Consider the following 54,974-nt stretch of genomic DNA (forward strand, 5'->3'; position numbering starts at 1 on the left):
GGCGACGAGCGGCCGGTGAGCCCGTTCGTCCTGCGGCTGCGGCGCAGCGACCGGCTGCGCGTCAGCGACGAGGAGGGCGGTGACACGGCGGCCGGTTCCGAGACGGAGCGGCTGCGTCCGCTGGTCCTGGACCCGCAAGCCGACCTGATGCCCGCCGCCGAGCTGTGCGAGGTGCGGGCGGGCGGCGCGCTGGCCGAGGTGCTGCGCGGGGTGCGGCCGGTGTTCGGCGACTCCGCGGCGGCGCGGGCGGCCCTGCCCGAACTGCTCGGCCCCGGCCGGTCGGTGCCCACCGGGCACCGGGCGATCCTGGCCCCGCTGCGCGGCCGCCGCCGGGTCATCGGCGCGGCGGTCTTCGTACGCGGCACCGAGCGCTCCCCGTTCGAGGCCAGTGACCTGCTGGTCGCGGCGCAGCTGGCGACGCACACCGCGCTCGGCATCGACAAGGCCGTGCTGTACGGGCGCGAGGCCTATATCGCCGACGAGCTGCAGCGCACGATGCTGCCCGACTCGCTGCCCCAGCCCACCGGCGTCCGGCTCGCCTCGCGCTACCTCCCGGCGGCCGAGACGGCCCGGGTCGGCGGCGACTGGTACGACGCGATCCCGCTGCCCGGCAGCCGGGTCGCGCTGGTCGTCGGCGATGTGATGGGCCACTCCATGACCTCGGCGGCGATCATGGGCCAGCTCCGGACGACGGCGCAGACCCTGGCGCAGCTCGACCTGCCGCCGCAGGAGGTGCTGCACCACCTGGACGAGCAGGCGCAGCGGCTGGGCAGCGACCGGATGGCGACCTGCCTGTACGCGGTGTACGACCCGGTCGCGCACCGGATCACCATCGCCAACGCCGGACACCCGCCGCCCGTGCTGCTGCATCTGGGCGGGCGGGCCGAGGTGCTGCGGGTGCCGCCGGGCGCCCCGATCGGGGTGGGCGGCGTCGACTTCGAGGCCGTCGAGCTGGACGCCCCGGCCGGCGCCACGCTGCTCCTCTACACCGACGGTCTGGTGGAGTCGCGGCTGCGGGACGTGTGGACGGGCATCGAGCAGCTGCGGGAGCGGCTCGCGGCGACCGCGCAGCTCACCGGCGACGACCACTCGCCGCCGCTGGAGGCCCTGTGCGACGACGTGCTGGACATGCTCGGCCCGGGTGACCGCGACGACGACATCGCGCTGCTGGCCGCCCGCTTCGACGGGATCGCCCCGAGCGATGTGGCGTACTGGTATCTGGAACCGGAGGACGCGGCCCCGCGCCGGGCCCGCCGACTGGCCCGGCGGGCGCTGAGCCGCTGGGGCCTGGACGATCTGGCCGACGAGGTGGAGCTGCTGGTCAGCGAGGTCGTCACCAACGCCGTGCGCTATGCGGAGCGGCCGGTGACATTGCGGCTGCTGCGGACCGACATCCTGCGCTGCGAGGTCGGCGACGACTCCCCGCAGCTGCCGAGGCAGCGCCGGGCGCGCGAGACGGACGAGGGCGGCCGCGGGCTGTTCCTGGTCAACCGGCTGGCCCGGCGGTGGGGGGCGACGCGCCTCTCGACGGGCAAGGTCGTCTGGTTCGAGATGGCGACCCGGGGGCAGTAGACGGCACCAGCGGAGAGGGGCGGACCCATGTGGGCCCGCCCCTCTTCTTTCATGCGCTCAGGCGCTCAGGCCCTCACTGTGGGGCCTGTTGTCCGTTGCCGCCGGGCCGTTCGCCCGGCTGGCCGTCGCCGTCCCCGGGCAGCGGCGGGAACTCCGGGCTCGTGGGAGGCGGGGTGACGGGCGGGCTGCTGCTGGTGGGCGGGGCCGGCGTGGTCGGGGTCTCGCTGGGCGTCTCGCTCGGCGTCTCGGAGGGCGTGTCCGACGGGGTCGGCTCCTCGGACTCGGTGGGCTCCTCGGAGGGCGTGTCCGACGGGGTCGGCGGGGCGGGCACCTCGCCGCGCTCCACGTCCTCGAGGTCGAACGTCTTGCCGGACCCGCCGCCGAGGGCGCCGAGGGTGTAGTCGGCCCAGATGCGGGCCGGGAAGCCGCCGCCGTTGGCGCGGCCGGAGTTGGCCGTGCCGGTCAGGGAGACCTGCTTGCGGCCGCCGTCGCCCTCGCCGAAGAGGGCGACGACCGTGGTCAGCTCCGGGGTGTAGCCGGCGAACCAGGCCGACTTGTTGTCCTCGGAGGTGCCGGTCTTGCCCGCCGCGTCGTAGGCGGAGGTGTTGGCCGCGCTGCCGGACCCGGCGTCGACGACCCCGGTGAGCGCCTTGGTCACGGTGTCGGCCGAGGCGCGGCTGATGGCCTGCTCGCGCTTGGGCTTCTCGGGGTTCACCGTGCGGTCACGGTGCTCGGCGGACTGGAGGATGTGCGGGGTGACCTTCTGGCCGTGGTTGTCGAGCGTGGCGTACGCGCCCGCCATGTCCCAGGTCGAGGCGTTCATCGTGCCGAGCGAGACGGCGGGGCGCTCGGGGAAGTTCTTGTCCGGTACGCCGAGGGCGAGCGCGGTCTCCTTGGCCTTGGCCGGCGTCACGTCCACGATCATCTGCGCGAACACGGAGTTGACCGAGCTGTTCATGGCCTTCTGGACGGAGATCGGCCCGTAGTCGCGGCCGTCCTCGTTCTGCGGGTTGAACGGGGTGTCGCTGCCGACGACGGGCCGCTTGCTGGTGCCGTCGTAGATGGTGTTGAGCCCGATCAGGCTGCCGTCCTGGGTCTTCGACTCGTTCTCCAGGGCGGAGGCCAGCACCAGCGGCTTGAAGGTGGAGGCGGGCTGGTAGTCCTGGCGGGTGGCGTTGCTGATGTAGTGCTTGACGTAGTCCTCGCCGCCGTACAGCGCGACGACCTTGCCGGTCTTCGGGTCGACGGAGGTGGCGCCGGCCTGGACGGTGGCGTCGACCTTGTTGCCCTCGCGGTCGAGCTTGGACTCCAGCTGGTCGTCCACCGACTTCTCCAGCGCCTTCTGGCGCTTCTTGTCGATGGTGAGCGTGAACGTCCAGCCGCCGGCCTCACGGTCCGCGGCGGAGACGCCCTGTTTCTCCAGCTCCTTGTTGGCCGCCTCGACGAGATAGCCGGTCTGGCCCTCCATGCCCGGGGCCGCCTTGGGCTTGTCCGGGTAGGGGAACTTCTGCTGGGTGCGCTCGGCGTCCGTGAGCCAGCCCATCTCGACCATGTTCCGCAGCGTGTAGGCCCAGCGCTCCTTGACCAGCTTCTTGCCGGTGTCGGTGGCGGTGGACCAGTCGTACTGGCTGGGGGCCTGGAGGAGGGAGGCGAGGTAGGCGCCCTGGGAGACGTTCAGGTCCTCGGCGTCGATGCCGTAGTACGCCTGGGCCGCCGCCTGGATGCCGCTCGCGCCGCGTCCGTAGTAGGCGGTGTTGATGTACCCGGCGAGGATCTCGTCCTTGGACTTCTTCTGGTCGACCTTGAGCGAGATCACCAGTTCCTTGAGCTTGCGGCTCACGGTGGCGTCCTGCGTCAGGTAGTAGTTCTTCACGTACTGCTGGGTGATGGTCGAGCCACCCTGCTTGCCCTTGCCGCTGAGGGTGTTGAGGAGACCGCGGGTGGTGCCCTTGAGGTCGACGCCCTGGTCCTTGTAGAAGGTCTTGTTCTCGGCGGCGACGAAGGCGTGCTGAACGTTCTTCGGCACCTCGGCCAGGTCGACGATCTGGCGGTTGACGCCCTTGCCGGTCCGGGCGAGGACCGTGCCGTCGCTGTACTTGTAGACGTTGCTCTGCCGCTCCGCCATGGAGTTCCCGGCGGCGGGGACGTCGACGTACAGGTAGAGCGCGCCGAACGCGCCCATGCCCAGCAGGACGATCCCGAAGAACGTGCCCAGCAGCTTCTTCCACGTGAAGAGTCTGCGTATGCCGCCGCTCTTCGGGGCCCGGCGCGATTCCCGCGCCTGGGCTCGTCGCGCATCCGCTCGACCCATTGGTGTGTTGCTCCCGCTTCTCTGCTCGACCGGCTCGCTCGGTTTCCTCAGTTCGTTCAGACCTGCCAGCTAACACCGCCGACAGGGACAAAAGACAAGCGATCCGGTCTTTTACGGACGTGACAATCAGCACCCGTTCCCTAGGAACCGACTCCCCAGGGGTGGACAAGGTTGCGAGAATCGATAATGTGTAATCACATTGCTAGCGCGGTGCGATACCGCGCCGAACGGGGGATCCCATGACCGCACAGCACGACGACCACCGCCCGGACACCGCGGCGGCGGACCTCTCCATCGACGCTCCCGACATGCCCGCGCCCCAGGTCAGGGAGGTCGCCGCACACGCGATCCCGGGCGGCGTCGGACTGCTCCTGACGGTGGTCGGGGTGTTCGCGGGGGTCGGCCTCGTCATCGGCGGCGCGGTGCTGAACGGAGGCGGCGCCGGCACCGTGGGCGTCACGCTCCTCATCCTCGGGGTGCTCCTCGCGATCGTCTCCTTCTTCTGCATGAGCGGTGTGAAGATGGTCGCTCCGGGCGAGGCCCGGGTGATCCAGCTCTTCGGCCGGTACGTCGGCACCATCCGCGCCGACGGGCTCCGCTGGATCAACCCGCTGACCTCCAGCCAGAAGATCTCCACCCGCGTCCGCAACCACGAGACCGCCGTCCTCAAGGTCAACGACGCCTACGGCAACCCGATCGAGCTGGCCGCGATCGTCGTGTGGAAGGTCGAGGACACCGCCCAGGCGCTCTTCGAGGTCGACGACTTCCTGGAGTTCGTGGCCACCCAGACCGAGGCGGCCGTACGGCACATCGCGATCGAGTACCCGTACGACGCCCACGAGGAGGACGGCCTCTCGCTGCGCGGCAACGCGGAGGAGATCACCGAGAAGCTGGCCGCCGAGCTGACCGCCCGGGTCCAGGCCGCGGGCGTCCGGATCATCGAGTCGCGCTTCAGCCACCTCGCGTACGCCCCCGAGATCGCCTCCGCCATGCTCCAGCGCCAGCAGGCCGGCGCGGTCGTCGCGGCCCGCCAGCAGATCGTCGAGGGCGCGGTGGGCATGGTCGAGATGGCCCTGCACCGGATCGCCGAGCAGGACATCGTGGAGCTGGACTCCGAGCGGAAGGCGGCCATGGTCAGCAATCTGATGGTGGTGCTGTGCGGTGACCGCAGCGCCCAGCCGGTCCTCAACACGGGCACGCTCTACCAGTGACCGACGAGACGCCTCCCCGGCGGAAACCGGCGGCCGGGCCGCAGCGGCGCAAGCAGATGCTGCTGCGGCTGGACCCCGCGGTGCACGACGCACTCGCCCGCTGGGCCTCCGACGAGCTGCGCAGCGCCAACGCGCAGATCGAGTTCCTGCTGCGGCGGGCGCTCGCGGAGGCGGGCCGGCTGCCGGGGGCGGCGCGGCCGATCGCCCGCCGGGGACGGCCCCCCAAACAGCCGCCGGAGGGGCCGGAGGCCCCGCCCGGAACCGACGCCCAGGACACTCCGTAGCACCGCGCCCCGACCCGCCGACACCGCGACCCCGGCCCGTTTCCATGGGGCCGGGGTCGCTTTCCGGACGCGTATACACGGCAGGTATACACACCGTGTACAGTGCTCCTCATGTCTATCGGTCACACCCTCCTCGGGCTCTTGGAGTCCGGCCCCCGACACGGTTACGACCTGAAGCGGACCTTCGACGAGAAGTTCGGCCAGGACCGCCCGCTGCACTACGGCCAGGTCTATTCGACGATGTCCCGGCTCCTGAAGAACGGACTCGTCGAGGTCGACGGCGTCGAGAGCGAAGGAGGTCCCGAGCGCAAGCGGTACGCCATCACCGACGCCGGGATCACCGATGTCTCACGGTGGCTGGCACAGCCCGAGAAGCCGGAGCCCTACCTCCAGTCGACGCTCTACACCAAGGTCGTCCTCGCGCTGCTGACCGATCGCAGCGCCGCCGACCTGCTGGACTCCCAGCGCTCGGAGCATCTGCGGATGATGCGCATCCTCACCGACCGCAAGCGCAAGGGCGACCTCGCCGACCAGTTGATCTGCGACCACGCCCTGTTCCATCTGGAAGCCGATCTGCGCTGGCTGGAACTGACCGCCGCCCGACTCGACCAGCTCGCCAAGGTGGTGGCTCCGTGATTCCCGAAGGCTCCCTGCTCGCCGCGCACGATCTGCGCAAGACCTACGGATCGACGCCCGCCCTGGACGGCGCGTCGTTCTCCGTGCACCCCGGCGAGGTCGTCGCCGTGATGGGCCCCTCCGGCTCCGGCAAGTCGACCCTGCTGCACTGTCTGGCCGGGATCATCACACCCGACTCCGGCACCATCACCTACGCGGGCCGCGAGCTGTCCGCGATGTCCGACGCCGAGCGCAGCGCCCTGCGGCGCAGCGACTTCGGCTTCGTCTTCCAGTTCGGCCAGCTCGTCCCGGAGCTGACCTGTGTGGAGAACGTCGCCCTGCCGCTGCGGCTGAACGGCGTGCGGCGCAAGGCCGCCGAGCGGACCGCCCTGGAGTGGATGGAGCGCCTGGAGGTCGACGACCTCGGGGCCAAGCGCCCCGGCGAGGTCTCCGGCGGACAGGGCCAGCGGGTCGCCGTGGCCCGTGCGCTGGCCGCGTCGCCGAAGGTGATCTTCGCGGACGAGCCGACCGGCGCGCTGGACTCCCTCAACGGCGAGCGGGTGATGGAGCTGCTCACCGAGGCCGCCCGGTCCGCCAACGTCGCCGTGGTCCTGGTGACCCACGAGGCCCGGGTCGCCGCCTACTCCGACCGTGACGTCACCGTGCGCGACGGCCGGGCCCGCGATCTGGAGCACTCCGTATGACTCTGCTCGACGAGAAGCGGGCCGCGGCACCGCCGCGCCCGGCGCCGCCCTCCTGGGGCGCGGCGACCCTCCGCGATCTCGGCCTCGGCATCCGGTTCGCCGCCGCCGGGGGCCGCGAGGGCTGGATCCGTACGCTGCTGACCGCCGTCGGCGTCGGCCTCGGCGTCGCCCTGCTGCTGCTCGCCTCCTCCGTACCGCATCTGCTCGACGAGCGGAACGCGCGCGAACAGGCCCGCAGCGAGACGCGGATCTCCGATTCTCCCGACGCGAACGCCGCGAAGTCGGACAGCTCGGTGCTGCGGATCAACACGACCACCGAGTACCACGACCGGACCGTCGCGGGATATCTGATGCGCCCCGACGGTTCGACGCCCGTCCTCCCGCCGGGAGTCGCCCGCTTCCCCGGTGCGGACGAGATGGTGGTCTCCCCCGCCCTGCGGGAACTGCTCGCCGAGCCGGGCAGCGAACTGCTGCGGGAGCGGCTGCCGTACGAGATCACCGGCACGATCGGGGACGCCGGGCTGCGCTCCCCCGGTGAGCTCCTCTACTACGCGGGCAGCGACACCCTGACGACGGCCAGTGGCGGCCACCGCATCGCCGGGTACGGGGACGAGCGCGAGGGCGACCCCCTGCCGCCGCTGCTGATCGTGCTCGTCGTGATGGTCTGCGTCGTGCTGCTGGTGCCGGTCGCGATCTTCATCGCCACCGCCGTGCGCTTCGGCGGCGACCGCCGCGACCGCCGGCTGGCAGCGCTGCGGCTGGTCGGCGCGGACATCCGGACGACCCGGCGGATCGCCGCCGGGGAGGCGCTGTTCGGTGCGGTGCTCGGGCTGCTGATCGGTCTGGCGTTCTTCCTGACGGGCCGGCAGTTCGTCGGCTCGGTGGAGATCTGGGACGTCAGCGCGTTCCCCGCCGACCTGGTCCCCGATCCCCGGCTGGCCCTGCTGATCGTGGTGGCGGTGCCGTTGACCGCCGTCCTCGTCACGCTGGTGGCGATGCGGTCCGTGGTGATCGAGCCGCTCGGCGTCGTACGCCGGGGGCGCGAGCGGGGACGCCGGCTCTGGTGGCGGCTGCTGATGCCGCTCGCGGGTCTGGCGGTGCTCGGCTTCACGGGCCGGATCAGTGCGTACGAGTACGCGCCCGAGAAGCCGTTCGGCATCGCGGCCGGCACCGTGCTGGTGCTGGTCGGGCTGGCCCTGCTGCTGCCCTGGCTGGTCGAGGCGTGCGTGAACCGGCTGCGCGGCGGCCCGGTGCCCTGGCAGCTCGCCACCCGCAGGCTCCAGTTGAGCAGCGGGGCCGCGTCCCGTGCGGTCAGCGGGGTCACGGTGGCGGTGGCGGGCGCGATCGCGCTGCAGATGATGTTCGCCGCGATGAACGCCGACTTCAACCGGATGACCGGCCAGGACCCCACGCGGGCCCAGTTCGCCGGGTATTCCGAGGACGTCACCGGCGAGGCGGCCACCTCGGCCATCGAGCGGTTCCGCGCCACCAAGGGTGTGGACGTGGTCATCGGATCGGTGGAGGCGTACGCGTCCAAGCCCGGCGACTACGCCGACGAGGACATGCAGCCCACCACCTCGCTGACCGTCGGCACCTGCGCCACCCTGCGCGAGCTGGCCCGGATCGACGCCTGCGAGGACGGCGACACCTTCGTCGTCCACCCGCCGGGCGACAAGGACATGACCGCCTGGATCGACGAGACCGCCCGCAAGGGCAAGGAGGTCGAGATCGAATCCGGGAACAGGACGATGCGGTGGACACTGCCCGCGGACTCCGCGACCGTGCAGGGCCGCAAGGACCCGATGGGCGAGACCCACTACGGGATCATGGCCACCACCGGCGCGGTCGACGCGGGCAAGCTGCCCGGCGCGACGATCAGCGTCCAGATCCGGGTCGACCGGAGCGTGCCGGACGTCGCCGAGTACGTGCGCAACACGGCGGCGAAGGTCGACCCCGGGATGCGCTTCGTCACGCTCGACTCGGTGGAGCGCGACCGTCAGTACGCCAGCATCCAGACGGGGCTCCAGGTGGGCGCCTCCGCAGTGCTGCTGCTGATCGCCGCGTCGATGCTGGTCTCCCAGCTGGAGCAGTTGCGCGAGCGCAGGCGGCTGCTGTCGGTGCTGGTCGCCTTCGGCACCCGGCGCTCCACGCTCGGCTGGTCGGTGCTGTGGCAGACCGCCGTGCCGGTGGTGCTCGGTCTCGCGGTGGCGGTCGCGGGCGGCCTGGGGCTGGGCGGGGCGCTGACCTGGCTGATCGAGAAGCAGGTCGCCGACTGGTGGCTGTTCTGGCCGATGGCGGGGGTCGGCGGCGCGCTGATCGTGCTGGTGACGCTGCTGTCGCTGCCGCCGCTGTGGCGCATGATGCGCCCGGACGGACTGCGCACCGAGTGACACCCGCACGACGCGCGTGACGGCCGGGGCCCCTGGGAAGGAGCCCCGGCCGTACGCACGTTCTCAGCCGCTCTCCGCCACCGGCCGCACCGGCAGCGGCCGCATCGCCTCGCGCAGCGCGGCGGCGAACTCCTCGAACTCGCCGCCCCGCGCCGACCCGGTCCGCATCGCCAGCGCGACGCGCCGGGTGGGCGCCGGGTCCGCGAAGTACCCGGTGGCCAGCGCCTCGTTGCGGCCGGTCTCCACCGTCACGGCGGTCCGGGGCAGCAGCGTCACACCGAGCCCGCCGGCGACCAGCTGGACCAGGGTGGAGAGCCCGGCGGCGGTCGTGGTGACCGGGGCGCCCTGGGTGCGGCCCGCCTCGCGGCAGATGTCCAGGGCCTGGTCGCGCAGGCAGTGCCCCTCGTCCAGGAGCAGCAGCGGCAGTTCGCGCAGCGCGCCGCGCGGGATGTCCGAGCGGCCGCCGAGCCAGTGGTCCTGCTCCATGACCAGCACGAAGTCCTCGTCGAAGAGCGGGATCTCGGTGACGCCCGGCACCCCGAGCGGCACGGCGAGCAGCAGCAGGTCCAGCCGCCCGGCGGCGAGCCCATCGAGCAGTGAGGAGGTCTGCTCCTCGTGGACCTGGAGGTCGAGGTCCGGGTAGCGCTCATGGACCAGCCGGAGCACGGTCGGCAGGAGATACGGGGCGACGGTCGGGATGACGCCGAGCCGGAGGACTCCGGTGAACGGGGCGCGGACCGCCTCCGCCTCCTCCATCAGCGCGGCGACGGCCTCCAGCACCGCCCCGGCCCGCACCGCGAGCCGCTCGCCCGCGGGCGAGAGCAGCACCTTGCGCGTCGTACGCTCGATGAGCTGGACACCCAGTGCCTCCTCCAGGGTGGACACCGCTCCGGAGAGTGCCGGCTGACTCATCCCGATTGCTGCCGCGGCGTCCCGGAAGTGCAGATGCTCCGCCACGGCCATGAAGGCGCGCAGCTGCGACAGGCTCGGCTGTTTGCCGGGCGACTTACCGGACTGCTTGGGTCGAATACCCTGATTCACCTGCGCCACTGATAGGCACCTCCGATCATCTCGACCGAGTGTAGCTATTTCCGTGATCAATGCACTCTGTGCCAAGGTGGAGCCCGTCCAACCCTCAGGAAGACCCTCAAAAAGGGAATTCCAGACGTTGCAAGGAGAGCGCGTGCTCACTGTCGGTGACAAGTTCCCCGAGTTCGACCTGACCGCTTGTGTTTCGCTGGAGAGCGGCAAGGAGTTCGAGCAGATCAACCACAAGACCTACGAGGGCAAGTGGAAGATCGTCTTCGCGTGACCGAAGGCAAGTCAAGAACACTCTAATTTCTTGAGTACGTGACACGACTTCTTGAATGTGTGACACTTGGCTTGTGGTACGGCTCGCACGCCGCTGACCAGCATGGACACCTGCGTCAGCGCAGCGAGAAGACAGGACCACACAGTGGTAGTGCTCGAAGACGTCATATCGGACTCATGCATCCCACTCGGGATGTACCGCCGCGTCTCGATCGACAAGGCCCTCCGAGGGGTCAAGTCCGACTGGCGAGAGGTACAAGAGCAGGTCCGGGAGCAGGAAGAAGCGATCCGCTTCCTGACGGAGAACGACCCCGACCTTAAGCGGCAAGGTGCCGTCATCGTCCGCGACTACTGCGACAACGACACGCCGGCCTCTGATCCCTTCATCATCCGCAAAGACTTTGAGGCGTCCCTAAGGGATCTCGAAGCAGGAGTCATCAAGGGCATATTGTTCCTGCACGCGGACCGGTACGCCCGCCTCGTGTACGACGCGGCCCGCGTCTGCCGCCTCTTCGAGATGCGCCCCGGATACATCGGCCGGTCGGTAGAGGGGAGCGTCGACCTCTCGACCGTTGAAGGCCGAGCCATGTTCATCATGCAGGCCACCATGGGCAACATGGAGATCGGCAACACCAAGCGCCGAGTAGGCCGAACCAACCGACGCATCGCCCGAAAGGGCGTCATGCATAGTGCTCCCCGCGCCTTCGGTTGGGCTGAAGACCGGAAGACTCTCCACCCCGAGGAGCACCCGTTCCTGCTGAAGGCGATCAGGGCCGTGCCCGGCGGCCTCAGGGTGGGGACCTTCCGGAGGGAGCTCGTTGAGTTCGGCCGCGAACCCAGGAAGACCAAGCGGTCCGGAGACCAGCCCCGCGAGATCCAGCACAGCACCGCAGAAGCGATCCTGACGAACCCGCGTAACGCGGGCTTCAGGATGTATGCCCCCCAGGGTGAACGGCGCTCCTCTGGGCGCCTGTGGCTGCCTGACACGATCGTTCGTGACTCTCAGGGCAATCCGATCATGGGTGACTGGGAAGCTGCGTGCACGCCTGATGAGTATTGGGCCTGCACCGACGAAATCAAGAGGCGCAAGGATGTCCGTCAAGGGGATGAGAAGGGGGAGCCTCATGACACGACCGTCAAATACTTCCTGTCGGGTATCGCTCGGTGCGGGAAGTGCCTCTGTCCTATGTGGTCGAACCCCTACACCCCAGGTACTCCGTCATACGAGAAATGGGGATTCCGGTACGCCTGTCTTGTGAGCCAGGGAGGATGTGGGGGCGTGACCCGCTGCGGCCCCCCGTGCGACGACCTCGTGGAGTCCGTATTCCTTCTCGGCACTCGTGAAGGTCTGGGCAAGGCAGTCACGAAGGCCGCAGCGGAGATCGATGACACGGTCCACGACGGGCGACTCAGTGAAATCGCCGCAGAGTTGGACGACGTACGTCAGCGCCGCCAAGACAAGCGGATCTCCATGACGGAGTCGCTTGACGCGATTGAGGAGCTGGAGCAAGAGCGCGACAACCTGTTGGGCCAGCGAGGCAAACTGGCCCTTCAGAAGAAGAGGAAGAAGCTTCTTTCTCCTGACGCCCTGTCCGATTGGGCAAACCTCTCGATGGCTGAGAAGAGGGCCCGTCTGACGCAGAGCATCCGGTCGGTGATCATCCACCCCATCGGGCGGGGCAAGAGGTTCGACCCTGAGTTCATTGAAATCGTCTGGCACGAGGAGAAGAACGACTCGAAGGTTGGCGTTCGCTGATACGCAAGAAGAGCCCTCCCCGGATGGGGAGGGCTCTTCGCTATTTAGTGGCCTGCTTCAAGCCCCACGTCCTCATGACGTTGGCTCGCCAAGTCTCGCCTCGCACAGGCATCTTGGCCAGCTCACGGGCAAGCCACTCTTCCTTGCTCATAGCCAATGATTCATTCCTTCAGACTGCCCAGCGACGGAGCTGCGTCCCGCCTTCGAGCCACACCACGTGGGCGACACCCATACCGCGGATCAGCTTCCGACAGGCCCCGCAGGGCTCCCACAGGCTCTGCAACTCAATCGTCGCCCTCTTCGGTCTCGACGTTGTGAAGCAGGCCGGCAACGGTGTCCGCCAGCATCTCGGCCTTCCAGAAGTCGCCGGCCATCTCCTCGGCCATGGCGTACGGGATTCCCGCCTCCAGGGCAGTCTTCATGACGTCGCCCGACAGGGCAGCGATGCCCGCTGCGTACTCGCCCCGCCTGACCAGGGTGACAAGTGCCATCCGGCTTTCGAGATCCGAGATGATGGTGTCTGCGTCCTCGTACTTCTCACTCATTCACAGCACTCCGCATCGTTGTCTTCAGCACATGGGGCACAGAGGCCGGTTTCTACGTCGTCCAGGTTGAAGAGGCCCACGGCATCGTGGAGTTGGCACCATTCGCAGTCCAGGACGTCGTCAAGCTCCTCATGCATCAGCCCCTCACCACGAACGCAATCGCGACTTCCCGGTCATCTTGGGTTGAGTAGTCCCACGACGTCACATCTCGCTCGACTTCGAGTTCGGCAGGGTCGTAGGTGAAGCTGCGGCAGCAGCCGCATCCGGTGTCGGGGACCACTACCGGAATGTCTCCGTGTTCCGCTAGAACCTCTTGAGCCTTGGCGATCATTGCGGTCAGATTCAAATGGGATCCTTAGTGCTTGCTGTCTTCGAGGTCGAGGATGGAGCCCCAGGAGCGCTCACCGATCTCACCGTCTGCCGGGATCAGGAGTCCCCTGAAGGTGAACTCCATGATCCGAGCTGCCTGCTCCGTAAGTTCCTTGGCTCTTTCTGCGGGGAAGGAAAAGACAAGTTCGTCATGCACCGGGAGGCGGACCCAGGGTGTGAATCCAGCGGCATGGAGGTTGATGATTGCGCGAGCGGTGATGTCCCGTGCCGTGCTCTGGATAAAGTAATTCAGCGATGAGTACAGGCGTCGACGGTCTACTGGCAGGCGCCGGCCTGTCGCTGTGAAGATGTAGCCAGTTCTTCGGGCTTCGTCCTTGAGTTTGTCTCCGAAGCGTCCGACGCCTAGGTACGTAGACCAGAAGGCATCTACTGCCTTCTTCGCGTCCGGTTCCGGGACTCCGAAGCCTTCAGTTACGGCTCGCCAAGTTCCTCCGAACCCGATGGCGAAGTTGGTCCCCTTACCTGCTGACCTCTTCTCGTGTTTCTTCTGGCCCGGCTCCATGGGGCCGAATGCTGCGATTGCCGTGATGTTGTGCAAGTCCTCGTCCGCAAGGAATGCTTTCATCATGATCGGGTCGCCGGAGGCCGCAGCCATGACCCGCAGTTCCATGTTTCCGAAGTCAATGGAGACGGAGACGTGACCCTCCTCAGCGAGGAAGGCTGAGCGCACATACCCATCCCCGGCAGGGAAGGTCTGGGCTGGGATAGCCCCCGTAATGCTCATCCTCGCTGTGCGAGCTTGGAGAGCATTCACGCTCGCATGTACGCGACCTTGCGAGTCCATTCCCTTGAGGGCTGCTTCGAACCAAGTCTTGCGCCACTTAGCGGCCTTCGTGGCCTTCTTGACTGCCTCGGCTAGTGGGTGATCGATGGAGTCCAGGACTTCGGCATCCATTGACAGGTTGCCCTTTTTGGTTTTCTTGGTCAGCTTGAAGCCGAACCCCTGGAAAGCCGCGATGAGCTGCTTGTCCGAGTTGACGTTCTCGACGCCCCATCGGTGGACCTCTCTGAGCCAGCGCTCTTCTTCTGCCTTCAGCTCGGCTATTCGATCCTCTACGTACTCGACGTCCACGAGGTAGCCGGTGCGCTCCATCAAGGCCGTAACATGGGCCAGACGGTGTTCCCACCCGACCAGCCCCTTCCTGAGGGACCGGGCCGGGATCTTCGGAAAGACAATGTGGAACAGCCTGAAGGCAAGAATCGGGTCCATGCCTGCGTAGAGCAGGTATTCCGGATCGAATGTCCGGACAATGGGCCAGATGTCTTCTTTCTTTACCTTGTAACGCTTAGCTATCGCGGCCATCGACCCCTTGACCTCTGTGGCCAAGGTCTTGTCGATGTAGTAGCCGGTCAGTTCTGCGAGTTTGAGGCCGGGACCGAACTCCTTGACCTGGCGGGGGTCCACGAGGTGGCAGATAATTTTCGTGTCAAGGACCTTCGGGGCCAGCTCTTCGAGCGTGACCCCTAGGCAGCCCTCTACAACGTGCTGGTCGAAGGTGCCGTTGTGGGCGATGAGCCGTGAAGCTTTCCGCACCGCCCACCGAACTGCTTCTCCGAACTCGGGGTGGACCTCAACCGGCAGAACCCAGCTTTCTACCGCGTTTCCGAACTGCGCAAGACGGAGACGGAATCCGCGGTCGGTGTCCCACCAGGCGAGCCCCGTCGTTTCCGTGTCGAATCCCAGGACGGGATTGGCTTCTACGAAGTCGATGAAGCGGTCAAGGTCCCAAGGCGTCTCACAGACATTGATCCGAACCGCTTGACGCCTAATGTTGTAATGCAGGACCTTCACACACACTCCTATTCTGCGCGGACAACCTCGTAAGTGACGGAGACGAGCTCACTCGGGTCATCGAGATACGTGGTCGGGTACTCCACGAAGTTGTTCTCTCGTTCGTCGAATGCAGCGGCCTCTTCGACCGAATCACCCGGGTAGTGCTCCAGTTTGGGCGTGTACTCCGTCACGACGGTGACGCGGATCTTCTGAGTCATTAGCGCTGTTCCTTTCGTCCGATGTAAGCGAGAATGAATAGCAGCCCGACGGCACCGAGAACGAAGCCGAGCAGGAGGAAGCTGATCAGGTCAGCAGGGTTATACATTCGGTGTCTCCTTGCAGAGGTGGTCTCGGGTAGCGGAAACGAGGTCAGATAGCAGGACTTGATTTTCGTTGCAGCAGGCGCAGCCGCCCGAGGCTATGCATTCACCGCACAGAAGGCAGGCGATCTCGACTCCGCCGTTGTCCCATCCAAAGACCAGAACGTTACTGAATTTCGTCACTAAGGGGCGACTAGTCCGTTCTCCTAGAATGCCGGGGGGGGCCAGGTCCCTTCCTGGCCCCCCTCAGTGCCGCGCGGTGCTACTTGTTGGCCTTGAACTGGCCTGTCTTCTTGTCCTGCCACAGCGGCTCGCACTTATCGCCGTCAGGCCCGTCGCAGAACATCGCGCTCCAGGTCGGCTTCTTGACGAGCGACCGGCCATGGGAGCAGTTGTCGCCCGCCACGCTCGTGGGTGCCGCTTCCGTACTCTCGACCCGGCCGTTGTTGAACCGCTTGGGAGCAGTGCCACCGCCCGGGTTTCCCCCGCCGCCCTTGTACTGGCTCCGGGTATAGTCCGCGGCCTTCGAGTTGAGGTCGATTAGACCCTCGCTCTTGAGGGCCGTTAGCAGCTCGGCACCGCGCTGTGCCGTCTCTGCGGCGTCATGACCGCTCACTCGGGGGGTGATCCATTCGGCATCGAAGCCGTTGCCGGCCTTGAGGGTGAAGCCGATCTCAAAGGGGGCAGGTCCATTGACAGCAGAAGTCACAGGCGGATCCTCTTTCGTTGGGGTTGGGGTATCGGGAGGAGGTTCATCCCACGGCGAACGTTCATCGAATGGGTCCGGATAGCTCACCGGATTCGCTCCTTCGTTCAGAAAGCGACACAGATGTCACAGATTCAAGTTTTAGGTCAGAGAGAATCGGCAGTAATGTAAACTGCCGTGAGGAGCGTGCTGCTGAGTGCCTTAAGGTCCTCAGGCGCGAGGTCGACGGTGATTGACTCGTTCTTGTCCCCGAAGATGCTCAGCGTCGAGCTGGCGCCATCCTTCTCCTCGTAACTGAAAAGGAAGCTCACCTTGCGGTCCGGGGAGGCGTAGGTCTTGAGGGTCTGGAGCATGGTTTACCGCCCTGTCCGAATGTTTCGATTCATTTCCGCGGTGAGGGCGTCGATGGCCCGGTATCCGCGCTTGCGCTCGGTCTCGTCTTTGTGGGAAAGGCCGTAGACGTACAGCCGCATGATTACCTCTTGGTAGTCCCGGTTCAGGCGCTGGATGGCCGTCTCCGCGTCCATGCGGGCAGATGCGATGTTGTCCGTGATGACGCAGCGCGTCAGGTCGTCCTTCTTGCCGATCTGCTGGGAGACTTCGGCGTCGGTGTAGATGAACGACCGCATCACCCCACGGACTTCATCCGGGGTATAGAAATACTGATCGTCTATCAGATCCAGGTATGCCCGTTCCTTGGCCGCATACCGGCGCCCCGCGTTCCAGAAGATCTTCCGAAGGGTTTCCGTATCGCCCTGATACTGGGCGATGAAGTGCTTCTCCTGGTAGGCGTGAAGCAGGATCTCTTGCTTCACGTCGTCAGTCTCTACGATCGACCATTTGCCTGCGATCTCCCGAGCAACCTTCTCGGCCAGGGGCGCAAGGGCCTCCCAGTCGATTTCCGTCATCGCACTTCCTTCTGCGCGAACTGACCCTTCGGCCCTCGCTTGATCTTTCCGTACCTCTGCCCCTCGACCACGAAAGAGCCGTCGTCCTCGACCGGGATTGCGTGGGGGGTGGCGCTGTACTTGCCGACGTAGAGAAGGCCCAGCCCCTTCTGCCAGTTGGCAGGCCCGTTCTTCAGGTAGCCCGCCTTGCGGACGTCCATGAGGTGTCCGACCTCGAACCCGTAGATGGTCTTGAGCTTCCCGCCGTACCCCGAGGACTCCGGGGAGATCGCAAGGCGGTGGGTGTGCCCCATGACGACCGAGACGCCGGCCTTCTTCGCCTTGCTCGCAGCCGTGCGGCCCGCCACCTGGTTCAGCCCAGGGGACTCGTGGCCGTGGATGGCCACCCAGCCCGGAGCGAAGTTGTAGTAGGGCTGGAGCTTCTGCACGTCGTAGGCCGGGAAGTCAAGCAGGTTCTCGAAGCGGTAGAAGGTGTCTTCCGCGGCCAGGGCCGGCGCCCGGCTGGCGAGGTACTTCTGAGGGCGTTCGTCGTGGTTCCCCTCCAGGATCCCCAGGGGACCGTCGTAGACGGCCCGCAGTGGCTCAAGGAAGTTGGCCTTGGTGTACTCGGAATCCCGGATGACGTTGCCCTCGAACTCCGCCCTGGTCCCTGCGGACCAGCGGGAGGGAGCGGGGTAGTCCACGAGGTCACCGATCTGGATGACTTCGTCGGGCTGGTACTCCCCGATGAATCGGATGACGTTCTTGAGCGCCCGCCGGTCCTCGAAGGGTGCTTGGACGTCGGATATGACAACAACTCGCTTCACTTAGCCTCGTCTTCCAGCCGCAGCAGCTCGGAGAGGAAAGTGAGCGGATCTGTCCGAACCTCTATGTAGTGCTGGTGCGGGGCAGGCCCGTGGTCCCCTTCGAGCCCGTACCAGACGGTCAGTTCCATGTAGTCGGTGGAGTATGCGCAGGTGTCGCAGCCGCCACTGGACTCGGTTTGGATCTCCCAGTCATCCTCGTCAATCTGAGCTGAGACGGCCTTGATACCGTGTTCGGCCTCAAGCCACTTGATCACCAGATCCTGAATTCGCTCGTTGACGGTCACTTGGCCTCCAGGCGCTCGATCTCTCGGTTGATGTACCAGGCCGCCTTGCGGAGGTCCGTAGTCGGGTCGACTGTCTTGTGGCCAGCTCGCAGGATGTACTTCACGACGTTCCCCAGGTTGAAGTTCAGGAGTTCCGAGATGTCGATGACCTCGACTCCGTGGGGCAGCCATGTGTAGTGCGCGGGGTGGTTGACTTCGTCCTCCCCCGCCACATGCGCCAACTCGGATTCCGCGAAAGCCACCATTCGATACTTCAGCTGAACCTTGTAGATGTAAGGGCCGCCTTCTACGACGTTTGTGACAATTCCCGTCTCATCCTTGTACTGCTGGACCAGGGAAGTGGCGGGGTTTGCAATGACAACCTCGTCGCCGATGTGGTATGTCACGCGGGCTCCAGCTCATTGTCGTAGTAGAACGCTCCCAGGTCCTTCAGGACCTCATGGTCGGTGTCGAGCAGAACCGAGGTGGAGGATTCCTTCATGGCATATCCGACCTCTTCGATCACCCCGACCATCCCCGCAGTGCCGTCATTGACGTTGGCTCGGACCCGGACTCGGGTGCCCGGCTTCCAAATCGACTTCATAGAAGCCCGATCCTTTCTCGTAGGGCAGCAGCCCCGTGCTTGTGCAGGAATGAATTGGAGTCGTGCCCATCGCCAAGGACGACGACCTTTGCGTTAAGCAGTTGCGCGGCCAGCTTCTCGGCGGCCTCGATGCCGGGCTTGTCTCCGTCAGCGATGATGAAGACCGTCCCGAAGGCGAGGAGTGGGGGGATGAAGTAGTCGCGCCAGCTCGATGTCCCCTGGTAGGCGATGGCCGGCACCCCGACCGACTCCCAGGCCATCGCGTCGAACTCGCCCTCGGTGACGACGATGCTCGGTGCTGCCTCGATGAGTGCGCGGGTGTTGAAGAGGCGAGGCATGTCCCCAGGGAGGGTCAGGTACTTCCCGTGCCCCTGGTGGGCTTCCTTGCGTTCGGGGGCCAGGTAGTTGCCGGCCTCGTCCCGTACGCACTCGTCGGCTATGCAGCGAAAGCGGATGGTCGCCACTCCGTGTGGCCCACCCGCAGGGCGCAGGTACGGGATGACGAGGCTTCGCGCCCTCTGTTCATGTCCAGTCAGCGCCGAACCGACGTACCCCAGGGTGAACTTCTCCGCTACGTCTTCCAGACCGCGGGCCTTGATGTACTCCTCGGCCGGACTCCCCCTGAACTGCTGGTAGTACGTCTTCGCCGCTTCCACTGAACCGGGCATGTGCCCATGCCTGGGCTTCTCGGAAGCCAAGTTGTTCCTCTCGCATCACAACGTCTATCGAGTCTTCGGAGACCTGACAGACGAAGCAGTTCCATCGGTTTCTCTCGGTGTTGGCCGATGCGCTGGGGTTCGAGTCAACGTGAAGCGGGCAGGGGATTTTGCTCCACCCTGCCCGCTGCTTCACGTCTATTGAGTAGTAGTGCTTCAGAACCCCGGCTATGGGCGGCCTACTTACCGCTTTGCGGGGCCGGCTCACCGATCCGCCTCACCAGGACCGGGAAGTCGTACCGCCGGTACATCGAGCCCAGGTATTCCTTCTCGCCGCGCCACTTGCGGTAGTCGAGCTTGATGGCTGCTTCACTCATCGCTAACCTCTCGCGTGTCCATGTGATAGCGCAGTCCAAGGAATTGGACGGCGGGCGGGTGTTCTAGGTATGCGGCTGCGGATCGCAGCGTCTCGGGGTTGTCCTTGGCGCCCGGGAGGATGCGCCGGTTGCACAGGCGGCAAGTGAGCCCGCGGACCAGGCCGGTTTTGTGGTCGTGGTCTACGTCGAGCCGGTATTGCCTTGGCTGACGGCAGATGGCGCATACGCCGCCCTGGTATTCCATGAGTGCCTGGAACTCGCCTGGTTCAAGGCCGTAGGTGGCGGTCACTCGTGCCTCGTGGGACGAAGCCCGGCGGGTTTCCTTCCTACAGGTCGAGCACACTCTCCCTTTGGGGGTGAAGAACCGAACTGCCCGGTTTTTCACGCACTTCGTGCACTTCCGGTATCCCGCTCGGGGCTTACCGGACATGGGGCCTCAGGGCCGCTTGAAGTCGGCGCTGGTCTTTGAAGGAAGCCGCCTCCTCCGCCAGGACCCTGAGGCGTGAGAGGGGAAGAACTTCCCATGCCGGCCCGCCCGGCGTGTCCATCGTCACCGCGACCACCTGAGCGGCGCAGTGGCGCGAGTGGAACGTCAACTCCTTGGCCAGCCGGTAGAGGCGCACCTTTCCTGGCTCCACCGTGAGTACGAGTGCGACAACGCCCCCGCCAGCATTTCGAATCTCGCTGTCCGAGATTCCGGGGTTCTCATTCAGGAGGACATCCACGATCTCCCGCTGAAGGCTGTACCCGCAATTTCCCTTCATTTCCCCCGCCCCTCTCCCTAACCTCAATGTAGGTCGCCCCCGTCACGGATTCAAGTTTTGATTGACGATAATCCTGTGACCCATCTCACCTACAAGGTGCTGGCGATGTCCGTCAGCCTCATGTTCTTCTCGTTGAACTCGTAGCTGCTGAACGTCATCCCCGAAGGATCGGCAAAGCCCTCGCGGTTCTTCACGTCAGAGATGTGCAGGATCGTGCCGCCCATCCCGTCCACCTCCTTGTGGATCGTGAGGATCAGGTTGGGCACGCGCCCAATCTTTCCTTTCACGCCGCTGAGCGGGATGGGGCTCAATCCATCGCTGTACTCGCCCGTCACGTGGTGCAGGGAAAGAACGTGAGCCCCTGTCACCCGGGCCATGTCCGACAGGTATTCACACATCGCCTCAAGGCCGAAGGTGAAGGACTCCGCGCTTCCGGCCGGGATATCCCCCTGCACGTTGGTTATGTTGTCCACCACAATCAAGTGGGGGAACATCCCGAAGACTTCGAAGTACGCCCTTAGCTTCAGCTCCACGTCGTTCAGGCCGGGGCGTGCGTCGTAGTCGAGTCGGATCCACCACCGCTTGTTCAGGTAGCCCATGTACTCGTCGAAGTGCTCCGACAGGAGCTTGCGCTTCACGTCCCGCACGTTGTCCCCGGTGAGGATGGACGTGGCCCTGGTGAGCTGCGTGGCAGCGTTCGAGTCCGCGCTGAAGTACATGACCGGCACGTTGCCGAACAGCGCCAGGTTCAAGGCGAAGAGCGACTTTCCCGTGCCGGGGCCGGCGGCGACGAGCGAGAACTCACCACGCCGGAACTCGACCTCGTGAGAGGCCAGGCCCCGAAATGGCGAGGGGAGCGGTTCACCTGCCGCCCCCTTGATCAGAACTGATTGCGCCAGGCTGTATATGATTCTTTCCTTCCCTCAACTTCAAAGTAGGCGAAGGGCGTCACGGATTCAAGTTTTGGTCGAAAAAAATACGCACCCGTGCGAGACGTCACAGAAGCGGCAGTCGAAGCCGGGGCTCGCGGGGAAGTCCCCGCGCTTCACGCCTGCGTCCATGTCTGCGAACCTCTGGCCGATCTCGTCCTCGGACACCTCCCCCACCTTCAGCGGCCGGGAAAGACGCCCGTTCCGGGCGAGGTACCAGTCAGCCTTGGTGACGGCCACGCCCCACAGCTTCCGCACCGCCACGGAGTACGTGTGTAGCTGGAACTTGCTCTTCATGGTGCCGGTCTTCAGGTCCCGCACCCGCACCGAGCCGTCCCCCTCATCCAGGGCCTGGTCGATGAACCCTCGCACCGGGACGCCGCCCAGCTCGACCATGAAGGACAGCTCAAGCGCCGGCTCCTGCTCGTTCGGCTCCGTCCAGAGTGCCGGTCGGGCGGCCTTACTCCACTCGACGTAGGCCGCTGTCTGCTCCATCCCGAGGTGGTAGCGGCGCTCGATGTCCTCGCCGCCCGTATACCGGCCTGCCGACATCCACAGGTCCGTGTCAGGCGTTTCGGCAAGGGCCTCGTTCACCTTGGATGTGTACTCGTCGTGGAACAGCTCCGTGACCTCATCGGCCGGCAACGTACGAGACGACCTCTCCCACGCCTCTGCGGCGGAGTGAAAGGCCGTCCCGTGGATGCTCCACGCCGCCGGCCTGGGTCGCACGCGGGCCACCCGCTGGAGGTACCAGCGCCACCCGCACTGCTCGTACTGCTGCGTCTGCGAGACCGACCGCGGTTGATTCTCAACACTCAATGCGTAGCTCCTACGTTGCAAAGTCTGATGATGGTGAACGAACTACTGCCGGGGATTTCTGCGTGTCCACGGTCGTAGTCGGCCCGCGTGATCTCCAAGGCCCTTGCCGAAGCGCCGAGTTCACGTTCTAGATCCCGAATACGAGCATCCGTGAGCGAATCCAGGGACAGGTCCGAGATGATCAGGTCTACCCAGTTGGTCAGCACGCCCCGCGTGTAGAGGACCAGCATTCCCAGGGTCGCGTGGTCCACCTGCACATCAAGAGTCTGAGCATCCCAAGTGCAGTGGCAGGGACGTGACTGCTCGGGGCTCCGCGAAAACTCGCCCAGCCACGCGCAGGTTGTGTTCCTTCTGTCCACCGACCGAGCGTCCTTCCATAAGCGGAGGGAGCCCTTCCCCCCTGACTTTCACAATACAGGTTGAACGTGTGACGGCAATACGAGGTTTTTCCCGCCCAAACCTCCCTACAGGTTTTTTTATGAAACAAGGCAAAGAGATGGCAAAAGAAAACACAAAGAGCCTTTCACGCATTTGCGTGAAAGGCTCAGGTATGTCCGCTTTTGAGTTAAATTTGGCCTTTAGTCCCGTTGGCCGGCGGGGCCGTCCGGAGCAGGGGGCAGAGAGATGGCCTCCAGGTGGGGGCCCTTCGGCAGCTCTCGGCCCTCGGGCCAGCGGATGACCAGCTCTCCGTCAGACGGCTCCCGCGGAAGGAACACCCACGGGTTGTCCTTGCTCCAGTCGAGAGTCAGCACCACCCCATCCCGCTTCTGGTGCTTCGTGAAGTTGCGGGCCCGCAGAAGCTGCCTCTCGGTCAAGGTCGGGTCACCGAGGCGCCAGCGGATGAACGTCATAAGGTCTCGCGATCGGTTGAAGTGCGTGAATTTGTCCCGGGCGAACTCTTCCCGAGGCCACGCAGCCTCAAGAATCGCGGATGCCGTATTGCTCCACGGCTTGCGAGGCTCTTTCATCAGGAGTTTATATCGAGCGTTAACCGCTGCGGGCGTACAGCCGTAGGCTTGCGCAATTTGCAGATCGGAGAGACCTTCACGGAAAAGGCGCCTCAGGGTCTCAGTGTCTGGCAGCTTGGCCATGGCGTGAGGAGTCCTCTCTTGATGTCGATCCAAGGTAGCTAAGGACCGTCACGAAATCAAGTTCTGGGAAACCAGATCAGCGGTTCTCCTTGGCCGTGTGACGGTGTGACCTGGGTCTCAGTGCTGGTCAACTGTGTCCCAGAATCAGCCCTTTGACACCGACATCCTTAGTGAGAGAGGGAGCGAAAAGCGACCGAGCGGTCTGGTGTACAGGATGTGAAGAACCAGTAGCATTTCAAACATAACCCTTGACACTCATTCAACTTTTTGTTGATCGCTCAGCTCCTGCCAATCCAGGAACAAGTTCTTCCTGTTGATCCGTCAGTTGCAGCCCTTCAGGCTCCTGACCAGGCATCCAGGGACGCGCCCCGGCCGCCAGACCAGTATCCGGCCGGGGCCGCAGACCAAAGGGGAGTGCCACGCCAAGAGCAAAAAGCATCTGCCTCACGTCCGGCTGCTTGACCCCTTCAACCAGGGATGGCCGGTGCCTCGACCATCAGATCCGAAAGGGCTGGAATCGAACATCTGCTCGAAATACTTCGAGACCAAGGGATTGGTCAAAACGTCGCTCTCGAACGCTTGCGCGATATCGATTCACGTGCCAGCAGTGCGGTTCCCGCAAGGAGCTGGAGGTCGACCACATCGTCCCCGTGGCCCGAGGCGGGTCCTGGGAGGAAGACAACCTCTGGGTCCTCTGCAAGAGATGCCACAGGCGCAAGACGTACAGCGAAGGCCGCCCCTGAGGCGGCCTCTTTCATTCCTTCCCACTGGTCCACCTTCTGGAGGTCCCCATGTCCGCGTGCACCGGCAGGTGCTTCGACTGCCCCCATGACATCTGCGGGCCCCGGGCACCGTCGCGCCGGCCAACTCGGGCGGCTGACCGGTCCTGGCGACAGGAAGCACTCTTCGAGCTTGAGGAGCTGGGCGACCTATACGGGATCGACCCGAGCGCGGTGAAGCTGTGACCCGCGGCCCCAAGCCCAAGGACAACGCTGTCAGGCGCAACAAACACGAGCACGCGCAGACGCTCAGCTCCTCGACCACCGAGGGCCGCGCCCTCCCGCCCGGCCTCGGGATCAAGACAGCTGGCGCCCGCCGCTTCTGGCGGACCTGGGCGACCTCGCCGCAGGCCGGCAGCTGGGCTGAGACCGACTGGGCCGAACTGGAGATCACCGTGAAGCTGGTCGACGCCCTGTACGCCGGTGACGTCAAGCTCGCTGGGGAGATCCGGCAGCGCGTAGCCAAGTGGGGGGCGACCACCGAGGACCGCTCCAGATTGCGCATGTCCATCGAGGACACCGGGGGCCAGGACCAGGACGACGAGACGACTGAGCGCATGGCAGACGACATGGACGAAGAGCTGTTCAAGCTGCTCAACGACACATAGGAGACGGGATGCCTCAGACCGGCAACATCCCTTCGGGCGTCCCGCACCCCACTAGGAGCCTCGGCTACCAGATTATTCGCTGGGCTCAGAAGTACATCGTCCAGCCGGATGGCGAGAACGCAGGCCAGCCCTGGAAGTTTACGGCCGAGCAGCTTCGGTTCGTCCTCTGGATGTACGCCATTGATGAGAACGGTCGATGGCTGTACCGCACCGCGGCCCTGCGCAGGGCTAAGGGCTGGGGCAAGACACCGTTGCTCGCTGCGCTGTGCATCGTCGAGTTCATCGGCCCGGCCCGTTTCTCGCACTTCGACAAGCGCGGGGTGCCGGTAGGCAAGCGCGTCCCGCTCCCTCTGGTGCAGATTGCTGCTACCTCGCTCGACCAGACCGCCAATACCCGAGACATGATTCGGGGCATGTTGGCCGAGTCTCCGGCCGAAGCTGAGTACAACATCGACATAGGTAAGGGCCTGATCCAGTTCAAGGATGGCAGGCCGGGCCGCATTGAGCCCGTTACCTCGTCCTCTCGGGGACTTGAGGGGGCGAGGCCCACCTTTGTTCGGCCCTCAGAAGAAAAGTTTCTGCTGAGGGCCGAACTATATCTGATTCGTCGTTTGTGACGAGGTCCATCACTGGATCGAGTCGAACGCGGGCGTCTACGTCTGGGAAACCCTGGACCGAAACGTCCAGAAAACTGCGGGCTCTGGTTCTCGACTGATCGAGACTACGAATGCGTACAACCCTAATGAGGGTTCCATTGCCCAGCGGACGCATGAAGCCGTCCTGGAAGGCGCCACTCGACTTCTCTACGACTGCGTCGAAGCCGTTGCCGATGTAGACCTGAAAGACCGTGACGCGGTCATGGAGGCCATCAGAGACGCATATGGGGATTCCCATTGGGTGGATCAGGACGGTATTGCTGACGCTATTCAAGACCCCCGCACAACCCCCGCCATCTCTTATCGCTTCTACTTGAACAATATTCAGGAGAACGCAGACGGGTGGATGTCGAAAGACGAATGGGGCCTGTGCCTCTCCGAGGACGACCCGATCAGGCCCGGCGACCAGATCGCCATCGGCTTTGACGGAAGTCTGCGCGGAGACTCAACCTGTTTGGTCGGTTGCCGGCTGCGCGACGGAAAACTGTTCATGCTGCATTTTCAGGAGAACCCACGGGATCCCAATCAACCTGATTGGGAAGTGGATGTACTCGGAGTAGAGGCAGCAGTAGCCAACGCATTTAAGACTTACCGAGTTGAATGGTTCTACGGTGACCCGCCCTACTGGCAGGAAGCCCTTGGCCGGTGGTCGATCGAGTACGGCGATGACTACGTATTCGAATACTGGACCAATAAGCCGACGAGGATGACGCAGGCCATCGAGCGTTTTCGCTCTGCGGCCATGGTCCAGGACCTCAAGCATGACGGAGACGAGTTTCTTACTCGCCACGTGCTAAACGCAGTCACCCGTGAAGTTCCTCAAGGCATCCTGATCACCAAAGAGTCACCCCGCTCAAAAAAGAAAATTGACGCCGCAGTCGCGGCCATTCTCAGTTTCGAGGCCAGAGCAGATGCCATCGCTGATGGACGAATGAAAATCAGAAGGTCGCGTGTCGTGGGCTTCTAGAAGGAAGCCCGCCTATGATCGTACCTCCCGGAAGCCATACCTCTTTCATAGGTAAGCCGGAATCCCCGCACCAGTGGCTCATGTACCTGTACGGAAAGATCCCGGGGCCACTTCATGTGTCTCACAAGTATTCACGGTACTACGAAGGAGAGCAGCAGAAGCTTGCTTTCTCGCAGATGAAGTACAAAGCAGCCTTCGCCTCTGTCTTCGGAGAGTGGCGAGACAATTTTTGCGGCACCATCGTGGACAGCACGAACGAACGGCTGCACGTCGATTCCTTCCGGATCTCCGGCGAGGACGACGGGGCGGAAGCCCGAGAATTCTGGCAGCGGTCAAGCATGGACGCCTACTCGTCGTCGGTGCACCTGGAGGCCCTGATCACGGGTGTGGCGTACGCCGTCGTCTGGGCTGACAACGACGGGGAACCCACCATCACGCCGGTCCCCGGCTCCCGTATGGCCGTCTCCTACAAGCCCGGCTCGCTCTGGGAGCTGGAGGCCGCGGCACGTTTCGAGATGGACGCCTGGGGCCGGCAGCAGGTCACCCTCTGGACTGAGGAATACGTCTACGAGGTGGCCTACGGAACGACCGAGTGGGACCAGGGAGAAAAGCAGGACAATCCCCTCCGCAGAGTCCCTGTGGTGCCCTTCGAGAACCGCTCGCGACTCGGCCGCGAGCCCGTCTCCGAGCTGACCAACTGCATTCCGATTCAGGATGCGATCAACAAGACCACGATGGACGCGCTCACCGCCTCGGAGTTCGCGGCCTTCCCTCAGAGATACGTGACGGGCCTGGAAATCCAGGAGGACTCGAACGGTAACCCCGTCGAGCCGTACAACGTCGGCCAGGACAAGCTTCTTCAGGCAGAGGATCCGTCAGCTAAATTTGGCTCCTTCGCCGCCGCCGACCTTAGCAATTACGTGACGCTGGTGGATATGCTCGTACAGCACCTCAGCACGGTGGCGAGGGTGCCCAGTCATTATTTTTTGGTCAACACAACCACCACACCCTCGGGTGAAGCCATTATCTCGGCGGAAGCCGGACTGGTCGCTAAGGTCCGTGAGCGAATGCTTCACTTCGGCGAGGCGTGGGAGCGAGTGATCAGGCTTTGCTTTGCGGTCAAGGGCGACAAGCGCAAGGACGCCTTCGAAATGGAGACGCGTTGGCGCGATCCCGAGTACCGCACCGAGGCCCAGCACGTTGACGCCCTGCTCAAGTTGAAGCAGCTCGACGTGCCCCTCGAATTCCTGTGGCACGAGGCCGGGTTCTCCGGCACCCAGATCGCTGACTTCCGCGAAATGCGTAAGGCGGACGCCAAGGCTCAGGCAGAGATTCAGAAGATCATCCCCCAGCCCGAGGTGAAGGGCCAGCAACCTAACCCCAACAAGCCTCCTCAAGGAAACTCCGGTAATGCAAACCGGAAGCTGCACGAGGCTAAGCGCTGACCCGCCGAAATGGCGGGCCTCTTCCGAAATGGAAACAAACATGACTACTCAGGACGACAACGCCGCCCCGGCTGATGCCGAAGGGAACCCTCCGGCCTCTACTGCTGGGCCGACGCTGGAAGAGGTCATTGCCGACCGCGACCGCTGGAAGGCTCTCTCTCGGCAGAACGAGACCAACTTCAACGGGGCTCGCACCGAGCTTCAGCAGCTCCAGACCGCTCAGCAGGCTGCCATTGAGGCCGCCCGCACCGAGGGCCGGACTTCCGCCCTGGGCGAGGTGTCCACGGAGCTGGTGACGGCGGAACTCCGGCTCCAGGCCGTAGGCGTCGGGGCCGAGCTTCCCGACCTCTCCTTCCTCGACCTCACCCGGTTCACGGGCGAGGACTCGCGCCCGAATCCGGACTCGGTCAAGTCGTTCATCGAGTCCCTGCCCAAGCAGGTCAGTTCCGGGCCGGGATTCCCGCCCATCGCAGGCGCCGGCCACAACAAGGGCGGCAACGGTGACTTCTCCAGTACCAACCCCAGCGAGCTAGCTGACTACATCGCTGGCGGATCGTTCCTCTAGTTTTTTCTTCCAAAACTTGAATCCGTGACACGCTCCCGATCTCCCTCTTCCCTAGCCCTCCGTTGAGGGGTTTTTAGCAGCTCCACAGCGCGCGAAAAGGCCCCCTCGGGGGGCTTTTTTATGCCCTCGTGGAGGCTTCATTGGCTAATCAGCATCACTTTAATTTGGACCCGGTCCAGGTGACCATCGCGGCGCTTGGGATTCTCGACCGGCAGCTCACCCTTGGGGGCATCCCGGCCCGGTATTCGGAGCTCAGTTTCCGGGGCGGCATCGGTGACGTGATCAACGTGAACCGTGAGTCCCGAGGGATCCCGGTTCAGGAGTCGGGCATCTCAGCCCCGATCAAGAACCCGATTACCGGGGACGCCAACGTTTTCGCCGCGGCCACCGACCGACCGCTTCCGGACGCGGACCGGCGGGCCCCGAACGGATTCGTCACGGAGACCCGCTTCCCGGTCCAGCTCACCACGCTCGCGCAGAACGCGACCGCGATCGGCATGGAGCAGGTTGCCTTCGACCTCAGGACCTTCGGCTCTCAGGTCCTCAGTAAGCTCACCCGCGGCTTCGCGGAGTATTTCGACGACACCGTTGCGAGCTTCATCAAGGCGAACATCAACCGCTCTGGCCTGACCGCCGCGCAGAAGAAGGCGGTCGGCGGCGACGTCGAGGTCAAGATTCCGCAGGCTGACGGCACCGGCGCCAATATGACCGAGCGTGCCCTTGGAATCCGTGCGGCTTTGGTCGATGCGCGGATGCATATGAACCTCGCCCTGGTCCCGACCTCCGAGCGGTTTCTCATTGCCGGCCCCGAGGTCGAGGCGATCCTCTTGAAGGATCCCGAGTTCGTGGCAGTCGATTATTCCGGTGACACGAATGCGCTGCGCCGAGCGACTGTCGGCCGTATCTACGGTTTTGACATTGTAATTCACAATGCGTTCGGCCTGGAGATGTACCTTTTCCACAAGTCCGCCATGCTCATCGCTTCCGCGTGCCCGGCACTGCCGATGGGTGCCGTTACCGGCTCCATTCAGAATGTGGGTGGCATCGCAACTCGAATGCTGGTCGATTACAACTACAACCAGAAGCACGACACGATCGGCCTCGACACGATGTACGGCCTGGCCACCATCAAGGAGGACCCGGCGTACGCGGTCCGCGGCACCGTTATCGGTGAGCGATTCGTGCGCGGCCTGAAGATTTCAATCACGGAGACGGCACCTTCTGCTAACTAAAAACTTGAATCCGTGACGGAGGTCACCAATGCCGCTAGCCACCGTTGACGATGTGGTCGCCCGGCTCGGGCGGCCCTTCGCGGACGATGCGGAGGCCACCAAGACGGCGGCCTTCATTGAAGACGCCACTGCCCTTGTGTGCGATTACTGCGGGACAGATTTCCAGCAGCCGACATGGGAAGCAGTGCCCGGCGCCGTGAAGGCCGCCGTCTGCGCGGAAGTTATCCGATGGCTCAGCGTCTCTCCGGGCACCATCATGGAGAAGACCGGAGACCTTCAAGTCGAGTACGCGCAGACCGCGTTCACCTCGGGCCTCTCGGAGGCCGCAAAGTCGATGCTGGTCAGGTACAGGAAGCGCCTGGGCTCCGTCCCCCTGATCACCTGGACAAAGGTGATCGATGGCGCTGTTTAACGACCTCATCGAAGTCCGCCGAACTCCGCTCGTGGAAGACGAATACGGCCATCACCGCGATTGGGACACGTACGCAGTGGTCTGGTCCGGGCTCGGTGCCGGCGTCCCCTACTTGCGTTCGAGGAAGGCCGAGACTCCTGTCCGCGAAACGACCATGAACAAAGCGACGATCTACCTCCCGGGAAATCTGGATGTGGACTCGTCCGACCGGATCCTATTTCAGTCAAAGCTCTGGACGCCTGAGGGCGAACCCTGGAAGTGGAAACTGGGGTCCCGGCAATACACCATGCTCCATGTCCGGGGGGTGACGAAGTAATGGCCGCACCGAAGCGCGGAAAGCAGCACACCCGCTACGGGACCAAGGACTTCACCTTCGAGACCGACATGGGATTCGAAACCAAGCTGATGCAGTCCGGGGCCGTAAGAGCCGTGGTCGCTGCGAAGACCGGGGAAATGGCAGGCAACATGATCAAGGCTGCTCCCCGCGGCCCTCACGTTACTACTGACGCTTACTCGATCAAGAAGAACATCCACCCCTACGTTGAACAGGTCGGGGACGAATGGGTCGGGTACGTGGTCGTGGAGGAGAACGACCGTGCACGGCACGCGATGCTCCAGGAGCGCGGATACCGCGACCCGGCAGGGCGGCGCCACGCAGGCCGCTTTTACCTGAGGTCCGTTCTCCAGAAGGAGAGGGTCGAGTGAGGTCGGATCCAATCCCTCTCCTGGTCAGCTACCTTCGTACGATCCCAGAGATTCCAACAGGTGCCGTCACCGGCACCCTAGTTGGCCGATCCGTGGGTGAAACGACCGTCTACCTCATGCAGTCCGGCGGCTACCGCAGCAGGCGAGACCGCGTCGACCGCATGTACGTCGTCTACGACGTGTACGGCGAAAGCCCGGCTGAGGCCGGCGCACTGGCGTACACCGTCCGGGAATACCTTCTTGAGCAGCTGCCGGGCCAGAGCCTGAAGGGCGTCCTCGTCCTGGACGTGCGCGAAGAAGACGCGCCGAGCTGGCACCCCGACAAGCAGTCTCTGGAACCCGCCTATACCGGCGAGGTCTCTGTGTACCTCGTAGCTGACGACTGAGCAAGCCTAATCATTACTTCCTCGTCGTCCTCCGACCTCTGAAATCCATAGCGCCCGTACCAGGCAGCAAGCTCTTCGTCCGACAAGCCGCCTGGGGCAGGATCAACACTGAGAATCAGGGTTATTCCCTCTGCGTCGGCGGCGCGGCAAACCTCTTTAAGGATTTCGCTTCCCCAGCCCTTACCCCTGTGTTCCGGCCATACAGCGATTTCGGTGAGGATGGCCGGTTCATCTTCTCGGCGGCCCGGTGGCTCAAGGACGCTAGCCGTGGCGGCTCCATCATGCCTGAAATAGATCGCTCGCATGGTTGGACTTTACATCCTCCAGAGCCACCAGTGGCTCTATTTCCCAGAACTCACGGCCCCTTTGGGGCCGTTTTTGTTTTTCCAAGGAGCTCTATGGCCAATAACGACCCCTCGAAGATCCGCTTTGCCCCTAAGGGGGCTGTCTACCTGGCCCCCGCCGTCGGCGCCACGCTGCCCACGGCCGTGGGTGACGGCAAGACCGCCCCGGCCGGCTACAAGTCCCTCGGCTACGTATCCGACGCCGGGGTGGTGATCACCCCCACCGTGACGGCCGACCCGGTCAACGTCTGGCAGAGCGCCGTACCCGTGCTCTTCAACGTCTCCGCAGCCACGTTCACCGTCTCCGCGACCTTCGCCGAGTCCAACGTGAACACCACTGAACTGTTCTGGGGCGCGAGCTGGGTGTCCGTGACACCCGAGGGCGGCGGCACCGCCACCACTTGGCGGCTTGACCTGTCCAGCACTCCCGAGCTCCAGGAGATTTCCCTCGTCGTGGACTGGGGCCAGGGCGATGTGCTGAACCGTGTCGTCATTCCGCGGTCGATGATCCAGGACCGAGGCGCTATCACCCTCGTCCGGAACGCGAACCAGGAGTACCAGCTCACGATCGACGCTCTCGACAGTGACGGCTCCCTCGGCTACGTCCTGACCAACCAGGACATGACGACCGCTCCGTGATCCCCCGGGGCCGTTCCAACTCCCCTGCCGGGGATGGCTCGTAGCCCCCGGACCCCCCTTTCTCGTTCCAGGCCCCCCGCGACGCGCGAGGGGCCTTTTTGCTGCCCCCACCTTTGGAGTTCCCCATGACTGCTGCCAAGAAGACCGCCGCCAAGAAGCCCTCCGCGCCGGCCGAAGAGGTCGTCGTTGTCGAAGAGGTTCCCGACTCGGACGCCGAGCTGGGCGCCGCTGAGGCTGAGGCGAAGGGCGATGAGGTCCTGGTCGAACACGGCGGCAAGACCTATCTCCTGCCGTCCCCCCTGGACTACCCGGTGGACGTCGTCTTCGCGGAGAACGATTTCGAGGCCGTGCGCGTCGTCCTGGGCGAGGCTCAGTGGCAGGAATACCGAAAGGCACGGCCCACCATCCGTGACTTCCAGGACTTCAACCGGAAGATCAACGAGGCGTCGGGAAACTAAATAGGGCTGTCTACATCCTCAGGAAGTTCCCTGGGGAGCTGGAAGCCGACCTGCTCCAGTTCTTCAGGGTCGATCTTCTTGACCTGTGGCGTGGACAGCTCTCCCTACGTCGTATCAACGTCCTGATTGGGTCACTGCTCAATCAGCCGGGCCGCTCCGCCCTCGCGGCAGCGGTAGACGAGTCGGCCGTGTGGTCCGACTCGGAACACATGCTCGCGCAGGTCTCAGACGCGCTTGAGCTTTCCAACTGGCTCTTCTACCAAGCCAATTCCAGCGAGGACGCCGAACCTGTCCCCGCTCCCACCCCCATGCGCCGGCCCGGCCAGGAAGACGCTGCCGCCGAGCCCGCGCAGCCGACCTATGCCTCTACGGAGGAGGTGGTGGATTTCTTCACTCGAATGAACGCTCTCTAAGGGGGATCTATGCCCGAAGCCGGAAGCATCAAGGTCGGTAATGCATGGATCAGGATTACCCCTGAGCTTGATCATTCGCAGATGAAGGCTCAGCTCGAACTGGCTGAGAAGGAAATTGCTGCTTTCAGTGGGAAGCAGCAGACTCTGGCCCGGCAGACGGCCAACCTTCGAGCCAAGCTCGAAGAGTACGTGACCGCACGCTACGGCCAGGAGGCCGCCAAGCGCGTGAAGCTGGAGCAGGCTGCTGCGGCGAACCGTGCGGAATACGCGAAGACCGAGACTGCTGCGCAGATCAAGGCTTTCGCCACGGTCACTGAAGCGGCAGCCAAGGCGGAGCAGGCCCGAGCGGCAGCAGCAGAAAAGGGCGCTCGCCAGCGTGAGCGCGTTGCCCTCAACGCCCGCAACCTCGAAGTCCGTTACGGCACTGAGGTGGCCGCGGCGTACCGCAAGGACGTCGCGGCGATGGTCAAGGACAACAAGGGCCTCTCGATCGTCCGCATCAACGAGGCCGCGCAGTGGTCCGCCGCAGAGATCATCGAACAGCGCAAGGTCGCCGCCGAGAACCTGAGGCAGACCAGGATCCGAGAGGCCCAGGTCAAGACTCTTTCGGCCCTGGTCGTCCGCCAAGCCCAGCTTGAGGCCACGGAAGCGGTCAAGGCCGCCCGTACGGCGCAGGCCGCCTACACCTCGGCGTACACCACCCGCCAGGCACAGATCCTCTCCAACATGAACAGCCTTAAGGCTGCGAGCATCGCCGCGGCCCAGGGCCAGGTCGCTGCGGCTCAGGCCGCGAAGAGGGCTTCCCAGCAGACGGTCGCGGCGAACAACGAGACCGTCAAGGCCCTCCAGGCCAACGCGGGCAAGGCCGAGAAGTCGTGGGGCCGCTCCACTTACAACATGGGCCGGCAGATCAACTCGTTCGGTTCGTCCGTCACGGAACTCGGGCGGAATATTAATTCCAACCTTGTTACGCCTCTGGCTGCGGCCGGGGCCGCGATGTCGGCTCTCGGTATCAGTGCCGCTGACTCGATCGTCCAGGCTCAGACCGCCCTCAAGGGTATCGGTATCTCTAACAAGGACACCTCCAACTTCATCGAGACGTTGAAGGAGTTCGGTGTTCAGACGCCGTACACCGTCGAGGACATGTTCAAGTACGGCTCTCAGTACGCCCGTTCCAACACGTCCCACGGGATGAATTCCAAGAAGGCGTCCACTCGGGCTACTGACCTGGTGCAGGCAGTTGGTGATCTCGCCGCGTACGGCGGTAACACCGACCCCGCCTTGGTTGAGCGGACCCTGAGGGCAGTCGGCAACATCATGGAGTCCGACCGCGCTTCACTCCGTAACGTCCGCACCATCGCGGAAAGCGGTGGCCTGGATATCCAGTCGCTTGCTCAGATGCTCGGCTTCAAAGACCGGCAGATGACCAAGAAGGAAATCGCTGACCGCCAGGCGCAGATGGACAAGATGGGGGTCAACTGGGAGCCGGGCACGACCAGTAAGGCTTCCGGGCAAATGATGCTCTGGATGGCGAAGGCGGCCGAGACCGGCGGTGTGCCTGGTCTGGCAGTCACGGACGCCCTGATTAAGCGAGCTGGAGACATCGGATCGGGCGAGCCCGGTTCACCCGCCCGACAGATGGGTGCGGCCACCATCAAGGGCCGCCTGTCGAACATGTACGAGGCGACCAAGTTCGGTCTAGCCGACATGTTTATTTCCGAAGACAAGGAGAGCGGCCTCTACAGGTATACGGGAGCTGGCGCCGCCCTCATGGGCGACGCCTCCCCTGTCTACGAGAAGAGGAAAAACGGGGACTACAAGCTCGACCAGGACGGCCACCGGATCGTCAAGGGCTACGAGTACGAGGGCGGTCTCCTCGAAACCCTGGGCGGTCTCGGCGCGGACCTGAAGGAGCCGTCCGGCAAGGTCATCGCCGGGCTGTTCGAGAGCCTGACCACCCTCGCGGGCTGGACCGAGTCCGCAGTGAAGGTCTTGAAGGAGAACCCCGGCATCACCGACGCCGTGGTCGAAATCGGAAAGTGGGCCGCCCTCGCCGGTGCAGGCGCTCTTGCTCTGGGTCTCCTGATCAAGACCTTCGGCCTGCTGACCAAGGCGCTCTCTCCCGTCGCCATGCTCGCCAAGGGCCTGTTCAAGACCGTCAAGGGCACCGCCAAGATCGGCAACCAGGTAGCCCGAGGGGCCTTGGGCTCGGATGGCGACAGCTACCGGGACCGGTACCGCAACGCACGGACGGCGAGCCACGGCGGCGACAACCGCAGCCTTGGCCGGCGTGCGCTCGACTCGGTGCGGGGACGCAACTCCCAGGTCGATGAGATCCAGGTCAACACCGACCGGGCCAAGCAGAAGATCAATGAACTTGACGCCGAGATCGAGAGTCTGCGGACCAAGATCCGGAACTTCAAGGGTGAGAACTTCAACGAGCTGGCTGCCCACCTCGCCGGTGCAGACTCAAGCGTCAAGGCTGCGGCGGAGAAGGCCGCGAAGGCCGTTCGGGGGGCCGACACCGCCACCACCAACCTCAAGGGGCTCAAGCTCCAGGTCCTCGGGGACGAGTTCAACAAGGTCACGGAGAACACCAGCTCACTCAAGAGCCAGGTGAGCCGGGCCGCCGCCAGGGTTTCGGACCTGAACGGCAGGGGTCTCGGGGACCTGGACGGCGAGCTGACCGACGCCAAGGGGAAGTCGAAGTCCTTGGACGCCGCGCTCAGCGCGGCGGCGAAGCAGGCCGGGAACCTCAACGGGAAGTCGCTGGGGAAGATCAAGGGGCAGGTCGACCACGTCAAGAACGCGGCCGACTCCGCCACAGACAAGGTCGGCGGCGGTAAGTCGTCCCTGATCTCCCGAGTCGGCCAGCTCAACGCGATGAGCACGAGTTCGGTCGTCCAGCAGATCAAGAAGCTGAAGGACGCCCTCGATGACGCGGGCGGCAAGGCGAGGACACTCAACGACCGGCTCGCCAACATCTCCGCTCACGCCCCCGGGCGTGGTGGCAGCGGCAAGAAGACGAAGAAGGCCCTCGGCGGCGTCCTCCCGGGCTACACCCCGGGCCGCGACGTCCACGTGTTCAGCAGCCCCACGGCTGGCGAGCTTCACCTCTCCGGAGGTGAAGCGGTCATGCGCCCCGAGTTCACGGCCGCGGTGGGCGCCGACGAGGTCAACCGGATCAACGCGGCTGCCAGAGCCGGCGGAGTCGGTGGCGTCCGGGCCGCGATGAAGTTCGCCAAGGGCGGTGTCCTGCAAAGGCTCGGTCTCGGGGGCATCGATGACGCCATGCGGACCTTCAACATGGGGCCGGACATTCTTGGTGCGACAGGAGCCGCAAGCCTCTACAGCTCCTCTGATGCCCTCGGGGGACCTACCCGCCAAGGAATCCAGGGAGGCGGAAAGGGCGGCACGCATTTCGTCGGCTCTGATGTCGGCGCAAAGTTCCGCGGGCAGTACGACTTCCTGACCCGTGACGTCTTCGATCTCCTGAGGAAGGCCAAAGTTCCCTCCGGCTGGTCTCAGGCAGTCGGCATTGTCGGAGGAGCCCTATCTCCTGTCTCAGCTGAATATTTCTGGGATGACGTGTGGAAGGGCCAGGGCAACGCCCTCGAACGAGGACAGACCTACCTCTCCCACATGTTCTCTCCGAAGACCTTGCAGAAAATCGTGTCCAACCTTTTCGGTGGCGGATGGGATTCACTGAAGGGTCTCTGGGAGGCCGGTAAGAGGCTCGTCACCGACCCCATTGGGATGATCAAGGACAGCATCAACGGCGTCTGGGAGGTCTCGAAGAACTCGTACAACGGCTTTGTCGAGAATGTCACCGGGTTGCGCGAAATCTGGCAAAACCCGATGGCTTACGGCTCCCAGGTAGCTGGAGAGATCTACGAGACGGCCAAGGAAAATCTGCCGAACCTGGACAAGCTCTTCGATTTCAGCGGGAAGGGACTCAGCTCCTCCCCTCCGGAGCTTGACGGCATTCTGGGAGACGCAACGGTATCCCCAGGCACAGGGGATTCGGTCACCCGCTGGACGCCGCTGGTCAAGATGGTACTGGCCCAACTGGGGCTCCCCCAGAGCGACTTGGGTCTGGTCCTCCACCGCATCAAGGTCGAGTCCGGAGGAAACCCGAAGGCCATCAACAACTGGGACATCAACGCCAAGAACGGTGTCCCGAGCCAGGGCTTGATGCAGACGATCCCTCCGACCTTCGCAGCCTATGCAGGGCCGTACAGATCCCGAGGCATCACTGACCCCCTGGCCAGCATCTACGCCGGATTGAACTACGCCACCGATCGCTACGGTGCGAACTGGCGAAGGGCACTGAGTGGAACTCAGGGCTACGCCGGCGGAACAGATGGGGCCGCCCGGGGCTGGGCCTGGGTTGGTGAGGAAGGCCCGGAACTCGTGAACTTCAGCGGCGGGGAAACCGTCCTGACCCACGAGGACAGCATGTTGGCCTCGGCCAACGTGCAGAGGGGGTACGCCTCGGGCACGTCGAGCACCAGGACCACGGGCCTGGCTGCCGACGCGAAGAAGGGCGTCTCGACGCTGAACGCCGCGGTGAACAAGCTCTACTCGATCATCACCAAGGCGTTCACCTCGAACCGGATCGGGTCGGGGACCGCGAACAGCCTGAACAAGTGGCTGGACAAGCAGAACAAGACGCTTCAAAAACTTGTGGCTCAACGGGCGACTATTGCCACCAAGCTCAAGGCCGCTAACACCAAGCTGGCAGACGTCAAGGCGCAAGAAAGCGAAATGGCGACGTCCATCGCGGACAGCACCAAGCAGGAACGTTCCCTCACGGGATTGTTCAATTCAGAAGGTGTGTCATTCTCCTCGGCCCTGTCTGGTCTGAAGGATCGCCTGAAGGCGATCAAGTCCTTCCAGTCCAACATAGCCAAGTTGTCCAAGGCGGGCTATTCAAAGGAAATCATTGCAGAGGTCGCCAATGCTGGTGTCGAACAGGGCAGCGCTATGGCGAAGGAACTGCTGACTGCGTCCAAGTCGCAGGTCAGCCAGTTCAATTCCGTCTACTCCGCAATCGGAGCTGAATCGACAACGCTAGGCAAGTCGGTCGCAAAGACCTACTACGCCACTGGCAAGAAGGCTGCTCAGGCTCTCGTCGACGGACTGACCGCTGAGGACAAGAGGCTCACAAAGGGCATCGAGAAGTTGGCGGCCAGCATCGAAAAGAGATTCAAGAAGAGTCTCAAGATCAGCTCCAAGTCCCCGGTGGACTCCTCCCTCGCCGCTCTACTGACCTGGCTTACGGGCCAGGGCCAGGCCGTGAAGGGCGGTGGAAGCACCTCGAAGAAGAAGACGACCAGGACGACCACGACCTATTCGACGGACTCTAGGGGGCGGAATGTCACGACGGTCACCACGACCACGACTGACCCCGCTAAGGGAACTACCACAACAGTCACCAAGCGGACTGTCGGCGGCAAGACCACGACATCTACCAAGGTCAGCAAGATCAAGGGATATGCGACCGGTACGCGGTCAGCAGCTCGGGGTGTGGCGCTTGTCGGAGAAAAGGGACCTGAGCTGATCGATTTTAAGGGCGGGGAGCGTGTCTACCACGACCAGGACACCGCCCGAATGATGGGACCTCGCTACGAGATCCATATTCATGAGGCCAAGGCCGAGAACACCACTCAGGCCGTTCTTCGCGCGATGCAGTACGCGGAAACGATGGCCGCCCTCTGACACAAGGAGTGCTACTGAAGGAGTGCTAAATGCCTATTCCCGCACGCTCAATTACCGTCGACCGCTCCGACTCCAGAGTGGTCTACCCGGTCCCTGAGCGGTGGCAGCGCACCTACGTGTCGATTCGGGGCCGAAACGGTGAGGGGGAGGAGATCCCCCTCACCGGCTTCCAGGGAGGCGCCTGGCCGGCCCTGGTGTTGCAGCCCGGGGCAACAGGTCTCGACCTCCCCCCGTACGCAGTCCACATGGACGAGTCCCCGAACCTCGACGGGGCGATGGTCCGGGGGGCCAGGGCCTCGGCCCGTCAGATCCTGCTCCCCGTCTTCGTCTACGGGATCGACCGCAAGACGCTGCGGCAGTTCAAGGCGAAGTTGGCTGGCGCCCTCAACCCCCGGCTCGGGTACTCGGTGCTGACCTTTATCGAGCAGGGCGGGGAACCGCGGCGGCTGAAGTGCTACTACGTCGGGGGCATGGAGGGCAGTGAGGCCGTGGACGCCTCCGGCTTCACCTGGGTCTCGTACGGGATCCAGCTCACTGCGGCCGACCCCTACTTCTACGGCGACACCGAGACGGCCGCCTCCTGGTCCTTCGGGACGGACCAGCCCTTCCTTGGAAACTCGTTCCTTCCGATCACGCTCGCCAAGGGCACCGTTTCCAAAGGGTCTCTCACCATCGAGAACCCGGGCGATATCGAAGCCTGGCCCGTATGGGAGATCACGGGGCCGCTCAAGCGATTCAAGTTCACGGGGCCAGACGGCACGAGCTTCGGCATACCTAATCAGCCGAGCAGCATAGACGCCCTCCCCGCAGGGCGGACTTTGACGGTGGACTGCCGCCCCGGATACAAGACCGTCTCGGACAACACGGGAAAGATTTATTTCCCCATGCTGTCCGCCAATCCCTCTCTCTGGTCGGTGCCCCCCGGCACCTCCACCGCTCAAGCCGATCTCCTCGCCGGAAGTGGCACGCCCACGGTGAAGATGACGCTCTACCCACGCTATTTGACTTACTGACATGAGGTGCACATGGGATACCGAGTGGAGGTACGAGATGCTGCCCTGAACCGAATAGGAATCATCGACACCTGGATTTCGATGGACCTAGTGGTCCGGTACTGCCAGCAAGGTGCCTGGCAGATGCTCGTAGCTGCGGGAACTCCTCAGGCTGACCTTCTCCAGAAGGGCGGCGGAGTTGCCATCTATCAAGACGGCGTCGATCTCCCCATTCTCACAGGGCAGATCGAGAGCTTTCAACACTACTGGACGAGCAGCCAACACACCTCGCTGGGCTCCCTGTACTTCGGCGGTAAGTGCGACAACAAAATTGCTTACAACCGTCTGGCATTCCCCGACCCGACCAAAGCGGCAACTCAGCAGTGGCAGGCCAACGACAACGGTCGAGCAGTTTCCGGCCCCGCCGGCCACCTCGTCTGGAACGAACTGGATAAGGCGATGGGGGCCGGCGCCCTGCCGAACCGCCGCTCGGCCGGCGTGGTCATCGGCAACGACGTGTCATTCGGCAAGGTCGTCTCTGACAACCTTCAGTGGGATGTCATCGGAACAAAGCTCGAATCATGGGTCGACACCACGACCACCGGCTATCGGTTCCTGTACGACCCGAACACCAAGAAGATCGGTCTGAGCCTCTTCACTCCGCGGGACCGCTCCAAGGAAGTCCGATTCAGTAAGGAACTCGGGAACCTCCGAGAATTCACGTGGTCGCTCAATGCTCCTACCGTTACACGAGTCATCGTGGCCTGCCAGGGGACCGGCAAGGGCCGGTATCTGTATCAGCAGATCGACAGTGCGACCGAGGCCGAGTGGGGCCTTGAAATTGAAGTCTTCCTGGATCGCAGGGACCTTCCCCTCAAGGCCGACCCCTCTACGGGGCTCCCCATCAAAGCGGATCTCTCCGTGACCGATGAGCAGTTCACCACGGCTAAGCAGGCGGTGGTGGACGCGGCCACAGAGGCACTTAGCACGGGCGCCAAGAGCGGCAATTTCCAAATCTATCCCGTCGATACCCAGCAAGTCAGGTTCGGGCGGGATTACTTCGTTGGCGACATCGTCACCGTCTCTATCGACGGAGTCGAGTACACCGACATTGTCCGCGAGGTCTCCATCACCGTCGATCAGGGCGGAGACACCGAAACCGTGAATCCGACCATCGGTGAACAAGGATCGGGTAACCCGCTCAATCTCTACAAAACTGTTTTCGACATGCGCGAAAAGCTGCGAAAACTTGAGGCGAGGATGTGATGTATGGCTGAAATCTCCTATCCGTTCAACGCGGATAACGCGACCACGGGAGCTACAAAGGCTGTATCAGAAGTGCAGTGGCAAAACATGGCCCACCTGTGGGGCGGGGACCGCATCGACCGTTCTCTTTCCGGTCAGGCCAGTGCCGCCGCTCTCCCGTTCTCCGGGAAGGTCGTCAACGTCAGCACGGTCCAGATCGGCCCGGGAAAAGCGTGGGTAGGAGGTTTCTATTACGAGTTGACTTCCGCTCTCAATCTGACTGTCGCTGCGAATACCGCTAACACTCCCCGCAAGGATCTTGTCGTCATTCGGGCCGACATGTCCAAGCCTTCTGTGAACTTGGCTGTCCGGAAGGGCACCAACGCCGCCACGCCCCTGGAGCCGGCTCCGGTAAGGCAAGCGGGAGGCGTGTGGGAAATGCCTCTTTACGAGATCAGCCTTCCGGCCAACGGCGGCCTCCCCGTGCTCGCCTCCCGCGGCCCGTACAACATCCCTGACCCCGTCGCCTTTCCATGGAACACCGCGCCTTCTGCGGCGCTCATGCCAAAGAACACCTTCGCTTACGACATGGACAGCAACGGGCCGGAAGAGATCGCGGAGTATTTCAACTACTCGGACAAGCCGCGAATCACCAGGCAGCTAGGCCCAACACGCAAGTACACCCCGAACCTTGTGAACGCAACCGCCCTCCAACAGGGTCTCGCTGTTCGGGAAGGCAGGTACCGGTGGATCGGCCCCAGCACCGTTTGGTTCTCCATGAGGATCTTCGCGCGGACTATCGATATCAAGCACAGTGAAGCGAGCTGGTATTTGGGGGTCAGTCTCCCTGTGGCCGCGTCTGCTGCCGTTGGGCAGACCTTCCACGGCATTGTTCAGAATACCGGCCCGCGCGGCCCTGCGTCCGGTATGCCGAACTACTTTCAGCTCACCGGCTGGACACCGCTGGGTAAAGCGACGACCACATTGATTCTGCTGTACCCCAACCACAAGAACCTCGCCGCCGGCCTCGATGGGCTTCCTATGCTCCCCGGCGGTTCAAGCTTGGTCATATCCGGCGTCTATGAAGCTGCCGACTTCCCGCAGTAAGGAGTATCCACTTGGCACGAAACCCTTTTGGTGGCACATCAGCAGATACGGCAGAGGACGCCTCTGGGACACGAATACCCGGTGCGGTCGGAACCGTCTGGGACGGCCCGTCAGAGGGAGCTGCGCAGGTAACCGATCTACTCGACGCCGAATTCGCCCCCGTCTCCGCAGTAACGGCCGACGCTGACGGAATGATCCCGTCCTTCTGGGGCCCCGAGGCCGCCGAGACGCTATGGATCAGCTTTGGCCTTTCCAGGGTCGCACTCGTCTCTACAAACGTCGGTGAGCGCCTGGCGGCGCACACAGCTGCCGTGGACCCTCACGGGTCTCAAGCGGCGTCGACGGCGGAGCTCAACGGCTTGCGGGGAACCCCGGGGGGCCTGGCCACCCTCGATGTCTCTGGGCGGGTTCCTTCGAACCAGCTCCCTGTGCTCACTCCCAAGATGCTGGACTGGATCAGCGTCACGTCGGCCCCGTACGGGGCGACCGGTGACGGCACCACCGATGACACCACCGCCATCCAGGCCGCCATCAACGCAGCCGGCAACGGCGGTGTGGTGTATTTCCCCAGGGGCGTCTACCGAACGTCCCGCCCCCTCGACCTTCCCCGAGGGGTCACGCTCACGGGCTCCCACTCCAACTTGATGGTCGGGCCTGGCATGGGCAAGACGGATTACCCCTGTTACATACAGGCCCTTCCCACCTTTACCACCGGGGCCATGATCACCATCATCGGTGACGCGGATGGGACGCACCCCGCCATCAATGGCGAGCAGAGGCTCTACAACCTGATGCTGGACGGGTCCCAGGTAACTTCCGGGAATCTGGACGGCATTTACGCCAAAGGCAATGTTCAGAATATTGTAATGCGGGATGTATGCATTCGAGACATGCCGAATAACGGCATCATCACCGGATCGAACAGCAAGGGCGAGCTTCCCTACTCCTGGCGCCTCCATTCAGTCATGGTGGATAACTCTCACAGCAACGGCTATGTTTTCACCCGCAATACGGACCTTACGATGATTGATTGCCAGGCTATTGGTTGCTGGGCTGTAGGCTTCAAAATCACGAACTGCGCAAACAGTACCTTTAGCGTCTGCCGCGCCGAGTGGACCGGGTCTCACGGATTCCACTTCACGGGTGCATGGGGGAACTGGCCTGGTAGCGGTTCAGCCACTATCTCCGCCTGTTCCACCGACCGCTGTGGGCAGGATGGCGTACGTATTGATGCAACAGGAAACGGGCCTTTCATTGTGAACGCCCTTATGACCCGCCGTGACGGCCGCAACGGCGGCCCTGGTGGGGGCGCCTTTGCGGGCCTCGCTCTCCTGAACCGAGCACCCGTTGTCGTCACTGGTCTCACGTGTTACGTGGGAACGGATGACGCTGGCACGGCGGGCACATCTCCCCAGTACGGCGTGCGGATTGCGGGTGCCCGGGATGTGACTGTCGTTGGTGGCTATCTTCACGGCGCTACTGCTGGTGTTTTCCAGGAGGGCACCAACGAACGAATCCGGCTGACGGCTATCACCACTGTGGCAGGCAACAACTACGCGGAGAACCGCGTTCAGTCGCCCCAGTAGGAGCCCTATGACACTTACGCAAGCTCTGCCCGCACTCGGCACCCTCGCTTCTCTTGCCGCCGCCCTCGTGGTCGTTCTCGCCGCTTATCGGACGAGCGCCGCGAAGGTCTGGCGTGAGGAGGCTGAGGCCCAAAAGACCCGCGCCGACCGCCTTGAAGCATCTCTCAAGGAAATCAACACTCGCCTCTCTCGAATCGAGATCGAGAACGAGCGCCTGGTCCACCTGCTCACTTCTCTCGACCCTACCAAGCTCGCCGTCATTCGGCTCACCACACCACCCTCGGAGGATGATTAATGGCAGTACCCATGACCGCTGATCAGTTCGTCACCACGCTCAAGGCCGAAGGTCTTAACGTCAAGGAACATTCAGGCTGGCGCACCAACAACCGCAACCATAAGGGCAAGTTCGACAATGTGAACGGTGTGGTCATCCACCACACCGCAGGCTCTGATTCCCTGAACTTCGTATTCCGGGGGACTTCGGCACTTCCCGGCCCCCTGTGCCACACCTATATGTCCAAGAGCGGCACCGCGACCATGGTCGGCAATGGAAGGGCCAACCACGCCGGAACTTTTGCCCAGAACGCGCATGACGCAGTTGTTGCCGAGTCGTCCAAGCACCCGACCCCGAGCCGGTCCGAGCCGGTTGACGGCAACCGTCACTATTACGGAATCGAGGTCGAGAACCTGGGCGACGGGACCGATTTCTATCCGGCGGCTCAGTACCATTCCGTCGTCCTTTGGGCCGCGGCGATCTGCCGATTCCACAAGTGGTCTGCGGATTCCGTGATCGGCCACAAGGAAGGCACTGGTCGCAAGATCGATCCGAAGGGCCCGATTGGCTCCGCCAAGGGTGAGCTCTGGGACATGGACGAATTCCGTAAGGACGTCGCTGCCCAGCTCAAGAAGGGTCCGGGAAAGACCCCGGCGCCCTCCAAGCCCTCCAAGCCCTCCAAGCCCTCCAAGCCCTCCAAGCCGAGCGTCCCGCCGTTTCCTGGCCGGCAGCACTTCAAGGCCGGAGTGAGCAACACCTACGTCACCCAGCTCGGCAAGCAGCTCGTCAAGAAGGGCTACGGGCGCTACTACGACGTTGGTCCGGGTCCCCGTTGGTCGGCCGCCGACCGCGCGGCCGTGCAGGCGTTCCAGAAGGCACAGAAGTGGTCTGGTGCCGACGCAGACGGATACCCCGGCCCGACCACTTGGAAGCGCCTCTTCAGCTAAGGAAGTTCCTATGCGCAAGTTTCTTTCCGTACACGGAGTACGCATCTATTCCGTGCTCGCCGCGCTCGTTCCGGCACTCCTAGTCCTCTGGCCCAGCGTCCCGTGGGAAGCCATCGTTGCTACGTCTGCGGCCCTCCTCGGTGTCGGTGTGGCTGCGGCCACCCACGAGGACACCAAGACGATCCGGGCCTCGTACCAGGAGAGCCCGCTTGGCAAGGCGGCCAACCACTCGCCAGAGTAAGTAGCGGGTTGTTGATCTTAATCACAAAAGCGGCCCCCTCCATGTGGAGGGGGCCGCTTTTGTGTTTCTACTGCACGTAGGTTGGATAAAAGCCGTGGGCCGGGCCGACTGGGATTCCGGCCTTATCAATTTCCGTACGGTCAGAATTCCTGACGGCTTGAGCCTCTTTACCGCTGGGCTTCGCGTAATAGTATTTACGTGCAACTTCAGACAGGGCGGTCTCCAGGGTGGTCCACGCGGCCATTGTCTCCGGCGTCTTCAGCCGATCTTTCGCCTCCTGCAAGACTGCCCAGGCTTCACAGATGTCGATCGTTGCCGAGTTCGGAGGCGGCTCATATGTGTGCATGGAGTTATCTTCCGTCTGGCCACCTGTCGCCGCAAGCAAGTTGCACAAAGTTGCACGGTCAGGCAACCACCGACACCCCACACAGCAGCGAGGTCGAGGCCCCCAATGGTGGGGGCCTCGACCTCGCTGTTGCAGTGGATCAGTTGAGCCCAAGCCTCGTAATTTCAGCGTCGGCCCACAGGCCGGCTGTGGTCTCGTCGCCGGAGTCTCGTATCTCGCGGGTGAGCCCGTACGATTCGATGGTTTCGACGGCCCAACGGGTTTGCCCGGACTCGGGATCTTTGAACTCCGTGAGGCTAACACTCTTGCCCCCTCGCTCTCTGTGCCGGATAGGTTCTGCGACTGCTATCCGTCGCAGCTTGTCCAGCTTTCGCATCTCAGGCGAGGGAGGTCTTCCCGTCCCGATCCCGTTCGGGTCGGCCATCTTGGAATTGCTCATAACGCACCCCGGGCCCCGCCGTTTCTACGGCGGGGCCCTTCTTTTCGTTCCACTGGCCCCCGAGAAATGACGCGGGCCCTCGTGAATGTTTGACTGGTCAGCGTCCACAATACGGCTTCGAGCAGATACTTCCCAACTGTTGCCAACTCGACAAAGATGCAACCGAAGCCCGCACTTGTTGATCTTCCATTGAGAACGATCAAGAGTGAGTCAAGCACCCAGCGCAGTTGGGTAGTTGTCTGGCTGACACGCAGGCGGCCGACGAAGCTATCCTCCTGTTCCGCCTGGAACCTCATCAGCCGTTACGCGTACGAATGTGAAGATCCGAGTCCGGCCTGTCGTCTCATCACGGCCGTATCGCGTATGCGACTCGGTAACGGTCACGTCGTGGTCATGCAAAGCGATACGGTCGCCCTTATCCGGGATCGGCAGTATCCCCGGCACGTCCAGACACATCAACTCCGTCTGCTCTGGCGACATGAACGTCATCGCGTGAGTGGGTAACTCGCCGCTCTCCGGCCTCGTCCAAGTCGCATCTTCGGCGCTACCAATCGCGTCATATGTAGTCATGCGTTTCCCCGCCTCCTTGGCTCGCCCGAAATAATGTCTGTATGAGAGCTTCCTGAGCAAGATGCTTCAGCTCGGTTCGAGCGAACTTCGGGTCAGCCATGGGGGTGCCACGTTCTTCGAGACGCGGTTCCTGTACGATGCCCCTCGGAGTGGCCCTGACCATTTAGCCTGGACAGGGCCACTTCTCTTGGGCGTCGCTCTACTTCCGCGTAAGACGCCACTCCTCGCACCGACGAGTCCAGTAGCGCCGGGCGGCCTCGGTGTCGCCCTCCTCCGCCAGCTCCACCCAGTTCTCGGGCACCTCGTAGAACCGGCTCCCGACCACAGGCTTCGCCGCGGGCTCGACGGGGGCCGGCGCAGCTTCGGCATCGCGAGGTTCGTCGGGCGACTGCACGAGCTCCGGCTTCTGCTCGTTCAGCGGGCCCCAGTGGATCAGGTTCCTCAGGGTGCCGGTCATCAGCTGGTCGGAGGTTCCGAACCGATAGATGGCGTACTTACCTTCCCCGATGTAGATCACCTCCGCCTTTACCCACTGGCCCGGCTTCGGGTTGAACCTTCCTGCTTTGCCGCCGAACCACATAACACGTGGCGTCGGCCTGTTCCGCGTGGGAAGGTAGCCAACCTCCTTCAACGTGGTCTGGTAGACCCGCTCCGGGCCCTCCTCATCGGGTGCCAGGGCCTCGCCCCCGTAGATCCCAGCGAGCTGCTTGAGCTGCTGCCCGATGCCGCCCTTCAGTGGCGCTTCCACGTCTGCCCAGATCAGTCGGGCGGCGTTCACGTACCGCTCTCCGCCGAGGACCGTGACGTGCGCGCCCGTAAGCCCCAGTTCCTCGACCTGCCTCTTCACGGTCGCAAGCCGGATGCTGCCCTTGTCGCCCGGCCGCACGTCGTAGTTCTCGATCTCCTCGGAGAGGGGAATCAGCCCGTACTTCGCGCTGAGGACCATCGTTGCGCCGTCCATGACCTCAGCGGCCATCAGGCAGGCGGTGAAGTAGTTCCCGGTGTAGCGTTCGTCGGCGCGGATCTTCCCCGCGTGCTGCGACTTCTTCCCGCCGCAGGCGACCACGACCAGGCGCTTCGGTTCCGCCTCGACCTCGACCTCGTCCCGGCCGTGAATGGCCTCCATGAAGTCCGGTGTCTGATCTTCGGGGGCTGCCTGCACCACGTCTTCGACCACCAGCCGGGGGTATGCCTCGCGCTGCTCCTTCGCGCTGTTGAGGCCGTCCTTCCCGGCGTAGTCGATGAGGCCCTGGTCGTGTGCCGCCCGCCACTGCTTGAGGTGCGCGGTTCCTGACGGCGTCAGCCGGAAGTATCGACGCCCGTCGCGGGGAGAGTACATGAGCCATCCGCGCGCCCACAGGTCGAGCGCACGTGTGCGATCTACCGGCTTGCCTCTGCCCCAGCCGTCCGAGATGTAGAAGCCCTTGGGATCTTCGATCAAGTCGTGGGCGCCATCGTCGTCGACTGCGCCCAGGAGAGCTATCTGCGCCTCGCTGAAGCCGAAGCCCCGCAGGACTTCCAGTTCCTCCTTCGGGATGAACACCTTCTCGGGGCGGTCGCTGGTCAGGCGGATACTCGCGCCCTCAGGCAGCTCAGGCTTTCGCGGACCGGACTCGGGGGCCTGGCCCTCGTTGTCGCCGGCCCCGAGGTAGCCGTTGATGAGCCTCATCGTCTTCTCGTACGGCTCGGTGTGCGTCGCCGCGAACTTCCGCGCAGCCCGTGCTGCTGCGGGCTGGGGATGGGAGTCGGCCCACGGGGTGATCGTCTCCAGCAGTGCCCCCAGCGTTTCGGCCCGGACCCTGCCGCGCCCGCCCGACGTCGACCAGCCCATACGGCCCATGTCGGTCTGGATGACCTCCGACTTCCCCTCAACCCAAGGCTTCTGCCCGTACGTGGGCTTGAAGTGCACGGCGAGGCTCTTCGGCATCTTGACCTCGTGCCGGATCTCCCTCGGGTCGTCCGGCTCGTACTCCAGTTCGAACTTAAGCATAGACTTCGCCGCCATGACGTTGTTGCCGTTGTCGCTGGCGAGCCACGCTCGGGCTATGTCAATGGCGGAGCCGACCGCATCGTTGGTCAGGTGGAGGTCGATGGTGTTGAGGGAGTTCATTCCCTTCGCCTCCAGCTCCGCAGCGCCGTCACGGCTTGCGTCCAGGAGGTCTTGTTCTCCCTTGGTATTCGGCGTCAGGTTCTTGAGCACGTGCCGGCGAATCTGTCCGGGGACAGGGAGGGTGATGAGCTTCGGCATGTCTGAACTCCTAATTACTTGTGCTTGGACTTGTGAGACGAGCTTTCAGGGATCGAGCGGTCCAGGAGGTACACGCCCCAGAATCCCCGGGGAAGCGGTTCCATCTGCATCCCAAATCGATCAGTCATGCCCAGCTTCCGAATCTTGGAAGCCCACTCTTCAGCGACCTCGAACGCCATCCCCGATGTAGGCTCCTTGGCGATCAACTCGAACCGCTTGGAAGGCCGAGTAAAGACGTCGGACTTCCGCTTGGTGCACGAACTCATTCCTAAATCAGCCCTTCAAAGATGTTGCTGGCGACCGGCGGGTTCTGGGTCGGCTTCGCCCGACCTCTGAGGTGGTCAATGTCGATCACCGTCGCTTCCGGCCGCCTAAGCTCCTCGGCCTCGGTCTCGATCAGCTCGTACATGATCGAGGGGGCTCCGCGGCCTCCCGTCTTCTCGGTCCACGACTTCACGTCGTCCATGCCCTCGACCGTTTCCTTCAGGGCAGCCGCGTTCAATTTCCCCCACAAGGGACGCAGCAGATCGGACGACTTCGCCTTGCCCCCGTACCGCTTCAGCACGTCTCGGACCAGCTCTTCAGGCGTCTTCATCGGCTTGGCCCCCTCGCTGTTGTTGGCCGCGTCCTTCACCAACTTCTCGACGCTCGCCATGGAGTAAGAGACGAAGCTCCAGGCCGCCTCGACCGCGTCGCGGCTGATCTCCTCCGTCATCTCCGTAGCGCTGAGCACGGCGGCGACCCGCTGAACCTGTTCCGGGGAGCGCTCCATGTACGACGCCAGCAGCTCGGGCAGCTCGGCCATCCGGTCCTCGACCAGGGCGCGGATCTCGTCGTACCGCTCGCCGGCCTCGGCGCTGAACCGCATCGTCCTGTCCTCTTCCAGGGCCCAGTTGTAGGCGTCCTTGATCGCGGAGGTATCGGGGAGGACCCATTTGTTGTTGTACGGGAGCATTTTCGACCGTTCGACCAGAACAGGGAGGAGCCTGTTGTAACTGCCTCCCAGGGCCTCACTCGAAGAGACGTACTTGCCCCACTCTCCAGGCGTGATGTGCGCGTGGAAGCCCAGCAGGGGCTGAGCAACAGACTGGAGGCCGTCCTTCTTGGTCCGGTTCGATATCGGCTTGCCATCCCATGCCGTACGAAACAGGGTGCTGAACTTGCTGCACTTTTTTTGAGTTTTGAGCACTGCTGCCCACTCCTCTTCGAGGAGGATGCAGCGGCCGTCAATGCCTCCGTCCGCGCCCATCGTGTCCAGTTCCAGGCCCGCCAGCATGTCTACCAAGGAGGGGCCACTTGCCACCCCGGACCGCTTGCGGGAATGAATGAATCCCCCGATCGACTTGCCCAAGACGGCGGTTGCCGTTCCGAGCGCATACCCCTTGCGCCCGATGGCACTTCGGCCGGCGAGTACGGTCCAGACCACGACGGGACGGCGATCCTCGCTGCGGACGCGGCGGCTGATCGCGGCGGAGTACAGCGAGAGACTGGCCGCCCACACGCCGATGGGGTCGGCCTCGCTCGTCGGCATGGCCGCTTCGATGGCCTCGCCCAGAGGGCCGAACTTCATCTGCTCAAAGGTGGTCATTGAGATAATCCCTCCTTTCTCGGTTAGGCGGCGAGGGAGGTATCGACCGCAGGCGCCAGCGCCGCGGCGAGCTGGTCCCGGAATCGGTCTCCGTGCTCGTCGCACAGGTCGTAGCCGTCTTCCATGATCTTGAGCGTCACAGTGCCCGCGACCTCCAAACCCTTCTTCGAGCAGGCGTCGCACGTCACGGTCTCAACCACCTTGCGGGCCATCATTGATCCTTTCTCGCGCATCATACATTCAAGTTTTGATCGTCACGGACTCAAGTAAAAGTCCATGGCAGGAGACCGGACTTCGCCCGGTCTCCACCACGGCCCCTTATTTGGCCAACTACCGCTTGTCGCCTCGGTATATGTCACCTTCGATGTACGTGATCATCGATCCGTCCGGGGCCTTCATCGCGTACCAGTACGCCGCCCGGAACCACACGGTCCCCCAACCCGCAGTTAGGAGGGATTCACGTACCGTTCCCTCTCCACCGCTGCCGCCAAAGAATCCGTCACCTGCGATGGAGTCGTGGCCGTAAGGGTTCCGCTCCCTCGACAGGATTTCCATCACATCGTCGGCCCCCTTCGCCGCCGTCAGCTCCTGGAGCTGTTCCTTAATGGCAATCCAGAACGGGTCAGACATTGGGGACCCCCCTGCTCTTGCTCCAACTACCTGTGGCTGCGGGGTTGATTGCTTCTTGAATGCAAGCGGCGGACTCCATGCCCCGCCGACGGATCTCTTGGACCCAGTCGGGATGAAGGAACGTCCCGTCAGCCGGCCAGCGGGGCTCTACCTCGTCAATCCACGTCGACCAGACCTCGGGAGTCTGCGCAGCGAGCGACGGGTGATCGATCTCCCACAGCAGAGACCGAAGGGCGTGCGCCTGGTCTCCGCGCGGCGCGTAACCTGACCAAGCCGTGTAGTACTTGGCCACCAGATCCCGGATGCGCTTGGCCTCCACGTCAGACACCAGCCACCCCTGCCCTCCGGCGAACTGCCCTGCGGGCACCCTGGTAGTCGAGAGCAACCCAGCGGACGAAATCCGCGGCAGCCGTGTCCGGGCAGTAGTAGACGTTCGCCCGCTCTCCGCACTCCGCGAAGACGGCGGTGAGCGCCGAGAGCCGGGCCGCAGGGGTGTCGAGCCGAGCCGCATTCGCGGCCTGCGCGCCCAGCTGGGTGAGGTCGAGGTCCAGGCGGTTCATCGCGCTCACGCCGCCGCCCCGTACTTCTCTCGGTCCTCGCGGCTGATCTCCATTGGGCTGAGCCACTTGAAGTGGGAGAAGAGTGCGAGGGTACGTGTGAGCCGTGCCGACAGGGTTGTTCCGGGGGCCAGGCCCCTCATCACCAACCCCTCGAAGTCCGGGGGCTGAGGGGTGTAGTCGATTGCCCTCGCCGTCAGGCACAGGTACTCGTCCCCAACCAGCAGGTCACCGTTGGCCGTGAGGAGAGAGACCTTGTACTCCTTCTCCCCCGGCGTCCATTCGACCGTGACGACGATGTTCAACAGGTCATCGGGTATCACCCCGATGGCGATATTCTTCATATTCCCTTTGCCTCCTTGTATGCATCCACGACCTTGCGGGGGATACGGCCCCGCGTGCCGACGAAGTAGCCGTTCTCCCGGCCCCACGCGCGCATGTCCTTCATAAGCCATGCGTGATGTGCGGCACGCGCTGCGGCCTCGCGGCGTTCAACCGCTATTCGACCCCACTTCGCACGTTCTGCCTTCTCCCGCGCGACCTGTACGAGATAAGCCGGGTAGCGGTCATTGAAGAGCCGTATTTCCGGCGAGAGGAGAGCCGAGCGGTCCCCCTCTTTACGAACACCCCAGAGGACCAGGTGATCCCGGATGAGGTCCGGGCTTTCCCTTAGGTCATTCATTCTGAGATACCGATCGACCCTAGATTCCGCCAAAGCCCGAGCGGACCGGTAGTGCATGTTCTCGTGATACCTGGACGTGAGAATGTTCAGGTATACGGAGCTGCCGCTTTCCCGCCGCCGAGCATCGGCAGCGGCCTCGATGTACCAGTCATTAGACAGGTACATCGGCCCCCCTCCCCCGCTCACGAAGCCCTCTTGAGCGGTCGAGTGGTTACGTTGTCGTCCTCCAACCACCCCTGGGCACACCCGTCGCAGTGAGGCCAGGAAACAAAACGCTTCTCGCCGTACCGCTCGATATCGACCCAACAGGTTGCAGGCTTCCCGCAGTTGGCCATGCAATTCCCGCTGTAATTCTTCGGGTAGGGCATTGCTCAGGCCCGGCCCAGGTCGATGCCGTGTTCATCTCGCAAGTGATTACGCTCCCAAAGGGTCGCGTTCGTGTTGGCCCACGGATGCGTCTTTTCGAGGTACGAGGTCGAAAGAACACGATGAATTTCCCCGTGCTCCGAGCACGTCACCACGACGTTGCCGTATGCGATCCAGTGGAGCCGCCCGTGGTCGGACGTCCACCGCTTCGGCTCCGGAAACTCCTCGAAGCTGAGCGTCATCTCCGGCTGCATCACTACGGCTCCAAGGTGTCGATGATCGGTACGTACGTGAAACGGCTCGGATCCGTGCCGGCCTCGCGCGCCCACTGCTCGTGGTGCCGACGCATGTCACGCTGGCACGGATCGCAGACGAACTTGTTTCCGTGCCCCGTCTTGCACAGCGGCCCGCGGCGTTGCGCGCAGATCCAGCAGGCACCTCCACCCTCGATGTGCTCGAAGACGATGTGCGGCGTCCGCTTGTACGGCAGCTCGCCCACGTACCGGCTCTCTACAACCGCGTGAGGAAGCTCCTCTGCTCGGCGGTACGCGTCCTTCCAGGGGATGTTCACGTGAAGAGGAGGCCCCGACCACACCAGGCACTTAATGTGGTCATCGGTCTCGTTGTCGCACTCGAATACGTCGTATCGCCAGCTCACTCGCTGCTCTCCATTCCCAGGTAAAGGCGAACCTCTTGCACAAATTCGCTCAGCAGAAGTTCCGCGTCTTCGGCCCACGAAGACTCAAGATCGTCGTATTCACCCATCTCCCAGTCTTCGCAGGGCTGATCTCCCGGACGCGGGTCGTACGTCCGCAGGTTGGCGCGGAACGACTCCTCTCGCTCCATGTCAAGCCGCGTATAAGCCTTGGCTATCTTTTCGAGAAGGTTTCGGCCATCAGCCATTACGTATCCTTCCGGATGTCGGTCCAGGAGAAGAGGGCGATCGAAGCCGGTACTCCCTCCTCCACGTCTTCGGTCAAGACGTGCACGAGGGGCCCGAACTTCTTTCTCATTTCGCCAAGAAGGTATTCCTCAGCGCGGATTTCCGCCGCCGCCCCGGTCGGCCCGTCCGCTACGATCGTGTATTCCGTGTCTGCGGGAACGCTGGCCCCCTTGACCGATATCACAAAGGTCCACGTTCCCTTACCTGCGTGGTAATGCGGGTGGCAGCATCCCTGCCTGTGATCAGCGATGATCTGCTCACCCGTGTGCGGAAACTTGAAGGCGTGGAACAGCTCCGCGTAGGTCTCCGCCTCCTCACATCCCAGTTGGATGCCGTAATCCGGAAGCAGGTTGTAAGCCAGCCCGGACGTCATCCAGGCATCCGTGAACGCCTCAGCGGCCCTGAGTTTGGCCGCCTGCTCCTTGCGAAACTTCTTGGGGCACTTACGAGACATGTTCAGCTCTCCTTCTCGTTGCGGATGGGGACGGTGAACTCCCCAACGGCGCGGCTATAGAGGTAAAGGTCGTCGCCCTCATACTTCACGAATGTGAGCGTGTACCCGGAAGCCTCAAACTCCTCGCCCTGAAATACCTTTCGGCCGTTGTATGTGACGTGTTGCGTGTCGTCCTCCCTCCTATCGGTTTCCCGGGGCGAGCCGCCGACGGGCTCGGTAACGAGGTAGTTAAACGCCTGCTCGACCAGGGCCTCGGGGTCCATTCCTTCAGCGCGGCTGATCTGGAAGAGGTCCGTGAGGAAGTCGGCCGCGTACGCCTCGAAGGGGTCTTGGGGGTCGTACGGGGCGCGGTAGCTGTCGAGGGCCTGGCGGACGCGTTCTTCGCCGGGCCGGCTGTCGGGCTGGCGTCCGCGGCGGACCAGAGCCGAGAAGAACTTGCGCATGTTGAACTCCTTTTTGACGCAGGGGAGTTAGGGCGAGCGCCCATGGAAAAGGCCCGGATCTCTAGCCGATCCGGGCCTTTCGGCAAACACGCTCGTCGGTCCTACAGGCGGGCGCCGATGATCGGCTCGTCCTGCATGAGGCTTCGGTACGTACGGATGTGCTGGCGGATGGTCATGCGGTCCCAGTCGGGCAGCACGTTCCGGTGCTCCTCGCACAGCAGCATCCGAAGCCGGTTCGTCCTAGGTCTGTCCCATGTGGACCTGACCGTCATGGCCGGGTCCTTGCAGTGGCCGGCCGCGTCCGACACGAAGACTTCGCAGATCCAGCCGTGTTCGATGAGCCGTTCCAGGAGGGCCTTCGCGTCGGCCTCGGTCGGTCCGTCGCCTATCCAGTACGTCAGCCGGTCGTCGTGGTCGAAGGCGTAGGTGAACCACTTCTCGGGGTGTCCGTCGTCGGTGCTCTGCACCTGGACTACGTATCCGCGGTATGCAGTTCCTCGGCCTAGCTGGGGGTAGCCGATCGTGTTGTGCCATTCGGGCGCCTGCATTTCAGAAACCCCTGTCGCTCTTGAACTCTTCGAGCTCTTGCCCGTAGTTCTCTTGCACGACCTCTTCGAGGTCGGCGGACAGCTCACTCGTAAGCACGGTCACGGTGGCGTTGCCCATGAGGGAAAGCAGGTCTTCCCACTCCTGGTCACATTCGATTTCGCCAAGGATCAGGTCCATGGCCGCACTCGTTGCCTGGCTCACCTGCTGCTCGGTGTAGACCTTCGGGTCACACATTTACAGTCTCCTACATCCGGTCTTCGATAATGTCGAACGCATTTCTATTGAGCACTACTTCACCTCACCAGGTTGCGGGGTGTTCTGCGATGTACCA

The 54,974-nt window shown here is 63.6% G+C and carries 64 protein-coding genes and 1 pseudogene; 28 read left to right on the plus strand and 37 right to left on the minus strand.

From position 1 onward, the window contains the following. Nucleotides 1-1,572 (plus strand): SpoIIE family protein phosphatase (locus G3I54_RS37355; protein ID WP_164621614.1); only part of this gene is annotated, 1,572 nt, incomplete at its 5' end. Nucleotides 1,573-1,645: 73 nt separating this feature from the next. Here G3I54_RS37355 and G3I54_RS37360 read toward each other — a convergent pair. Next, nucleotides 1,646-3,883 carry a transglycosylase domain-containing protein gene (locus G3I54_RS37360; RefSeq protein ID WP_164621616.1) on the minus strand — a complete coding sequence of 746 codons (2,238 nt, stop codon included), beginning with the start codon at nucleotides 3,881-3,883 and terminating at the stop codon, nucleotides 1,646-1,648. A gap of 239 nt (nucleotides 3,884-4,122) precedes the next feature. On the opposite strand from G3I54_RS37360, the gene G3I54_RS37365 reads away from it, so the two are divergent. From G3I54_RS37365 to G3I54_RS37385, 5 genes are all read left to right on the plus strand, one after another. After that, entirely contained in the window at nucleotides 4,123-5,094 is a 972-nt protein-coding gene (locus G3I54_RS37365) for an SPFH domain-containing protein (protein WP_164621618.1), read from the plus strand. After that, entirely contained in the window at nucleotides 5,091-5,378 is a 288-nt protein-coding gene (locus tag G3I54_RS37370) for a hypothetical protein (RefSeq protein WP_164621620.1), read from the plus strand. The genes G3I54_RS37365 and G3I54_RS37370 overlap by 4 nt, the downstream gene beginning before the upstream one ends. Nucleotides 5,379-5,489: 111 nt before the next feature. Beyond that, nucleotides 5,490-6,014, plus strand: coding sequence for a PadR family transcriptional regulator (locus G3I54_RS37375; protein WP_030630714.1), 525 nt, complete (start codon nucleotides 5,490-5,492; stop codon nucleotides 6,012-6,014). Beyond that, complete coding sequence (locus G3I54_RS37380) at nucleotides 6,011-6,697, plus strand: ABC transporter ATP-binding protein (protein ID WP_164621622.1); 687 nt, start codon at nucleotides 6,011-6,013, stop codon at nucleotides 6,695-6,697. The genes G3I54_RS37375 and G3I54_RS37380 overlap by 4 nt, the downstream gene beginning before the upstream one ends. Then, nucleotides 6,694-9,087: an FtsX-like permease family protein gene (locus G3I54_RS37385; RefSeq protein ID WP_164621624.1), complete on the plus strand. Its 2,394-nt coding sequence runs from the start codon at nucleotides 6,694-6,696 to the stop codon at nucleotides 9,085-9,087. The genes G3I54_RS37380 and G3I54_RS37385 overlap by 4 nt, the downstream gene beginning before the upstream one ends. 63 nt (nucleotides 9,088-9,150) lie before the next feature. On the opposite strand, the gene G3I54_RS37390 is transcribed toward G3I54_RS37385, so the two are convergent. After that, nucleotides 9,151-10,137, minus strand: a complete 987-nt coding sequence (locus tag G3I54_RS37390) for a hydrogen peroxide-inducible genes activator (protein WP_164621625.1) — start codon at nucleotides 10,135-10,137, stop codon at nucleotides 9,151-9,153. 133 nt (nucleotides 10,138-10,270) lie between these two features. On the opposite strand from G3I54_RS37390, the pseudogene G3I54_RS40080 reads away from it, so the two are divergent. Both G3I54_RS40080 and G3I54_RS37395 read left to right on the plus strand, forming a co-directional pair. Next, a pseudogene (locus G3I54_RS40080) lies at nucleotides 10,271-10,396 on the plus strand (peroxiredoxin); the annotation flags it as partial. 105 nt (nucleotides 10,397-10,501) lie between these two features. Beyond that, the gene (locus G3I54_RS37395) at nucleotides 10,502-12,154 is read left to right on the plus strand and encodes a recombinase family protein (RefSeq protein WP_164621626.1); all 1,653 of its coding nucleotides are present in this window, start codon (nucleotides 10,502-10,504) and stop codon (nucleotides 12,152-12,154) included. A 284-nt stretch (nucleotides 12,155-12,438) separates the two neighbouring features. On the opposite strand, the gene G3I54_RS37400 is transcribed toward G3I54_RS37395, so the two are convergent. From G3I54_RS37400 to G3I54_RS37490, 18 genes are all read right to left on the minus strand, one after another. Beyond that, nucleotides 12,439-12,699, minus strand: coding sequence for a hypothetical protein (locus tag G3I54_RS37400; RefSeq protein ID WP_164621627.1), 261 nt, complete (start codon nucleotides 12,697-12,699; stop codon nucleotides 12,439-12,441). A gap of 136 nt (nucleotides 12,700-12,835) precedes the next feature. Continuing rightward, nucleotides 12,836-13,045 (minus strand): hypothetical protein, encoded by a 210-nt coding sequence (locus G3I54_RS37405; RefSeq protein ID WP_164621628.1) that lies wholly within the window; start codon nucleotides 13,043-13,045, stop codon nucleotides 12,836-12,838. A 9-nt stretch (nucleotides 13,046-13,054) separates the two neighbouring features. Continuing rightward, nucleotides 13,055-14,881 carry a DNA polymerase gene (locus G3I54_RS37410; RefSeq protein ID WP_164621629.1) on the minus strand — a complete coding sequence of 609 codons (1,827 nt, stop codon included), beginning with the start codon at nucleotides 14,879-14,881 and terminating at the stop codon, nucleotides 13,055-13,057. A gap of 8 nt (nucleotides 14,882-14,889) precedes the next feature. Beyond that, nucleotides 14,890-15,081, minus strand: coding sequence for a hypothetical protein (locus G3I54_RS37415; protein WP_164621630.1), 192 nt, complete (start codon nucleotides 15,079-15,081; stop codon nucleotides 14,890-14,892). Between the two features lie 364 nt (nucleotides 15,082-15,445). Then, the gene (locus tag G3I54_RS37420) at nucleotides 15,446-15,979 is read right to left on the minus strand and encodes a hypothetical protein (protein ID WP_164621632.1); all 534 of its coding nucleotides are present in this window, start codon (nucleotides 15,977-15,979) and stop codon (nucleotides 15,446-15,448) included. 56 nt (nucleotides 15,980-16,035) lie between these two features. After that, the gene (locus tag G3I54_RS37425; RefSeq protein ID WP_164621634.1) at nucleotides 16,036-16,242 is read right to left on the minus strand and encodes a hypothetical protein; all 207 of its coding nucleotides are present in this window, start codon (nucleotides 16,240-16,242) and stop codon (nucleotides 16,036-16,038) included. A 3-nt stretch (nucleotides 16,243-16,245) separates the two neighbouring features. Then, a complete protein-coding gene (locus G3I54_RS37430; RefSeq protein WP_164621636.1) occupies nucleotides 16,246-16,797 on the minus strand; it encodes a hypothetical protein in 552 nt (183 codons plus the stop codon). Continuing rightward, nucleotides 16,794-17,603, minus strand: coding sequence for a metallophosphoesterase (locus tag G3I54_RS37435; RefSeq protein WP_164621638.1), 810 nt, complete (start codon nucleotides 17,601-17,603; stop codon nucleotides 16,794-16,796). Before G3I54_RS37435 ends, G3I54_RS37430 begins: the two co-directional genes overlap by 4 nt. Continuing rightward, a complete protein-coding gene (locus G3I54_RS37440; RefSeq protein WP_164621640.1) occupies nucleotides 17,600-17,887 on the minus strand; it encodes a hypothetical protein in 288 nt (95 codons plus the stop codon). Before G3I54_RS37440 ends, G3I54_RS37435 begins: the two co-directional genes overlap by 4 nt. Beyond that, nucleotides 17,884-18,273: a DUF3310 domain-containing protein gene (locus G3I54_RS40230; protein ID WP_203687727.1), complete on the minus strand. Its 390-nt coding sequence runs from the start codon at nucleotides 18,271-18,273 to the stop codon at nucleotides 17,884-17,886. Before G3I54_RS40230 ends, G3I54_RS37440 begins: the two co-directional genes overlap by 4 nt. Next, nucleotides 18,270-18,470 (minus strand): hypothetical protein, encoded by a 201-nt coding sequence (locus G3I54_RS37450; RefSeq protein ID WP_164621642.1) that lies wholly within the window; start codon nucleotides 18,468-18,470, stop codon nucleotides 18,270-18,272. Before G3I54_RS37450 ends, G3I54_RS40230 begins: the two co-directional genes overlap by 4 nt. Continuing rightward, on the minus strand, nucleotides 18,467-19,168 hold the full coding sequence (locus G3I54_RS37455; RefSeq protein WP_239144772.1) for a toprim domain-containing protein: 702 nt from the start codon (nucleotides 19,166-19,168) through the stop codon (nucleotides 18,467-18,469). The genes G3I54_RS37450 and G3I54_RS37455 overlap by 4 nt, the downstream gene beginning before the upstream one ends. Nucleotides 19,169-19,365: 197 nt before the next feature. Beyond that, nucleotides 19,366-19,503 carry a hypothetical protein gene (locus G3I54_RS37465; protein WP_164621649.1) on the minus strand — a complete coding sequence of 46 codons (138 nt, stop codon included), beginning with the start codon at nucleotides 19,501-19,503 and terminating at the stop codon, nucleotides 19,366-19,368. Then, nucleotides 19,496-19,792, minus strand: a complete 297-nt coding sequence (locus tag G3I54_RS40085) for an endonuclease VII domain-containing protein (protein ID WP_343240517.1) — start codon at nucleotides 19,790-19,792, stop codon at nucleotides 19,496-19,498. Before G3I54_RS40085 ends, G3I54_RS37465 begins: the two co-directional genes overlap by 8 nt. 564 nt (nucleotides 19,793-20,356) lie before the next feature. Further along, a complete protein-coding gene (locus G3I54_RS37475) occupies nucleotides 20,357-21,178 on the minus strand; it encodes an AAA family ATPase (RefSeq protein ID WP_343240520.1) in 822 nt (273 codons plus the stop codon). A gap of 45 nt (nucleotides 21,179-21,223) precedes the next feature. Further along, complete coding sequence (locus G3I54_RS37480; protein ID WP_164621651.1) at nucleotides 21,224-22,015, minus strand: PD-(D/E)XK nuclease family protein; 792 nt, start codon at nucleotides 22,013-22,015, stop codon at nucleotides 21,224-21,226. Continuing rightward, a complete protein-coding gene (locus tag G3I54_RS37485) occupies nucleotides 22,012-22,272 on the minus strand; it encodes a hypothetical protein (protein WP_164621653.1) in 261 nt (86 codons plus the stop codon). The genes G3I54_RS37480 and G3I54_RS37485 overlap by 4 nt, the downstream gene beginning before the upstream one ends. Nucleotides 22,273-22,593: 321 nt before the next feature. Then, on the minus strand, nucleotides 22,594-22,830 hold the full coding sequence (locus tag G3I54_RS37490; RefSeq protein ID WP_164621655.1) for a hypothetical protein: 237 nt from the start codon (nucleotides 22,828-22,830) through the stop codon (nucleotides 22,594-22,596). A gap of 1,237 nt (nucleotides 22,831-24,067) precedes the next feature. Between G3I54_RS37490 and G3I54_RS37500 the strand changes: the two genes are divergently transcribed. The 10 genes from G3I54_RS37500 (at nucleotide 24,068) to G3I54_RS37545 (ending at nucleotide 30,861) form a co-directional block, all read left to right on the plus strand. Beyond that, nucleotides 24,068-24,493: a hypothetical protein gene (locus G3I54_RS37500; protein ID WP_164621657.1), complete on the plus strand. Its 426-nt coding sequence runs from the start codon at nucleotides 24,068-24,070 to the stop codon at nucleotides 24,491-24,493. 8 nt (nucleotides 24,494-24,501) lie between these two features. Next, nucleotides 24,502-25,110 carry a hypothetical protein gene (locus G3I54_RS37505; RefSeq protein WP_203687730.1) on the plus strand — a complete coding sequence of 203 codons (609 nt, stop codon included), beginning with the start codon at nucleotides 24,502-24,504 and terminating at the stop codon, nucleotides 25,108-25,110. Between the two features lie 280 nt (nucleotides 25,111-25,390). Beyond that, nucleotides 25,391-26,116 (plus strand): terminase TerL endonuclease subunit, encoded by a 726-nt coding sequence (locus tag G3I54_RS37510; protein WP_343240518.1) that lies wholly within the window; start codon nucleotides 25,391-25,393, stop codon nucleotides 26,114-26,116. 14 nt (nucleotides 26,117-26,130) lie between these two features. Further along, nucleotides 26,131-27,561, plus strand: a complete 1,431-nt coding sequence (locus G3I54_RS37515) for a phage portal protein (protein WP_164621659.1) — start codon at nucleotides 26,131-26,133, stop codon at nucleotides 27,559-27,561. A 40-nt stretch (nucleotides 27,562-27,601) separates the two neighbouring features. Continuing rightward, nucleotides 27,602-28,126 (plus strand): hypothetical protein, encoded by a 525-nt coding sequence (locus G3I54_RS37520; protein WP_164621662.1) that lies wholly within the window; start codon nucleotides 27,602-27,604, stop codon nucleotides 28,124-28,126. Nucleotides 28,127-28,254: 128 nt separating this feature from the next. Then, on the plus strand, nucleotides 28,255-29,358 hold the full coding sequence (locus tag G3I54_RS37525) for a hypothetical protein (RefSeq protein WP_164621664.1): 1,104 nt from the start codon (nucleotides 28,255-28,257) through the stop codon (nucleotides 29,356-29,358). 28 nt (nucleotides 29,359-29,386) lie between these two features. After that, entirely contained in the window at nucleotides 29,387-29,770 is a 384-nt protein-coding gene (locus G3I54_RS37530; protein WP_203687731.1) for a hypothetical protein, read from the plus strand. Further along, on the plus strand, nucleotides 29,757-30,086 hold the full coding sequence (locus tag G3I54_RS37535; protein WP_164621666.1) for a hypothetical protein: 330 nt from the start codon (nucleotides 29,757-29,759) through the stop codon (nucleotides 30,084-30,086). Before G3I54_RS37530 ends, G3I54_RS37535 begins: the two co-directional genes overlap by 14 nt. Then, nucleotides 30,086-30,475, plus strand: a complete 390-nt coding sequence (locus tag G3I54_RS37540) for a hypothetical protein (protein WP_164621668.1) — start codon at nucleotides 30,086-30,088, stop codon at nucleotides 30,473-30,475. The genes G3I54_RS37535 and G3I54_RS37540 overlap by 1 nt, the downstream gene beginning before the upstream one ends. Nucleotides 30,476-30,567: 92 nt before the next feature. After that, nucleotides 30,568-30,861 carry a hypothetical protein gene (locus tag G3I54_RS37545; RefSeq protein WP_164621669.1) on the plus strand — a complete coding sequence of 98 codons (294 nt, stop codon included), beginning with the start codon at nucleotides 30,568-30,570 and terminating at the stop codon, nucleotides 30,859-30,861. On the opposite strand, the gene G3I54_RS37550 is transcribed toward G3I54_RS37545, so the two are convergent. After that, nucleotides 30,819-31,166: a GNAT family N-acetyltransferase gene (locus G3I54_RS37550; RefSeq protein ID WP_164621672.1), complete on the minus strand. Its 348-nt coding sequence runs from the start codon at nucleotides 31,164-31,166 to the stop codon at nucleotides 30,819-30,821. The two genes, G3I54_RS37545 and G3I54_RS37550, sit on opposite strands and share 43 nt — an antisense overlap. Before the next feature lie 93 nt (nucleotides 31,167-31,259). Between G3I54_RS37550 and G3I54_RS37555 the strand changes: the two genes are divergently transcribed. From G3I54_RS37555 to G3I54_RS37600, 10 genes are all read left to right on the plus strand, one after another. After that, on the plus strand, nucleotides 31,260-31,844 hold the full coding sequence (locus G3I54_RS37555) for a hypothetical protein (RefSeq protein WP_164621674.1): 585 nt from the start codon (nucleotides 31,260-31,262) through the stop codon (nucleotides 31,842-31,844). Nucleotides 31,845-31,969: 125 nt separating this feature from the next. Then, on the plus strand, nucleotides 31,970-32,302 hold the full coding sequence (locus G3I54_RS37560) for a hypothetical protein (RefSeq protein ID WP_203687732.1): 333 nt from the start codon (nucleotides 31,970-31,972) through the stop codon (nucleotides 32,300-32,302). Between the two features lie 209 nt (nucleotides 32,303-32,511). Then, nucleotides 32,512-32,715: a hypothetical protein gene (locus G3I54_RS37565; protein WP_164621676.1), complete on the plus strand. Its 204-nt coding sequence runs from the start codon at nucleotides 32,512-32,514 to the stop codon at nucleotides 32,713-32,715. A 9-nt stretch (nucleotides 32,716-32,724) separates the two neighbouring features. Next, nucleotides 32,725-38,436, plus strand: coding sequence for a transglycosylase SLT domain-containing protein (locus G3I54_RS39940; RefSeq protein WP_239144773.1), 5,712 nt, complete (start codon nucleotides 32,725-32,727; stop codon nucleotides 38,434-38,436). Between the two features lie 29 nt (nucleotides 38,437-38,465). Continuing rightward, nucleotides 38,466-39,449, plus strand: a complete 984-nt coding sequence (locus G3I54_RS37575) for a phage tail domain-containing protein (protein ID WP_164621678.1) — start codon at nucleotides 38,466-38,468, stop codon at nucleotides 39,447-39,449. Nucleotides 39,450-39,461: 12 nt separating this feature from the next. Next, complete coding sequence (locus tag G3I54_RS37580; protein WP_164621680.1) at nucleotides 39,462-40,694, plus strand: siphovirus ReqiPepy6 Gp37-like family protein; 1,233 nt, start codon at nucleotides 39,462-39,464, stop codon at nucleotides 40,692-40,694. A gap of 3 nt (nucleotides 40,695-40,697) precedes the next feature. Continuing rightward, complete coding sequence (locus G3I54_RS37585; RefSeq protein ID WP_164621682.1) at nucleotides 40,698-41,780, plus strand: hypothetical protein; 1,083 nt, start codon at nucleotides 40,698-40,700, stop codon at nucleotides 41,778-41,780. 443 nt (nucleotides 41,781-42,223) lie between these two features. Beyond that, nucleotides 42,224-43,366 carry a right-handed parallel beta-helix repeat-containing protein gene (locus G3I54_RS37590; RefSeq protein ID WP_164621684.1) on the plus strand — a complete coding sequence of 381 codons (1,143 nt, stop codon included), beginning with the start codon at nucleotides 42,224-42,226 and terminating at the stop codon, nucleotides 43,364-43,366. Between the two features lie 7 nt (nucleotides 43,367-43,373). Beyond that, nucleotides 43,374-43,661, plus strand: a complete 288-nt coding sequence (locus G3I54_RS37595; protein WP_203687733.1) for a hypothetical protein — start codon at nucleotides 43,374-43,376, stop codon at nucleotides 43,659-43,661. An 11-nt stretch (nucleotides 43,662-43,672) separates the two neighbouring features. Beyond that, nucleotides 43,673-44,587, plus strand: a complete 915-nt coding sequence (locus G3I54_RS37600) for a peptidoglycan-binding protein (protein WP_239144774.1) — start codon at nucleotides 43,673-43,675, stop codon at nucleotides 44,585-44,587. A gap of 308 nt (nucleotides 44,588-44,895) precedes the next feature. Here G3I54_RS37600 and G3I54_RS37605 read toward each other — a convergent pair whose 3' ends face one another. The 16 genes from G3I54_RS37605 to G3I54_RS37680 form a co-directional block, all read right to left on the minus strand. Beyond that, a complete protein-coding gene (locus G3I54_RS37605) occupies nucleotides 44,896-45,174 on the minus strand; it encodes a hypothetical protein (protein WP_164621688.1) in 279 nt (92 codons plus the stop codon). A 139-nt stretch (nucleotides 45,175-45,313) separates the two neighbouring features. Next, entirely contained in the window at nucleotides 45,314-45,613 is a 300-nt protein-coding gene (locus tag G3I54_RS37610; protein WP_164621689.1) for a hypothetical protein, read from the minus strand. 769 nt (nucleotides 45,614-46,382) lie between these two features. Continuing rightward, entirely contained in the window at nucleotides 46,383-48,431 is a 2,049-nt protein-coding gene (locus tag G3I54_RS37615; protein ID WP_164621691.1) for a DUF6884 domain-containing protein, read from the minus strand. Nucleotides 48,432-48,699: 268 nt separating this feature from the next. After that, the gene (locus tag G3I54_RS37620) at nucleotides 48,700-50,019 is read right to left on the minus strand and encodes a DUF3987 domain-containing protein (RefSeq protein ID WP_164621693.1); all 1,320 of its coding nucleotides are present in this window, start codon (nucleotides 50,017-50,019) and stop codon (nucleotides 48,700-48,702) included. A gap of 23 nt (nucleotides 50,020-50,042) precedes the next feature. Further along, a complete protein-coding gene (locus G3I54_RS37625; RefSeq protein ID WP_164621695.1) occupies nucleotides 50,043-50,231 on the minus strand; it encodes a hypothetical protein in 189 nt (62 codons plus the stop codon). A gap of 118 nt (nucleotides 50,232-50,349) precedes the next feature. Next, nucleotides 50,350-50,649 (minus strand): hypothetical protein, encoded by a 300-nt coding sequence (locus G3I54_RS37630; protein ID WP_164621697.1) that lies wholly within the window; start codon nucleotides 50,647-50,649, stop codon nucleotides 50,350-50,352. A 320-nt stretch (nucleotides 50,650-50,969) separates the two neighbouring features. Then, a complete protein-coding gene (locus tag G3I54_RS37635) occupies nucleotides 50,970-51,218 on the minus strand; it encodes a hypothetical protein (protein WP_164621699.1) in 249 nt (82 codons plus the stop codon). Next, nucleotides 51,215-51,550: a hypothetical protein gene (locus tag G3I54_RS37640; RefSeq protein ID WP_164621701.1), complete on the minus strand. Its 336-nt coding sequence runs from the start codon at nucleotides 51,548-51,550 to the stop codon at nucleotides 51,215-51,217. The genes G3I54_RS37635 and G3I54_RS37640 overlap by 4 nt, the downstream gene beginning before the upstream one ends. Continuing rightward, a complete protein-coding gene (locus G3I54_RS37645; protein ID WP_164621703.1) occupies nucleotides 51,547-52,053 on the minus strand; it encodes a histone-like nucleoid-structuring protein Lsr2 in 507 nt (168 codons plus the stop codon). Before G3I54_RS37645 ends, G3I54_RS37640 begins: the two co-directional genes overlap by 4 nt. Nucleotides 52,054-52,259: 206 nt before the next feature. Next, a complete protein-coding gene (locus G3I54_RS37650; RefSeq protein ID WP_164621705.1) occupies nucleotides 52,260-52,508 on the minus strand; it encodes a hypothetical protein in 249 nt (82 codons plus the stop codon). A gap of 2 nt (nucleotides 52,509-52,510) precedes the next feature. Beyond that, nucleotides 52,511-52,825, minus strand: coding sequence for a hypothetical protein (locus G3I54_RS37655; RefSeq protein ID WP_164621707.1), 315 nt, complete (start codon nucleotides 52,823-52,825; stop codon nucleotides 52,511-52,513). Nucleotides 52,826-52,908: 83 nt separating this feature from the next. Next, nucleotides 52,909-53,157, minus strand: a complete 249-nt coding sequence (locus G3I54_RS37660; RefSeq protein ID WP_164621709.1) for a hypothetical protein — start codon at nucleotides 53,155-53,157, stop codon at nucleotides 52,909-52,911. Then, on the minus strand, nucleotides 53,157-53,651 hold the full coding sequence (locus G3I54_RS37665; RefSeq protein ID WP_164621711.1) for a hypothetical protein: 495 nt from the start codon (nucleotides 53,649-53,651) through the stop codon (nucleotides 53,157-53,159). Before G3I54_RS37665 ends, G3I54_RS37660 begins: the two co-directional genes overlap by 1 nt. A gap of 2 nt (nucleotides 53,652-53,653) precedes the next feature. Continuing rightward, nucleotides 53,654-54,094 (minus strand): hypothetical protein, encoded by a 441-nt coding sequence (locus G3I54_RS37670; RefSeq protein WP_164621713.1) that lies wholly within the window; start codon nucleotides 54,092-54,094, stop codon nucleotides 53,654-53,656. A 101-nt stretch (nucleotides 54,095-54,195) separates the two neighbouring features. Then, nucleotides 54,196-54,561, minus strand: a complete 366-nt coding sequence (locus G3I54_RS37675) for a hypothetical protein (protein ID WP_164621715.1) — start codon at nucleotides 54,559-54,561, stop codon at nucleotides 54,196-54,198. A gap of 82 nt (nucleotides 54,562-54,643) precedes the next feature. Then, a complete protein-coding gene (locus G3I54_RS37680; RefSeq protein WP_164621718.1) occupies nucleotides 54,644-54,877 on the minus strand; it encodes a hypothetical protein in 234 nt (77 codons plus the stop codon). Nucleotides 54,878-54,974: the final 97 nt, after the last annotated feature.

This window comes from Streptomyces sp. SID14515, from assembly GCF_010548505.1.
In the GTDB taxonomy this organism is placed as follows: Bacteria; Actinomycetota; Actinomycetes; order Streptomycetales; family Streptomycetaceae; genus Streptomyces; species Streptomyces caviscabies.

What these genes read in the sequence shown, in the direction of transcription:
- G3I54_RS37640 (WP_164621701.1), bottom strand. Translation starts at nt 51,550, where the DNA reads ATGAAGAATATCGCCATCGGGGTGATACCCGATGACCTGTTGAACATC.
- G3I54_RS37585 (WP_164621682.1), top strand. Translation starts at nt 40,698, where the DNA reads ATGGCTGAAATCTCCTATCCGTTCAACGCGGATAACGCGACCACGGGA.
- G3I54_RS37550 (WP_164621672.1), bottom strand. Translation starts at nt 31,166, where the DNA reads ATGCGAGCGATCTATTTCAGGCATGATGGAGCCGCCACGGCTAGCGTC.
- G3I54_RS37565 (WP_164621676.1), top strand. Translation starts at nt 32,512, where the DNA reads ATGCTCGCGCAGGTCTCAGACGCGCTTGAGCTTTCCAACTGGCTCTTC.
- G3I54_RS37555 (WP_164621674.1), top strand. Translation starts at nt 31,260, where the DNA reads ATGGCCAATAACGACCCCTCGAAGATCCGCTTTGCCCCTAAGGGGGCT.
- G3I54_RS37465 (WP_164621649.1), bottom strand. Translation starts at nt 19,503, where the DNA reads ATGAGTGAAGCAGCCATCAAGCTCGACTACCGCAAGTGGCGCGGCGAG.
- G3I54_RS37650 (WP_164621705.1), bottom strand. Translation starts at nt 52,508, where the DNA reads ATGCAGCCGGAGATGACGCTCAGCTTCGAGGAGTTTCCGGAGCCGAAG.
- G3I54_RS37660 (WP_164621709.1), bottom strand. Translation starts at nt 53,157, where the DNA reads ATGGCTGATGGCCGAAACCTTCTCGAAAAGATAGCCAAGGCTTATACG.
- G3I54_RS37610 (WP_164621689.1), bottom strand. Translation starts at nt 45,613, where the DNA reads ATGAGCAATTCCAAGATGGCCGACCCGAACGGGATCGGGACGGGAAGA.
- G3I54_RS37605 (WP_164621688.1), bottom strand. Translation starts at nt 45,174, where the DNA reads ATGCACACATATGAGCCGCCTCCGAACTCGGCAACGATCGACATCTGT.
- G3I54_RS37665 (WP_164621711.1), bottom strand. Translation starts at nt 53,651, where the DNA reads ATGTCTCGTAAGTGCCCCAAGAAGTTTCGCAAGGAGCAGGCGGCCAAA.
- G3I54_RS37560 (WP_203687732.1), top strand. Translation starts at nt 31,970, where the DNA reads ATGACTGCTGCCAAGAAGACCGCCGCCAAGAAGCCCTCCGCGCCGGCC.
- G3I54_RS37535 (WP_164621666.1), top strand. Translation starts at nt 29,757, where the DNA reads ATGGCGCTGTTTAACGACCTCATCGAAGTCCGCCGAACTCCGCTCGTG.
- G3I54_RS37615 (WP_164621691.1), bottom strand. Translation starts at nt 48,431, where the DNA reads ATGCCGAAGCTCATCACCCTCCCTGTCCCCGGACAGATTCGCCGGCAC.
- G3I54_RS37530 (WP_203687731.1), top strand. Translation starts at nt 29,387, where the DNA reads ATGCCGCTAGCCACCGTTGACGATGTGGTCGCCCGGCTCGGGCGGCCC.
- G3I54_RS37365 (WP_164621618.1), top strand. Translation starts at nt 4,123, where the DNA reads ATGACCGCACAGCACGACGACCACCGCCCGGACACCGCGGCGGCGGAC.
- G3I54_RS37670 (WP_164621713.1), bottom strand. Translation starts at nt 54,094, where the DNA reads ATGCGCAAGTTCTTCTCGGCTCTGGTCCGCCGCGGACGCCAGCCCGAC.
- G3I54_RS37375 (WP_030630714.1), top strand. Translation starts at nt 5,490, where the DNA reads ATGTCTATCGGTCACACCCTCCTCGGGCTCTTGGAGTCCGGCCCCCGA.
- G3I54_RS37540 (WP_164621668.1), top strand. Translation starts at nt 30,086, where the DNA reads ATGGCCGCACCGAAGCGCGGAAAGCAGCACACCCGCTACGGGACCAAG.
- G3I54_RS37625 (WP_164621695.1), bottom strand. Translation starts at nt 50,231, where the DNA reads ATGGCCCGCAAGGTGGTTGAGACCGTGACGTGCGACGCCTGCTCGAAG.
- G3I54_RS37450 (WP_164621642.1), bottom strand. Translation starts at nt 18,470, where the DNA reads ATGAAGTCGATTTGGAAGCCGGGCACCCGAGTCCGGGTCCGAGCCAAC.
- G3I54_RS37645 (WP_164621703.1), bottom strand. Translation starts at nt 52,053, where the DNA reads ATGTACCTGTCTAATGACTGGTACATCGAGGCCGCTGCCGATGCTCGG.
- G3I54_RS39940 (WP_239144773.1), top strand. Translation starts at nt 32,725, where the DNA reads ATGCCCGAAGCCGGAAGCATCAAGGTCGGTAATGCATGGATCAGGATT.
- G3I54_RS37590 (WP_164621684.1), top strand. Translation starts at nt 42,224, where the DNA reads ATGCTGGACTGGATCAGCGTCACGTCGGCCCCGTACGGGGCGACCGGT.
- G3I54_RS37360 (WP_164621616.1), bottom strand. Translation starts at nt 3,883, where the DNA reads ATGGGTCGAGCGGATGCGCGACGAGCCCAGGCGCGGGAATCGCGCCGG.
- G3I54_RS37515 (WP_164621659.1), top strand. Translation starts at nt 26,131, where the DNA reads ATGATCGTACCTCCCGGAAGCCATACCTCTTTCATAGGTAAGCCGGAA.
- G3I54_RS37400 (WP_164621627.1), bottom strand. Translation starts at nt 12,699, where the DNA reads ATGAGTGAGAAGTACGAGGACGCAGACACCATCATCTCGGATCTCGAA.
- G3I54_RS37425 (WP_164621634.1), bottom strand. Translation starts at nt 16,242, where the DNA reads ATGCTCCAGACCCTCAAGACCTACGCCTCCCCGGACCGCAAGGTGAGC.
- G3I54_RS37580 (WP_164621680.1), top strand. Translation starts at nt 39,462, where the DNA reads ATGGGATACCGAGTGGAGGTACGAGATGCTGCCCTGAACCGAATAGGA.
- G3I54_RS37620 (WP_164621693.1), bottom strand. Translation starts at nt 50,019, where the DNA reads ATGACCACCTTTGAGCAGATGAAGTTCGGCCCTCTGGGCGAGGCCATC.
- G3I54_RS37520 (WP_164621662.1), top strand. Translation starts at nt 27,602, where the DNA reads ATGACTACTCAGGACGACAACGCCGCCCCGGCTGATGCCGAAGGGAAC.
- G3I54_RS37595 (WP_203687733.1), top strand. Translation starts at nt 43,374, where the DNA reads ATGACACTTACGCAAGCTCTGCCCGCACTCGGCACCCTCGCTTCTCTT.
- G3I54_RS37415 (WP_164621630.1), bottom strand. Translation starts at nt 15,081, where the DNA reads ATGACTCAGAAGATCCGCGTCACCGTCGTGACGGAGTACACGCCCAAA.
- G3I54_RS37505 (WP_203687730.1), top strand. Translation starts at nt 24,502, where the DNA reads ATGCCTCAGACCGGCAACATCCCTTCGGGCGTCCCGCACCCCACTAGG.
- G3I54_RS37600 (WP_239144774.1), top strand. Translation starts at nt 43,673, where the DNA reads ATGACCGCTGATCAGTTCGTCACCACGCTCAAGGCCGAAGGTCTTAAC.
- G3I54_RS37430 (WP_164621636.1), bottom strand. Translation starts at nt 16,797, where the DNA reads ATGACGGAAATCGACTGGGAGGCCCTTGCGCCCCTGGCCGAGAAGGTT.
- G3I54_RS37395 (WP_164621626.1), top strand. Translation starts at nt 10,502, where the DNA reads ATGGACACCTGCGTCAGCGCAGCGAGAAGACAGGACCACACAGTGGTA.
- G3I54_RS37385 (WP_164621624.1), top strand. Translation starts at nt 6,694, where the DNA reads ATGACTCTGCTCGACGAGAAGCGGGCCGCGGCACCGCCGCGCCCGGCG.
- G3I54_RS37630 (WP_164621697.1), bottom strand. Translation starts at nt 50,649, where the DNA reads ATGTCTGACCCGTTCTGGATTGCCATTAAGGAACAGCTCCAGGAGCTG.
- G3I54_RS37680 (WP_164621718.1), bottom strand. Translation starts at nt 54,877, where the DNA reads ATGTGTGACCCGAAGGTCTACACCGAGCAGCAGGTGAGCCAGGCAACG.
- G3I54_RS37575 (WP_164621678.1), top strand. Translation starts at nt 38,466, where the DNA reads ATGCCTATTCCCGCACGCTCAATTACCGTCGACCGCTCCGACTCCAGA.